Here is a 57,671-nt window from a genome sequence, read left to right on the forward strand (position 1 = left end):
ACGCCCTCTCCTCGCAGAAGCTCGGCTACCTCACCCCCGAGGAGTTCGGCTACGTACTGGCCCTGCGCGCCCGGCACTTCGGCGAGGACCCCGCGCCCTGGTTCACCAGCCCCCAGGCGTACCCGGCCTACCAGGAGGGCCTGGCCCTGGCCCGGCACGAGGGACGCCGCCCCCCGCTCGCGGCAGCGGCCTGGGCCGATCGCCGCCGCTACGCCAGGGACCGCCGCCTGGCCCGGGCGGGCGACCCGCTCACCACCGCCCCCTACCGCTTCGAGGGCCTCGGCCCCGCCTCGGTCTCCTTCGCCTGCCCGGCCTGCTTCCAGCGGATCCGGGTGCCGGTACGGGGCAGGCTGCGCGCCCGGTGCTCCCTGTGCGGCACGGTGCACGACTGCGAGACCTGACCGCGGCGGCGCTCACCGGACCGGGCGGCGTCGCTCACCCGCCCAGGGCGCCGCGGGTCACTCCCCGCGGGTGGCGCCGCCGCGCTCCAGCTGCCGCTTGAGCGTCGCGAGAGTGTGCCGGATGTTGCCCCGCTGGAAGTCGGCGAAGACCTTGCCGCGGGTGACCGCCTTGTCGAAGCCGTTGGCGAGGAAATCCGGCCAGGAGCGGCGGTCGTCGGTCCAGGTCTCGGTCACCTGGGTGCCGCCGTCCACCGCCTCGAAGCGGTACTCCCAGCTCGCGATCCTGGAGGGCAGCGCGAGGCGCCGGGGCCCGAACGCCCGCACCCGGAAGGCGAACCGCTCCCCCGGCTCGGCGGCGGTGACCACGCACTGGGTCGTCCACTTCACGCCACCGCGCTTGTTGTGCCCGGCGAAACGCAGCCCGACCCTGGTCCCCTGGCCCCATCCCTCGCCCAGCGTGGCGCCCTGGTTCTCCGGGCTCCAGCTCGCCATCCGGCGCGGATCGCTGATCTGCTCGTAGACCTCCCCCGGGTCGAGGGCGATGACGATGCTGTCCGAGACGGTGAAGGTACGCGGCATGTGCGGGGCTCCGATCGTAGGCTGCCGACGTTAGACGGCGGCCCCCACCAGGGGGGAGAGCGGAACGGCGAGAGTCACATCACGGAGTACGGCCAAGGCACGCGGGCACCCTGCTCACGCGGGCACCCTGCTGAGGGACGTCGGCCCCCAGGACCCGGACACCCGCGTACGGATGCGCCGCGCTCCGCCGATGACGACCCACCGCGGCGGCCAAGCCGCCCCGGGAGCGGGTGGAGGCGGGTGGAGAGCGGAATGCCCGGGGCGGCAGAGGCGCAGCCGGGACGGCGGCCCGGTCCGGCCGTCTCCACCCGTCCACTCCACCCGGCCCGGCAGCGGGAGTTCGGCCCCACTCATCCCGTTCGCTACATTGTTCGCCGCGCCGCCCCACCGGCTCCCGGCCCTGCCCGCCCCCGCGAGGCGCAGCGCCCGTCCCGTCCCCGACCCCCGAGGAGCCGCGCGTGGATGCCGCAGTCTCCACCTGCTTCCGCCACCCCGAGGTGGAGACCCCTGTCCACTGTGCCCGGTGCCGGCGGCCCGTCTGCCCGGACTGCGTACGGGAGGCCGCGGACGGCCCCCGGTGCGTGGAGTGCTCCGCCGAGGGCGAGGGGGCGGCACAGCGGCAGCCGGGTACCGCCTTCGGAGGCGGCGCCCTTCCCGTGGCCGTGGTCACCTACGCGCTGATCGGGCTCAATCTGCTCTGCTTCCTCGGCGAGTTGCTGCGCCCGGAGATCCTGGACCAGTTCGGGATGCTCGGCGCGGGCATGCGGGGCCCGGACGGGGAGCACTATGTGCACCAGGACCCGGTACCGCCCGGCTTCACGGCGGAGGGCGTGGTCGCGGGCGAGTGGTACCGGCTGCTGACCGGGGCCTTTCTGCACCTCTCCCCCACCGAGGGCCTCTTCGGGATCCTGCACATCGGGCTGAACATGTTCTCGCTGTGGAACATCGGCCGGGTGGTGGAGCTCCAGCTCGGCCGGGTCCGCTACCTCGCCCTGTATCTGCTCTCCGCCCTCGGCAGCTCGGTGCTGGTGCTGCTGCTCGCCCCGGACACCGACACGGTGGGCGCCTCGGGCGCGATCTTCGGCCTCGGCGCCGCCTGCTACGTGGTGGGCCGCCGCCTCGGCGCACCCCGCGAGGCGGTGAACCGGATGCTCGGCGGACTCCTGGTGTGGATGCTGGTCTCCGCCGGATTCGCCTCCTGGCAGGGGCACTTGGGCGGGCTGCTGACCGGCGCCCTGGTCGCGGCCGCCTTCGCCTGGGCGCCGCGCGCCCGCCGTCTCCCGGTCCAGGGCGCGGCCTGCGCGAGCGTCCTCCTCGTCCTCCTCGTCCTGGCCGCCGTGAAGGTGTCCTCGCTGACCGGGTCGGGTGCCGCGTGAGGCGCACCGGCTGGGCCCTGTTCGCGGTGGCGCCCGTGGCGACGGCGCTGGTTTTCCTCTTCACCCCGGGCTCCGAGGAAGGCGGCTCGGGCGGCTCGGACGGCGGCGCGCACTCCGCCGCCGCCGAACGCGCCCGGGACGACGCCCAGATCGCCAAGCTGCCGCCCGGGCTCGCGGCGCCCGCCAAGAAGGAGATCGCCCAGCAGCTGGTGGCCAGCGCGGAGAACTCCACCCTCGACTGGCGCGGCCAGTACGGCTATATCGAGGACATCGGCGACGGCCGCGGCTACACCGCCGGGATCATCGGCTTCTGCAGCGGCACCCACGATCTGCTCACCCTGGTCGCGCGCTACAGCGAGGACCACCCCGGCAACCGGCTCGCCCGCTTCCTGCCCGCCCTGCGCGCGGTCGACGGCAGCGACGCGCACACCGGCCTCGGCCCCGCCTTCACCGCGGCCTGGCGCGCGGAGGCCGCCCGCCCCGCCTTCCGCGCCGCCCAGGACGCCGAACGCGACCGCGTCTACTTCGAGCCCGCCGTCCGGCTGGCCAAACTCGACGGCCTCGGCACGCTGGGCCAGTTCGCCTACTACGACGCCATGGTGCTGCACGGCCCCGGCACCGGCCCGGACGGCTTCTACGGCATCCGCGAGGCCACCCTGGACGAGACCGACCTCCCCTCCCAGGGCGGCAGCGAGAAGGCCTACCTCGACATCTTCCTCGACAAGCGCCGCGCGGCGATGAGGAAGCACCGCCCGGACCGCGACACCAGCCGCATCGACACCGCCGAGCGCCAGTTCCTCTACGACGGCAACCTGGAGCTGCGCACGCCGCTGACGTGGCGGGTGTACGGGGAGGAGTACCGGATTCCCTGACCCGGCGGGACAGGGCCGCGCCGAGTGGCCGAACGGCACCCCCTCTGGCCCCAACTCCCCTTTCCCGCACCGGACTTCTGGGATGATGTCCGCCTGTTTCTGGGCGGGCTGGGAGGCGGTGCGGATGGGTCCGGACACGGAGGGTGCACGGGACGGGGCCAGACGGGCGCTGCTGCTCGGGGTCCGGCGGACCACCTACCTGGACCAGGTCCCCGAACTCGCCGAGCGCTTCCCGCCGCTGGACTTCGCCGCCCGCGACGTCACCCTGCTGCACACCGCCCTGGAGCAGTCCGGCTATACGGTCACCGTCAAGCACGAGGACACCGGGCGCGGCCCCGTGGTCGGCTGCATCAGCGACTTCTTCGCCTCCTGCGAGGCCGGTGACACCGCCTTCCTCTACATCTCCTGCCACGGCGAGACCCTGGCGGGCCGCGACCACCTGGTCCTCGCCGACAGCCAGCCCGGCCGCCCCCGCGACGACGGCACCCGCGGCCTCCACCCGCACACCCTGCTGCGCGCGGCCCCGGCGGAACTCCTCGGCTCCCTCCCGGCGGGGGTGACGGCGGTGGTGTGCCTGGACATCTGCCGGGTCGCGGAGCAGAGCGACCCGGATGTGGACCAGGGCGCCTGGCAGTCGGGGCGGCAGGACGCCTACTGGATCTACAGCTGCGGCGCGGGCCAGCGCTCCTACGCCGACCCCACGGAGGGCAGCTGGTTCGCACAGGCCTTGGTGAAGGCGCTCTCCCCCTCGACCCGGCCCACCACCCTCCACGAGGTCGTGCAGTACGCCGGGACCGAACTGCGCCGGATCGCGGACCGCCACCCCGAAGTGGAGCCGCCGGGCATCGAGACGGTGCTGCCGCTGCCCGGACAGGACGCGCAGCACGGCGACCCCCTCCTCTGCGAGGGCTCGCGGCAGACCCTCGCCTGGGCGGAGACGATCCGCCACTCCGCGCTGTGGGCCCACACCTCGGGCGCCGCCTCCACCCATGAACGAGTGCGGGAGAAGCTGGCCGAGCTGGTCCACCATGTGGCGGAGAGCTTCAGCGGCGCGGGCGCCCACCAGGACGACCCCTGGGCGGATCCGAACTACCCGGCGCGGGTGGAGACCCGGCTCGGCGAACTGGTCGCCCGGGCCGAACTGCGCGGCGACGACCTCCTCTCCCCCGCCGAGACCGCCTGCCTGCTCGCCTCGGCCGTCGTCCACGAGGGCATCGTCGCCGTCGCCCTGGAGGAACTGCGCCATCTGCAGCCCCGGCAGCTCGACCCGGGGCCGCGCGGCCGCGAGGAGGGCACGGGCACCCACGACCGGCTGGTCCGGGACGCGGCACGCGACGTCTGCCGCGCCCACTCCCTGGTCCTGCGCACCGTGGAGACGCTGCGCGGACGCGGTCTCACCGAGGCGACCCTGGCGGCCGACCACTGGCTGCGCCACCGCTTCATCGCCGACTGGGACCGCCTGTGGGAGCGCACCGGCGACTACTCGGCGGTGGACAAGCTCATCGAGCGGGTGGTGCAGGCCATCGAGGCGGCGGCCGACTCCCACAGCGCCGGTCCCCGTACCCCCGAGGCCCGCCGGGAGATCGACAGCCAGGTACGGCAGGTGCTCGGGCATCTGACGGTGAAGCCCGGGCTGAGCCCGCGGATCAACGACCCGGACCACGGCAACCGTTGGATCTCCTCCCGGCCGGTCCGCGGCAACCAGTGGCGCGGCAGGCAGCTGGCCCGCCTCCTGTGGACCGCGGGACTGCTCGCGGCGGACCCGCGGCGCCTGGCCAGTGTGCTCGTCGACCACCTGGGAGCCCATGAGCCGCTGCGGGCCGGCGAGGTCGTCGGCGCGCTCGGCACGGGCTTCGACTACGACGAGGCGAGCGGGCGCCGGAACGGTCCTGGCCCGGAGGACACCGGTGCGCCCTACGGCCTCGCGGTGCGCTTCGCCTGCCCGCACCCCGCCCTGCACGCGGCCGTGGAGGAACTCGCCCTGGCCGCCGACGCCACCGTACGGGCGGTCCACGCGGACACCTCGGCGGGCCCCCTGCTCCGCGGCCTGCCGCACCGGGTCACCACCGAGCAGCTGCGTGCCCTGCCGGGCCGGTACAAGGAGCCCCTGGAGCGCTTCCGGCTCGCCGAGGACGAGATCCGGCCGCTGCTGATGGGGACCCAGCTCTACGGCGACCGCATGCTGGCCGTGCGCGAGCTCTACCAGAACGCCCTGGACGCCTGCCGCTACCGGGAGATGCGCCACCAGTACGGCAGGGCCCAGCAGCCGGTGCGCAGCGCCATCGTGCTGACCCAGGGCTGGGACAAGGGGCGGCAGTACATCGAGTGCACCGACACCGGGGCCGGGATGTCGCGGTCCCGGCTGACCTCGATGTTCGCCCGTGCGGGCAAGCGTTATGAGCAGGACCCCGAGTTCGTCCTCGAACGGCGCAACTGGCGCCGGGCGGGCATCGTCGACCGGGCGATGAACTCCCGTTTCGGCATCGGGGTGTTCAGCTATTTCATGCTCGCCGACGAGGTCGTGGTGTGGAGCCAGGCCGTGGACCACTTCGGCCGGGTCGCAGGGGAACGCGCGCAGCGGGCCGACATCCAGTCCGGCTCCGGCCTGCTCCAGATCAACGAGAGCGACGACCCGCTCGTCCCCGCCGACGGCGGCACCCGGGTCCGCCTCTACCTCGCCGAACCCCGCGAGAACGAGAAGCGCCCCTCCGTCGTGGAGACCCTGCGCGCCCTGCTGTGGGTGACCGAGCACGAGGTGCACGCGGTGGAACACGACGAGAACGGCGTAGTCCTCCGTGAACTCCACTGGCAGCCGGGCCTGTTGAAGAGCCGGGACGGCTGGCACGGCAACCCCGTCGAGCTGACCGGGGACGCCTGGCTCGTCCAAGGCGAGGGACAGCTCCTCCTCGACGGCATCGTCATGCAGGACGCGCCCAAGGTCTACGGCCGGGTGGTGAACCTGCGCGAGCGGCACAGCCCGGTACCGAGCGTGGACCGCAAGCAACTGCTTTCGTACGACGAGACGTTGGTGCTGGAAGAACTGCTGGAGGCGGTGGTCCAGGCGGCGCCGGGCATGGACGAGGTCTCGCTGAGATGGCTCTGGAAGCTGGTCGACGACGCCCCGAGGCTGGCCGTCGCGGTACTGGAGTCGCTGCCCGGTCAGGCAATCGCCGTGCTCGGCTCCGAGGAGGGGGGCCGACTCGGCCATGACCGCCTGCGGCTGGGGAACACCGGCTGCTATCCCTCTGACCGGCTGGTCATGCGGGGTTCGCTTGTAGAGTTCAACCCCGGTGCAGAGAACAGCCGTTGGGAAGAGGCCGCGCTGCTCAACAGCTGGCAGTGCACCCGTCTGGGCATTCGTCAGGACAGCGAGCCCTTCGCACCCGAGGGGTATGCCCCCGCCCAGAGCCTGGACGCGCTCCTCTATCTTCACGACGCTCCGCGCGGATGGGCTTCGGTACTGGAGACCGCCGCGAAGGCGGGCATCTCCGTGCGGACGGCTCTTCGGGCCATCCGCCGCCATGCAATCGCCGGGGTCACGGTTCCGTCCGCGGAGGACATCCGGGCCCTCGGCGACGAGACCGTGGACCAGATCGACGTGGATCTGCACTTCGCCTACGTCGATCGCGGCGAGGAGGTCCGCAGCTTGCGTGCCCCGCAGGACTCGTACCTGAGACGCTCCGCGGAGTTCCGCCGGGCAGCTCTGCCGGCCGTGCACGGGCCGATGATCATCAGTGCCGCAGAACACGAACTCCCGCTGGGCGACCTGGTGTCCCGGCTCGGCCGGCTGCGGAATCTCGACCGGACTCTTCCGCCCCCACCGTGCCTTTCACCGGAGCTGGCGGCGGCGAGGGTGTCGAAGGACGAGGTGGCGCCGCTGGTCTACGACACGGCGCAGTTTAGCTGGCGCTACTCCAAGTTCAGGTTCCAAGGACTCACGGGGCAGTGGCTGCCCGGACGCGTGCGCCCCGTCGATCTGCTGAGCCGGGCCGCGCCTCCTTTCTCTGTTTCCGAACTGGCCCGCCGCATCACCCAGTTCGCCCCGCTCGGCCTGAGCCTGGCCCGGGAACCGGCCTCCGCCGCGCTGGAGGCGACCGAACTCGTCCCGGAGCAGCGGCTCCTGCTCCCGATCCGCCACACTGACGACCCCCCGTGGCGAGAGGGTCCCCTCCCCTTGGCGGCCCTCCTCGTTCGAGCCGCGGAGCTCCTGGCCCCGCTGGGCGAGGTGGCGCGGCGGGTGAATCGTGCCTCACCCTCGACAGGAGTGACCGCTCCGGTGATCCCCGAGGCCGCGGAGGACTGGCTGGTGCCTCCCTGGGTCGGTTCCGTCTTCTCACGCCGTTCGCTGGGGGAGGAACGCAAGCCCGTACTCCCATGGGAACTGGTCGGCTCCTACTCGTCCATGGAGCCCAAGGACCCCTCGGCCTTCTCCGCCGCTGTCGGTCAATTGGAGGCGCTGGGGCTGATCGACTGGCGCGGCGTACGCAGGGAGGATCTGGAAACCCAGGCGCTGCGGCGCCACCAGTACCTCCGTGTCAGTGCCGACCTGGACGAGGACGGTGTCACCTTCTTCGATGCGCTGGCCCTGACCGTCATGGACGGCACCGACCTGGGCACGGTGATGGACCGGATCGCCACGACCGATCATGTGCTGCCGCTGCGCATCCCCACCCTGCCCTCCGAGGCCCGCAAGCTTCAGGCGACGGCAGCGGAAGTGGCCACCTTGACGGACGAGGACGGCCCCGTGGAGGTGAACCGCTTCCGGCGCCGCCTCCGGATCCCGGGCCTCCTCCGGCACGCCGAACGCACCCACACCCCCCTGGCCGCCACCGTGACCCGCCTCCACGAGTTCACCGTCGTCGGCGCCCCCACACCCCCCGGCGAACTCCCCGGCCCCGCCCTCGACAAGGCTTTCGGCGACTTCCACCCGGACCGGTTCGACAAGGCGGCCTTCGGTGACGGCCTGCTGGGACCGGGACTCCTCGGCCCTCTCGAACTCGTCCGCACGGCAGGCCGCTTCGGCTGGACCCTCGGCAAGGCCTACGCCCGCTACGCGCCCTTCCGCCTGCTCGGCCTCGACGTGCGGGTCCGGGAGCCGCAGGGCGCCGAGGTGGACACCGTGCCCACCTGGCGGGACGTCATCCTGCTGACCGAGCAGCTCACCGGCTCCGCGCCCGCGCTCAGCGGTGAGGTCGCGCCCGACCATCTGGTCCTGGGCGCGGAGGAGACCGAGTGGGAGGAGGCCGCCGTACGCGAACGCCTGCTCCACTACGCCGAGTTGTTCCAGCTGAAGCTTCCGCCCGCCGCCGAGGAGGACGCCGTATGAGCGCGCCCGTGGAGTACCGTGAAGTCCGCCACGAGGGGCTGGTGGTCTTCCGGTGGAGCGTTCGGGAGGACGAGGCGGGGGTCGCCTATGTGGCCACCGGGTCCTGCCCCGTCTGCCGCTGCGAGATGACCCGGAGCTACGGATTCGTCCAGCCGCCGCTGGCCAAGGGCGGCTTCCTCGGCCGCCGGAAGGATCCGGGGCCGGGCGCCTGGCACACCTCCTGCCGCTGCGAGAGCCTGCACCTGTCCCGGCCCGCGGAGGAGCCCCGGGGCTGCGGCGCCTTCTTCCCCATCGCCCCGCCGCCGAGCGGAGACCCGGCCGGAGGCAGTGGCGCGTGAACTTCACCGACGCCCAGCTCCGCGCGGCCGAACGCCGGGGCGACGCCCTCCTCGACCCGCACCGCCAGCTTGCCCAGGCGCTCGCCCAGGCCGAGGGCTACCGGAACTTCCTCGCCTCGCTGACCGGGCTGCTGACCGCGGTCTTCGTGCTCAAGGGGCAGGAGGACCTGAGCCAACTCGGCGGCCGGGCGCGGCTGTTGGTGATCGCCCTGCTGGCCGGCGGCTTCGTCCTGCTGATCGCGGCGTCCTGGCTGAGCGTGCTCGCGGTGCACGGGCGCCCCGGGGTGCAGGTCTGCTCGGAGCCGATGCGGCTGCTCACCTACGAGGTGCGGCGCACCCGGGTGGTGTGGCGGCTGGTGGAGTGGTGCCGCTGGCTGGCGCTGGTGGCGATCTGCGCGGTGGCCGCCGCGGTCCTGGTGACCTGGCTCGCCCCGAGCTGAGGGGCGGCCCCCCGAGCCCCCAGCCCCTCCGCGCCGCCCGCCGCCCCCGGAAACCTCCACGGCGCCCGCCGTCCGGTCGGGGACGAGGCGGGCGCCGTGGTCGTGGTCCGTACTTCCTTGTACGGCACGCGGGGTGCGCGCTGGTGGAGCGGGCCGGAGCCTCAGACCACCAGCGAGCGGTCGGTGGGGCGGACGGGGCGGGGCAGCGAGCTGACGCCGGTGAGGAACTTGTCGACGCCGCGGGCGGCCGAGCGGCCCTCCGCGATCGCCCACACGATGAGGGACTGGCCGCGGCCCGCGTCACCGGCGACGAAGACGCCGGGGACATTGGTCTCGTAGTCGGCGTCGCGGGCGATGTTGCCGCGCTCGTCGAGGTCGAGGCCGAACTGACCGACCATGCCGTTGTCCTGGTCGGTGCCGGTGAAGCCCATGGCGAGGGTGACCAGCTGGGCGGGGATGACCCGCTCGGTGCCCGGCTTCTGGGTGAGCTTGCCGTCGACGAACTCGACCTCGATCAGGTGCAGCGACCGCACCCTGCCGTCCTCGTCGCCCTCGAAGTGGGTGGTGGAGACGGAGTAGACCCGCTCGCCGCCCTCCTCGTGCGCGGAGGTGACCTTGTAGAGCATCGGGAAGGTCGGCCACGGCTGGTGCGGGGCGCGGTCCTCGCCGGGCCGCGGCATGATCTCCAGCTGGGTGACCGAGGCGGCGCCCTGGCGGTGGGCGGTGCCCACGCAGTCGGCGCCGGTGTCGCCGCCGCCGATGACGACGACGTGCTTGCCCTCGGCGGTGATCGGCGGGGCCACGTAGTCGCCCTCCTGCACCTTGTTGGAGAGCGGCAGGTACTCCATGGCCTGGTGGATGCCGTCCAGGTCCCGGCCCGGCACCGGCAGGTCGCGGGCGGTGGTGGCCCCGGCGGCGATGACCACGGCGTCGTAGCGCTTGCGCAGCTTGGCGGCGTCGAGGTCCCGGCCGATCTCCACCCCGGTACGGAACTTGGTGCCCTCCGCGCGCATCTGCTCGATACGGCGGTTGATGTGCCGCTTCTCCATCTTGAACTCGGGGATGCCGTAGCGCAGGAGGCCGCCGATGCGGTCGGCGCGCTCGTAGACCGCGACGGTGTGCCCGGCCCGGGTGAGCTGCTGGGCGGCGGCGAGTCCGGCCGGTCCGGAGCCGATGACGGCGACCGTCTTGCCGGAGAGGCGCTCCGGGGCCTGCGGGGCGACCGAACCGGTCTCCCAGGCCTTGTCGATGATGGAGACCTCGACGTTCTTGATGGTCACCGCGGGCTGGTTGATGCCGAGCACGCAGGCCGACTCGCAGGGCGCGGGACACAGCCGCCCGGTGAACTCCGGGAAGTTGTTGGTGGCGTGCAGCCGCTCGCTGGCGGCCTGCCAGTCCTCGCGGTAGGCGAAGTCGTTCCACTCGGGGATCAGGTTCCCGAGCGGGCAGCCGTTGTGGCAGAAGGGGATGCCGCAGTCCATGCAGCGGCTGGCCTGCTTCGAGATGATCGGCAGCAGCGAGCCGGGGACGTAGACCTCGTTCCAGTCCTTGACGCGCTCCTCGACCGGACGGGACTCGGCGACCTCGCGGCCGTGGTTCAGAAAGCCCTTGGGATCAGCCATTGGTCGCCGCCTCCATCATCTTCTCGGTGATCTCGGACTCGGAGAGCCCGGCCTGCTCGGCGGCGTCCTTGGCGGCGAGCACTGCCTTGTACGTACTGGGGATGATCTTGGAGAACCGGGCCAGGCTCGCGTCCCAGTCGGCGAGCAGCTTCTCGGCGACGGTGGAGCCGGTCTCCTCCTGGTGGCGCCGCACGGCCTCGTGCAGCCACCGGCGGTCGGTCTCGTCCAGCTCCTCGATCGCGGACTGGTTGCCGGCGTTGACGTTGTCCGGGTCGAGGTCGATGACGTACGCGATGCCGCCGGACATGCCGGCCGCGAAGTTGCGCCCGGTCTCGCCGAGGACGACCGCGTGGCCGCCGGTCATGTACTCGCAGCCGTGGTCGCCCACGCCCTCGGAGACGACGGTCGCCCCGGAGTTGCGCACGCAGAAGCGCTCGCCGGTGCGGCCGCGCAGGTACAGCTCGCCGCCGGTGGCGCCGTAGGCGATGGTGTTGCCCGCGATGGTGGAGAACTCCGCGAGGTGGTCGGCGCCGCGGTCCGGGCGGACCACGATCCGGCCGCCGGACAGGCCCTTGCCGACGTAGTCGTTGGCGTCGCCCTCCAGGCGCAGCGTGATGCCGCGCGGCACGAAGGCGCCGAAGGACTGGCCCGCGCTGCCGGTGAAGGTGATGTCGATGGTGTCGTCGGGCAGTCCGCCGCCGCCGAACTTCTTGGTCACCTCGTGGCCGAGCATGGTGCCGACGGTGCGGTTGATGTTGCGGATGGCGATCTGCGCGCGCACCGGCTGGGCGTCGCCCGCGGACTCGGCGGACAGGGCGTCGGCGGCCAGCTTGATCAGCTGGTTGTCGAGCGCCTTCTCCAGGCCGTGGTCCTGGTCGACGAGCTGGTGGCGTACGGCGCCCTCGGGCAGGTCGGGGACGTGGAACAGCGGGGCGAGGTCCAGGCCCTGGGCCTTCCAGTGGTCCACGGCGCGGCTGGTGTCCAGGTGCTCGGCGTGGCCGATGGCCTCGTCCAGGCTGCGGAAGCCCAGCTCGGCGAGGAGTTCGCGGACCTCCTCGGCGATGAACTCGAAGAAGTTGACCACGTACTCGGCCTTGCCGGAGTAGCGCTCGCGCAGCGTCGGGTTCTGGGTGGCGATGCCGACCGGGCAGGTGTCCAGGTGGCAGACGCGCATCATGATGCAGCCGGAGACCACGAGCGGCGCGGTGGCGAAGCAGTACTCCTCGGCGCCGAGCAGGGCGGCGATGACCACGTCGCGGCCGGTCTTGAGCTGGCCGTCGGTCTGCACGGTGATGCGGTCGCGCAGCCCGTTGAGCAGCAGGGTCTGCTGGGTCTCGGCGAGGCCCAGCTCCCAGGGGCCGCCCGCGTGCTTGAGGGAGGTCAGCGGGGAGGCGCCGGTGCCGCCGTCGTGGCCGGAGATGAGGACCACGTCCGCGTGCGCCTTGGAGACGCCCGCGGCGACCGTGCCGACGCCGACCTCGGAGACCAGCTTCACGTGGATGCGGGCCTCGGGGTTGGCGTTCTTCAGGTCGTGGATGAGCTGGGCGAGGTCCTCGATGGAGTAGATGTCGTGGTGCGGCGGCGGCGAGATCAGGCCGACGCCCGGCGTGGAGTGCCGGGTCCTGGCGACCCAGGGGTAGACCTTGTGGCCGGGCAGCTGGCCGCCCTCGCCGGGCTTGGCGCCCTGGGCCATCTTGATCTGGATGTCGTCGGCGTTGACCAGGTACTCGCTGGTCACGCCGAAGCGGCCGGAGGCGACCTGCTTGATCGCCGAGCGGCGCGCGGGGTCGTAGAGCCGGTCCGCGTCCTCGCCGCCCTCGCCGGTGTTGGACTTGCCGCCCAGCTGGTTCATGGCGATGGCGAGGGTCTCGTGCGCCTCCTGGGAGATGGAGCCGTACGACATGGCGCCGGTGGAGAAGCGCTTGACGATCGCGCTGACCGGCTCGACCTCCTCGATCGGCACCGAGGGGCGCCCGGAGGTGAAGCCGAAGAGTCCGCGCAGCGTCATCAGGCGCTCGGACTGCTCGTTGACCCGGTCCGTGTACTGCTTGAAGACGTCGTAGCGGCCGCTGCGCGCCGAGTGCTGGAGGCGGAAGACCGTCTCCGGGTCGAAGAGGTGCGGCTCGCCCTCGCGGCGCCACTGGTACTCGCCGCCGATCTCCAGGGCGCGGTGCGCCGGGGCGATGCCGGTGGCCGGGTAGGCCTTGGCGTGCCGGGCGGCGACCTCCTTGGCGACGACGTCGATGCCGACTCCGCCGATCTTGGTGGTGGTGCCGTCGAAGTACTTGGCGACGAACTCCTCGTCCAGACCGACCGCCTCGAAGACCTGCGCGCCCCGGTAGGAGGCGACGGTGGAGATGCCCATCTTGGACATCACCTTCAGGACGCCCTTGCCGAGGGCGTGGATGAGGTTGCGGATGGCCTGCTCGGGCTCGGTGCCGGGCAGGAAGGTGCCGGCCCGCACCAGGTCCTCGACGGACTCCATCGCCAGGTACGGGTTGACGGCGGCGGCGCCGAAGCCGATGAGCAGCGCGATGTGGTGCACCTCGCGCACATCGCCCGCCTCGACGAGCAGGCCGACCTGGGTGCGCTGCTTGGTGCGGATCAGGTGGTGGTGGACGGCCGAGGTGAGCAGCAGCGAGGGGATCGGCGCGTGCTCGGCGTCGGAGTGCCGGTCGGAGAGCACGATCAGCCGGGCGCCGGCCTCGATGGCGGCGTCGGCCTCGGCGCAGATCTCGTCCAGGCGGGCGGCGAGGGCGTCCCCGCCGCCGCCGACGCGGTAGAGGCCGGAGAGGGTCGCGGCCTTCATGCCGGGCATGTCGCCGTCGGCGTTGATGTGGATGAGCTTGGCCAGCTCGTCGTTGTCGATCACCGGGAAGGGCAGGGTGACGCTGCGGCAGGAGGCCGCGGTCGGCTCCAGGAGGTTGCCCTGCGGGCCGAGCGAGGAGTACAGCGAGGTGACCAGTTCCTCGCGGATGGCGTCCAGCGGCGGGTTGGTGACCTGCGCGAAGAGCTGGGTGAAGTAGTCGAAGAGCAGCCGGGGGCGCTTGGAGAGGGCGGCGATGGGGGTGTCGGTGCCCATCGAGCCGATCGGTTCGGCACCGGCCTTGGCCATCGGGGCGAGCAGCACGCGCAGCTCTTCCTCGGTGTAGCCGAAGGTCTGCTGGCGGCGGGTGACCGAGGCGTGGGTGTGCACGATGTGCTCCCGCTCGGGCAGGTCCTCCAGCTCGATCTCGCCGGTCTCCAGCCAGTCCTCGTAGGGCTGCTCGGCGGCGAGGGCGGCCTTGATCTCGTCGTCCTCGATGATGCGGTGCTCGGCGGTGTCCACCAGGAACATCCGGCCGGGCTGGAGGCGGCCCTTGCGGACGACCTTGGCGGGGTCGATGTCGAGGACGCCGACCTCGGAGCCGAGCACGACCAGGCCCTCGTCGGTGACCCAGTAGCGGCCGGGGCGCAGTCCGTTGCGGTCGAGGACGGCGCCGACCTGGGTGCCGTCGGTGAAGGTGACGCAGGCCGGGCCGTCCCAGGGCTCCATCAGGGTGGAGTGGTACTGGTAGAAGGCGCGCCGGGCCGGCTCCATCGAGGCGTGGTTCTCCCAGGCCTCCGGGATCATCATGAGCACGCTGTGCGGCAGTGAGCGTCCGCCGAGGTGGAGCAGTTCCAGGACCTCGTCGAAGGAGGCCGAGTCGGAGGCGTCCGGCGTACAGACCGGGAAGGTCCGGGAGAAGTCCTTGCCCTCGCCGAACAGCTCGGAGGCGAGCTGCGACTCGCGGGCCCGCATCCAGTTGCGGTTGCCCTTGACGGTGTTGATCTCACCGTTGTGCGCGACGAAGCGGTACGGGTGGGCCAGCGGCCAGCTCGGGAAGGTGTTGGTGGAGAAGCGGGAGTGGACCAGGGCGATGGCGCTGCCGAAGCGGCGGTCGGACAGGTCCGGGAAGAAGGGCTCCAGCTGGCCGGTGGTGAGCATGCCCTTGTAGACGAGGGTCCGCGCGGACAGTGAGGGGAAGTACACCCCGGCCTCGCGCTCGGCGCGCTTGCGCAGCGCGAAGGCCTTGCGGTCCAGGGCGATGCCGGTGTTCTCGCCGTCGCCGACGAAGATCTGCCGGAAGGCGGGCATGGTCGCGTGGGCGATGCTGCCGAGCAGCTCGGGGGCGACCGGCACCTCGCGCCAGCCGAGGACGGTCAGCTCCTCCTCGGCGGCGATGGCCTCGATACGGGCGAGGGCCTCGGCGTTCTCGGCACGCGGCAGGAAGGCGATGCCGACGGCGTAGGCACCCTGCTCGGGCAGCTCGAAGTCGGTGACCTCGCGCAGGAAGGCGTCCGGGACCTGGGTGAGGATGCCCGCGCCGTCGCCGGAGTCGGGCTCGGAGCCGGTGGCGCCGCGGTGTTCCAGATTCCGCAGCACCGTGAGCGCCTGCTCGACCAGCTGATGGTTCGCCTCGCCCGTGAGGGTGGCGACGAAGCCGACACCGCAGGCGTCGTGCTCGTTGCGCGGGTCGTACATGCCCTGCGCGGCAGGGCGAGCATCCATGTGCGACCAGGCGGTGGCGGCCTGGGGCGAGGAGTGCTGGGACGGCTGGCGCGGCGAACGCATCGGCTCTCCCGTCGTCGTCGTGGCAATGTGCGTGCCGAGGGACGACGTTGGCCCTCTGCGAAATTTCGTGCAGGTTACATGATGGAACGTTTCTCGAAAACCGGATAGTTCATTCCAGCATGCGGACATCGCGCGTGCCATCGCTCGTGCGACCGAGAGGAGTGAGAGGGGCCGGACGGTTGGCTGAGCCGACGCGGACCCGGGTGCGGCGCGAGCTTCATTGCCCGCCGTGCTTACGGCTCATGCCCCCGGTTCCCAGGTTCGAAACCGCCTGGTAACAACTACTTATGCAGGGTTCCGTATAGCTCCGCAACCACTCACCCTACGGCCGCACCGATCAGATGGCCCAGGGCGTACGTCACACCGGCCGCCGCCCCGCCGAGCGCCAGCTGCCGCAGCCCGCTGTACCACCAGCTGCGCGCGGTCACCGCGGCCACCGCCGCACCGCAGGCGAAGAGACCGGCGAGCGCCAGCAGCAGGGCGGGCCACAGCGAGGTGGCGCCGAGCAGATAGGGCAGTACGGGCAGCAGCGCGCCAAGCGCGAAGGCGCCGAAGGAGGAGAAGGCGGCCACCAGCGGGGAGGGCAGCTCGCCGGGGTCGACGCCGAGTTCCTCGCGGGCGTGGATCTCCAGGGCCTGCTCGGGGTCCTTCGACAGCTGCCGGGCGACCTGCCGCGCCACCGCGGGCTCCACGCCGCGGCCCACGTACAGCGCGGCGAGCTCGGCCTCCTCGTCCTCGGGGTAGGCGCGCAGCTCCCGGCGCTCCACCGCGAGCTCCGCCTCGACCAGCTCCCGCTGCGAGGCCACCGAGGTGTACTCGCCGGCCGCCATGGAGAACGCCCCGGCCGCCAGTCCCGCGAGCCCGGTCAGCGCGATGGCGCCCGGGCCCACGCTGCCGCCCGCGACACCGGTCATCAGCGCCAGATTGGACACCAGGCCGTCCATCGCGCCGAACACCGCGGGCCGCAGCCAGCCGCCGTTGACCTCGCGGTGGGTGTGGTTGTCGCGGTGCGCCGCGTGCGGCGTGGCACCGGTCTCGACGACGGCCATGTGACATCCCCTTCCGCGCCGGGACGGGGGCGCTCCCGCGCGTTCTCTCGCTCCGCTCCCGGTACCACCCCCGGTGGCCCGGCACCCCCGCGACGTCTTCGAAAGTACGCGCGAAAAATCGCTCTCGCCAGCAAGGAAGGCCGTGCTTACCGGCGTGGCGCCCGGCTCCGAAGGCCCCCTCGGGCGGCGGCTGTCCGCGGTACGCGGCGTGCCTGTGCCCTTGATCACGCCGCCGCGGGGCAGTCTTCCCCCTGGCGGCGCTCCCGGCACCGGCCGCGCCGCCCCGCCCGACCCCGGCTCCAGGAAGGCCTGACCGTATGACCGCCGTCGTCGTACTCGGCAGCATCAACATGGACCTGACGACCTACGTGGCGCGCGCCCCGCGCCGCGGCGAGACCGTGACGGGGCACGAACTGCGCACCCTGCCCGGCGGCAAGGGCGCCAACCAGGCGGTCGCGGCGGCCCGGGCCGGAGCCTCCGAGGTCGCCATGATCGGGGCGGTCGGCACCGACGCGTACGGGCCCGCGCTCCTGGCCGAGCTCGCGCACAACGGCGTGGACACCGACCTGATGCGCACCGTGGAGGGACCGAGCGGGACCGCGCACATCGTGGTCGACGCGCAGGGCTCCAACGCGATCGTGGTGATCCCCGGCGCGAACGGCACCCTCACCCACCTCCCCCCGGGCGACGAGGCGCTGATCGCCACCGCCGACACCCTGCTGCTCCAGCTGGAGATCCCGATGAGCGGGGTGCTCGCCGCCGCGAAGGCCGCGCACCGGCACACCGTCCGTACCGTGCTGACGCCCTCCCCCGCCCGGGAACTGCCCGCCGAGCTGCTCGCGGTGACCGACCTCCTCGTCCTCAACGAGCGCGAGGCGACGGCCCTGACCGGCCAGGAGAACCACCGCACCGCCCTGGCCGCCCTGCTGGAGAAGGTCCCCGAGGCGGTGCTCACCCTCGGCGCGGAGGGCTGCCTGTACGCGAGCCGGGAGCACGAGCCGCTGCATGTGCCCGCGCCGAAGGTGGAGACCGTGGACACCACCGGGGCCGGGGACACCTTCGTGGGCGCGCTGGCGGTTGCGCTCGGCGAGGGGCGGACCATGCCGCAGGCGCTGAGCTGGGCGGTCTGCGCGGCGGCGCTCGCGGTCACCAAGCCGGGGGCGATCGCCGCCATGCCCTTCCGCAGCGAAATCGAGGACGGCGACCTGGGCGGCAGCTGAGCTGCCCGCCAGATCGCCGTCGGCGGCTGCGGCCGGGGCTCAGCCCTTGCCGGAGGAGCCTGCCTTGTCGCCGTTCTTGTCGGTGGGCTCGTCGGCGCTCGTGTCGGTGCTGCCGGTGCCGCGCGTGCGGCCGGAGGCGCCGGTGCCGTCCCGGCCGGGCTTCTCCCCGGCGGCGGTCTCGGCGTCCCCGGACTTGGCGGTGCCGGGCTCCCCGGTGGCGGACTTCGCGGCGGCGCCGTCGCCCTCCGCCGGGGCGGCGCCCGGCTCGACGATCTCCTCGCGGCCGGGGCGCAGCCGGGCGGAGACCACGATGTAGGCGACCGCGGCGGCGAAGACGAGGATCGCGGTCCAGACGTTCAGGCGCAGGCCGAGGACGTGGTGCGCCTCGTCGACCCGCATGTACTCGATCCAGCCGCGGCCCGCGCAGTAGGCGGCGACGTACAGGGCGAAGGCGCGGCCGTGGCCCAGCTTGAAGCGGCGGTCCGCCCAGACGACCAGGAGCGCGACGCCGATGCACCACAGCGACTCGTAGAGGAAGGTCGGGTGGTAGGTGCCGGGGACGCGGCCGTCGTCGGAGCTGGTGATCTTCAGCGCCCAGGGCAGGTCGGTGGCCTTGCCGTACAGCTCCTGGTTGAACCAGTTGCCCCAGCGGCCCGCGGCCTGCGCGAGGGCGATGCCGGGGGCGACCGCGTCGGCGTAGGCGGGCAGCGGGATGCCCCGGCGGCGGGCGCCGATCCAGGCGCCGACGGCGCCGAGCGAGATGGCTCCCCAGATGCCGAGCCCGCCCTCCCAGATCTTGAAGGCGTCGACCCAGTCACGGCCCTCGCTGAAGTACAGCTGGTAGTCCGTGATCACGTGGTAGAGGCGCCCGCCGACCAGGCCGAAGGGCACCGCCCAGACCGCGATGTCGGCGACGGTTCCGGCGCGCCCGCCCCGGGCGATCCAGCGGCGGTTTCCGATCCAGACGGCGAGGAAGACACCGAGGATGATGCAGAAGGCGTAGCCGCGCAGCGGGATGGGGCCGAGGTTCAGCACTCCGCGCGAGGGGCTGGGGATGAAGGCAATGTCCATGGCAGGGTCGACGCTACCCTGCCGGGTCGCGGGCACGGGCGCCCACCCGGCAACGGGTCCGTAACGGGCGGCGCCGCGCGGTCGCGGCACCCCCCGCGGGTCTCACGCCTTGTCGGCCTCCTCCACCATCCGCTTGAGCTTGGCCGGGGTCAGCGGGTCGCTCTGGTCGCCGTAGATGTTCTTGCCGTCGAGCAGGATGGTCGGGGTGCCCTGGAAGCCGCTGTCCGTGAAGGCCTGCTGGGACTTCTGCACCCAGCTGTTGTGGCGGCCCTGCTCGACGCAGGCGCGGAAGGCGGGCGTGTCGAGGCCCTCGGCCTTGCCCGCGAGGGTGACGAGACGGGCGTCGTCGCCGTAGGCGTCCTCGGTCTCGGGGGGCTGGTTCCCGAAGAGGACGTCGTGGTACGCGGCGAACTTCCCGGCGTCCTGGGCGCAGACCGCTGCGTTGGCCGAGCGCCGGGAGCCGCTGCCGCCCATGTTCTTGTCGATGAGCGTGACCAGGTGGTACTCGACCTTGAGCTTTCCGCTCTCCGTCAGCTCGTGCACGGTCCCCCGGAAGGTGTCCTCGAACTGCTTGCAGGCCGGGCAGCGGAAGTCCTCCCAGACCGTCAGCGTGGCCTTCGCTCCGGGCCTGCCGACCGGCACCGCGAGGTTGTCCTTGCCCGCCGCGCCCTTGGGCGCCACCACGGGGCCGCTGCTCTCCTCCTTGTCACCGCCCGCGTTGGCGGCGATCACGCCGACGACCGCGGCCAGCGCGAGGACGCAGATGACGGCGCCGCCGACGATCGTCGTCCGCCGCCGCTTGTCCTGCGCCTTCTGCCGCTCTCGCTCGACGGCCAGCCGCTCGCGGGCGGCGCGCTTTCCCTCAGGCTTGTTCTCGCTCACACCCCGCAAACGAACCGGGGAGGCACCAGCGTGCCTCCCCGGTCCCTGATCCACCCGTACGAGTTACCCGGGCCCGGTGCCGCGCCGGACCCCCGCGGCCAGCTCGGCGGCGAGTTCGCGGACCGCCGCCAGTCCGGCCGCCTCGTCGGGGGCGTCGAGCATCCGCTTGACGAAGGCCGAGCCGACGATGACGCCGTCCGCGAAGCCCGCGACCTCGGCGGCCTGCTCCGCGTTCGAGACGCCGAGGCCGACGCAGACCGGCAGCTCGGTGGTCGCCCGGGTGCGCCGCACCAGCTCCTGCGCCTCGGCGCCGACCGAGGCGCGGGTGCCGGTGACGCCCATCAGCGAGGCCGCGTAGACGAAGCCGGAACCGGCCGCCGTGATGGTGGCGAGCCGGGCGTCCCGGCTGCTCGGGGCGACCACGAAGACGGTGCCGAGGCCGTGCTTGGCGGCGTGCTCCCGCCAGTTCGCCGACTCCTGCACCGGCAGGTCGGGCAGGATGCAGCCCGCGCCGCCCGCCTCGGCCAGCTCGGCGGTGAAGCGGGCGACGCCGTAGCGGTCGACCGGATTCCAGTACGTCATGACGAGGACCGGCTTGCCGGTGGCCGCGTGCGCCTCGCGCACCGTGCGCAGCACATCGGCGATCCGCACCCCGCCGCGCAGCGCGATGTCGTCGGCGGTCTGGATGACCGGGCCGTCGAGCACCGGGTCGCTGTGCGGCAGGCCGACCTCGACGACGTCCGCGCCGCCCGCGAAGGCCGCCTTGACCGCCTCGATGCCGCCGTCCACCGTCGGGAAGCCCGCCGGGAGGTAGGCGATCAGGGCGGACCTGCCCTCGGCCTTCGCCGCCGCCAGGGTCTCGTCGAGGAGTTCGATGGTCCCGCTCACTTCACGTCCCCCTGGATCTCGGCGGGCTCGCTGCCCGCGTCGGCCTCGACCGCCGCGTCGGCGCCCTCGTCGTACAGCCCGAACCAGCGGGCCGCGGTGTCCATGTCCTTGTCGCCGCGCCCGGAGAGGTTGACGACGAGCAGGGCGTCCGGGCCCAGCTCCCGGCCGGCGTCCAGCGCCCCGGCGAGGGCGTGCGCGCTCTCGATGGCCGGGATGATGCCCTCGGTCCGGGAGAGCAGCCGCAGCGCCCGCATGGCCGCGTCGTCGGTGACCGCCCGGTACTCGCCCCGCCCGCTGTCCTTGAGGTAGGCGTGCTCGGGTCCGATGCCCGGGTAGTCCAGACCCGCCGAGATCGAGTACGGCTCGGTGATCTGGCCCTCGTCGTCCTGGAGCACGTACGAGCGCGAGCCGTGCAGGATGCCGGGCTCGCCCGCGGTCAGGGTGGCCGCGTGCTCCCCGGTGTCCAGTCCGCGTCCGGCGGGTTCGCAGCCGATCAGGCGCACCGAGGCGTCGGCGAGGAAGGCGTGGAAGAGGCCGATGGCGTTGGAGCCGCCGCCGACGCAGGCGAGCGCGGCGTCCGGCAGCCGCCCGGTGCGCTCCAGGAGCTGGCGGCGGGCCTCGGCGCCGATGACCCGGTGGAAGTCGCGGACCATGGCGGGGAAGGGGTGCGGGCCGGCCACCGTACCGAAGAGGTAGTGGGTGCGGTCGACGTTGGCGACCCAGTCGCGGAAGGCCTCGTTGATGGCGTCCTTGAGGGTGCGGCTGCCGGACTTCACCGCGACGACCTCGGCGCCGAGCATCCGCATCCGGGCGACGTTGAGGGCCTGGCGCTCGGTGTCGATCTCGCCCATGTAGATGGTGCAGTCGAGGCCGAACAGGGCGCAGGCGGTGGCGGTGGCGACGCCGTGCTGGCCGGCCCCGGTCTCCGCGATGACCCGGCTCTTGCCCATCCGCTTGGTGAGCAGGGCCTGGCCCAGGACGTTGTTGATCTTGTGCGAGCCGGTGTGGTTGAGGTCCTCGCGCTTGAGGAACACCCGGGCGCCGCCCGCCTGTTCGGCGAAGCGCGGCACCTCGGTGAGCGCGCTGGGGCGCCCGGTGTAGTGGACGAGCAGGTCCTCCAGCTCGGCGGCGAAGGCGGGGTCGCCCTTGGCCTTGTCGTACTCGGCGGCCACCTCGTCCACGGCGGCGACCAGCGCCTCCGGGATGAACTTGCCGCCGAAGGCGCCGAAGTAGCCCTCGGCGCTGGGCACTCGGCCCTCGGGGTCGGGAAGGAAGAACTCGCTGGGCATGCGCATGCTCCTCGCGGGGCGCGGCGCGCCCCGGGATGCTCGGTCGGTCGGTGATCACCGTATGCGCGCACCGGACCGCCCGCGGGGACCTCGGCCGCGCGGGCGCGGGGGCTCGCGGGCGAGGCGGATCACGGGGGCGGGGTCAGGGGCGCGCGGGGCGCCCATGCCATCGCATGCCGTTGACCTGGCCGGGCTCGTCGCCGATCACATAGCGCACCCGGCGGCCGTGCACCCGGCGGGCGGGGGCGCGGCAGCCGCGCGGGCGGCAGCCGCGGGCCAGCCGGGCGTACCGGACCGGGGCGGCCTCACCCGCGCCGGGGCAGGCGAGGGCCACCGGGCCCGCGCTGCCGCGGACCTCTCCCGGGCACCGTCCCGTACCCCGCATCGGCCGGTCAGCTCCGCCCGTGGCGCAGTGCCGGGTGGGCGCCCGCGGCGACCAGGTCGGAGACCGCTGCCTTGGGGTCGCGGCCGGTGACCAGGGACTCGCCGACGAGGACGGCGCCCGCCCCGGCGTTGGCGTAGGCGATCAGGTCGTGCGGGCCGCGCACCCCCGATTCGGCGATCTTGACGAGCTCGTCCGGGATCTCGGGGGCGACCCGCTCGAAGGTCGACCTGTCGACCTCCAGGGTCTTCAGATTGCGGGCGTTGACGCCGATGACGCGGGCCCCGGCGGCGACCGCGCGCTCGACCTCCTCCTCGTCGTGCACCTCGACGAGCGGGGTGAGGCCGATGGAGCGGGCGCGCTCGACGAGGGAGACCAGCGCCTCCTGGTCGAGGGCGGCCACGATCAGCAGGGCGAGGTCGGCGCCGTGCGCCCGGGCCTCCCACAGCTGGTAGGAGGTGACGATGAAGTCCTTGCGGAGCACCGGGATCTGCACCCGGGCGCGGACCGCCTCCAGGTCGGCGAGCGAGCCGCCGAAGCGGCGCTGCTCGGTGAGGACGGAGATGACGGCGGCGCCGCCCGCCTCGTAGTCGGCGGCGAGGGCGGCCGGGTCGGCGATCGCCGCGAGCGCGCCCTTGGACGGGCTGGAGCGCTTGACCTCGCAGATCACCTGGACGCCCTCGCCGCGCAGCGCGGCCTCGGCGTCCTTGGCCGGCGGGGCGGCCGCGGCGCGCTCCTTGAGCTCATCGAGGCTGACCGCCGCCTGCCGTTCGGCGAGGTCGGCGAGGACTCCTTCGATGATCTCGTCGAGCACACTCACGCGAGCGTTCCCCTCTCCCTGCCGTTCCTGCCGTTGCGGCTGTGCCTGTGCGGGCGCGCAAAGGTCCCTGGTCACTGCGATGGTAGCCGCAGGGAGGCGATGCTCCCGCATTCACCCGGGCGCGGTCCCACTACCTGGACGTCCGCCACCGCTTCAAGGATGCAGCCAGCCGCCGAAGGGCGAATTCCGGACAACCGTGAACACCAGGGCGAGGGCGCCCACCACCCACATCTGCGCCGGGCGCAGGACGAGAGCGAAGGGGCGTCCGCGGGCCGCGCGGATCATCCACACCACCCAGAGCACGGCGAAGGCCCCGTAGCCGAGGACCGCCAGGGCGTTGTCGGTGAGGGCGGCGCCGAGGTCGCCGTGGGCGAAGGCGTGGGCGCTGCGCAGTCCGCCGCAGCCGGGGCAGTAGACACCGGTGAGGCGCAGCAGCGGGCAGACCGGGTAGTGGCCGGGGTCGTTCGGGTCGACGCGTGCCACATAGCCGAAGGCCGCCACCACCGCCGCGAGGACGCCCGCGGGCACCAGCATGCGCTTCAGGGCGGCGCCGGGCGCCGGGGCGAGTGCGGGCTCGGGTTCAGCGTTCACCCGTGCATTGTGTCCTCTGCGCGGAGCCCGCGCGCGGGGCGGGGCCGCCGGGTGCGCGCGGACGGGGCGCCGGGGGCGGGGTGCCCCCGGCCCGCGGAGGTCAGACGGCGGCCTCGGCCTGCGGCTCGGCGGTGGCCTTGGCGGCGGGGGCGGCCGCGGGGGCGCTCTTCGGCTTGGCGCCCAGGCCCATCAGGCTCATGAGGCCGCCGACCACGCCGCCGAGGACGGTGAGCACCATCCCGGCCCAGAAGCCGACGGGCTCCGCCATGACCATGAAGGCACCCGCGACGCAGAAACCGATGAAGGTGATGATGACACCGGTCCAGGCGGCCGGGGTGTGTCCGTGTCCGTGGCTGCTCGCCGACATGACGTGCTCCTTGTTGCTGGGGCGGGGCGGGTGCGTGGTCGTGGTCGAACCCTCGCCGCCCATTGTCCCGTACGCCGGACGCCGATCCGGCGCGGGGTGGCGAAGAGCACGTGCGGCGGGGCGGGTTCAGCCGCTCGGGGTGCCGCGGGTGGGGTCCTCGCCGCGGTCCAGCGCCTTCCACAGCTCCCCCGGGTGGTCCGGGTCGGCGGGGGCGGACCGGCGCGGACGCGGGGCCCCGGAGCGCTCGTACCGGCCGGACATGGCGGGCCAGCCGCTGCCCCAGCGCAGCGCGATCACTCCGGCGAGCAGGATCAACGCCCCGCCCGCGACCGCGACATAGGGCCAGGCGGTGTGGCTGAGCGACTCGACGGTGGCGGAGGTGTTGCCCGAGGCCTCGGCAGCCTTCTCGTCCAGGGCGCCGCTGTCGGAGGCGCCGAGCAGCGAGGCCGCCACGATGCCGGCGCCGGCGAGCGCGAGCAGCCCGGAGACCAGGTACCGGCCGGTGCGGCGCACGGCGAAGACGGCGACCAGGGCGGCGAGCCCGACGACGGCGAGCGCCGCGGGGAGTCCGGTGACATCGCCGCCCTTCGCGGAGAGCGGGAAGTCGCCGCCCGCGACGGCGGCCGTGCCCTCGGCCCAGCGCTGACGCGAGGCGAGCAGCGTCACGGCGGCACCGCCGGCGCCCGCGAGCAGGGCGACGGCCAGGCTGCGGCGACCGGAGCGGGCGCGCGCCGCGGCTTCGGTTCGGGGGTGGGGTACAGCAGTCACCCCCCCACTATCGCCCCAAGCCGCCCCCCGGCGTCACCCGGGGCGGCCCGGGGGACGCAGATCACTGCGGCGATTTCGTCACATCATGGCCGGAAATCGCGGGTGCCGCCGCGCCTGAGAGGGGTCGGCCGCCCCGGACGTACGGGAAGACGTACGGGCAGACCTACGAGAAGAAGGGGCCCGGCGGCACGTGACGGACGGCGGCCCGAACCCCCGCTACCCGCCGAGCCGTTCCGCGGTGTGCACCGCGCGCAGGACCGCCGCCGCCTTGTTGCGGCACTCGGTGTCCTCGGCGACCGGGTCCGAGTCGGCGACCACCCCGGCGCCCGCCTGGACGTAGGCGGTGCCCTCCCGCAGGACGGCGGTGCGGATCGCGATGGCGGTGTCCGAGTCGCCCGCGAAGTCGAGGTAGCCGACGCAGCCGCCGTACAGTCCGCGGCGGGAGGGCTCCAGCTCGTCGATGATCTGCATGGCGCGCGGCTTGGGGGCGCCGGAGAGGGTGCCCGCGGGGAAGCAGGCGGTGAGGACGTCGAAGGCGGTGCGGCCCTCGGCGACCTGGCCGGTGACGGTCGAGACGATGTGCATCACGTGCGAGTACTTCTCGATCGACATGAAGTCGACCACCTCGACGCTGCCCGGCTCGCAGACCCGGCCGAGGTCGTTGCGCCCGAGGTCGACCAGCATCAGGTGCTCGGCGCGCTCCTTGGGGTCGGCGAGCAGTTCCTCGGCGAGCTGCTGGTCCTCCTGGGGGCTCGCCCCGCGCGGCCGGGTGCCCGCGATGGGGTGCACCATGGCGTGCCCGTCCTCGACCTTGACCAGGGCCTCCGGCGAGGAGCCGACCACGTCGAAGCCGTCGAAGCGGAAGAGGTACATGTACGGCGAGGGGTTGGTGGCCCGCAGCACCCGGTAGACGTCGAGCGCGCTCGCCGCGCAGGGCGTCTCGAAGCGCTGCGAGGGCACCACCTGGAAGGCCTCGCCCGCGCGGATGCGCTCTTTGATGTCCTCGACGGCCGCCTGGTAGTCGGTGCCGCCCCAGAGCGCCTGGTACGGGGGCAGTTCGGCGGGCGGCAGGGCCGCGGGCGGCTGGGCGAGCGGGCGGCAGAGGTCGGCCTGCATGGCGTCGAGCCGGGCCACCGCGTCCGCGTACGCCTCGTCCACGCCGGTGTCGAGGTCGTTGTGGTTGATGGCGTTGGCGATCAGCAGGACGGTGCCGTCCCAGTGGTCGAGCACCGCGAGGTCGCTGGTGAGCAGCATGGTCAGCTCGGGCAGCTTCAGGTCGTCGCGCTCGCCGGGGCCGATCTTCTCCAGGCGGCGCACGATGTCGTAACCGAGGTAGCCGACCATCCCGCCGGTGAAGGGCGGCATGCCGGAGGCGAGGTCGCGGGGGGTGTGCAGCGCCTCGACGGTGGCGCGCAGGGCGGCGAGCGGATCGCCCTCGGCGGGGACGCCGACCGGCGGCACGCCCTCCCAGTGGACCCGGCCGCCGCGCTCGGTGAGCGTGGCGGAGGAGCGCACCCCGACGAAGGAGTAGCGGGACCAGGAGCGGCCGTTCTCCGCGGACTCCAGGAGGAAGGTGCCGGGCCGCTCGGCGGCGAGCTTGCGGTAGAGCGCGAGGGGGGTGTCCCCGTCGGCCAGGAGCTTGCGGCTGACCGGGATGACGCGGCGGTCGGCCGCCAGCTTGCGGAAGGTGTCGAGGTCCATGGCCGCCGACCCTACTGACCGAGCGGCAGGACGTCGGCATCGAAACAGGTGCGGTCGCCGGTGTGGCAGGCGGCGCCCACCTGGTCGACCCGCACCAGGACGGTGTCCGCGTCGCAGTCCAGGGCCACCGACTTCACGTGCTGGACGTGGCCGGAGGTGTCGCCCTTGACCCAGTACTCCCGGCGGCTGCGGGACCAGTAGGTGGCGCGGCCGGTGGTGAGCGTGCGGTGCAGCGCCTCGTCGTCCATCCAGCCGAGCATGAGCACCTCGCCGGTGTCGTACTGCTGGGTGACGGCGGGGACGAGCCCGTCGGCGCCGCGCTTGAGGCGCGCGGCGATCTCCGGGTCGAGCTGGCTGGGCTGCCTGGACGTGGTCATGGGTGCCATTGTGCGCGATCCGCCGGGCCCTTCGGGCAGGCGTCCGCCCGGTGGAACACCCGCCCCGCCCGGGGACGTGGCCGTCTCCCCCGGGCGGCCGTAGGGTTAACGCATGTCCACTCATGCCAAGCGTGAACGACTCCTGCTCGCCGATCTCCTGGAGGCGGCCGGACCCGAGGCGCCGACCCTGTGCGGCGGCTGGCTCACCCGCGACCTCGCCGCCCATGTGGTGGTGCGCGAGCGCCGCCCGGACGCCGCGGGCGGCATCCTGATCAAGCCGCTCGCCGGCCGCCTCGAACGCGTCGAGGGCGAGTTCGCCGGCAAGCCCTACGAGGAGCTGCTGCGGCTGATCCGCACCGGCCCGCCGCGCTTCTCGCCCTTCGCCCTGAAGCAGGTCGACGAGGCCACCAACATCGTCGAGTTCTACGTGCACGCCGAGGACGTCCGCCGCGCCCAGCCGGACTGGACCGCGCGCAGGCTCGACCCGGTCTTCTCCGACGTCCTCTGGTCGCGGCTGGAGCGCACCGCCCGGGTGGTCGGCCGCAAGGCGCCGACGGGCGTGGTGCTCCGCCGCCCCGACGGCCGGACCGTGGTCGCGCGCAAGGGCGCCCCGGTGGTGACGGTCACCGGTGAGCCGAGCGAGCTGCTGATGTACGTCTACGGGCGCCAGTCGGTGGCGGACGTCCAGCTCGACGGCGAGCCGGAGGCGGTCACCCGGCTGAACGGCGCCAAGGAACTGGGCATCTGAGCCGGCCGCCCGCCGGGCGGGGGTCCCGGCGGCCGGTGTTCAGGACCGGCCGCCCTCGCCCTCGGTGTCCAGGTGCGGGAGCATCCGGTCCAGCCACCGCGGTGTCCACCAGGCCGCCCGGCCCAGCAGGGTCATCACCGCCGGGACCAGCAGGAGCCGTACCACGGTGGCGTCGATCAGCACGCTGACGGCGAGGCCGAGGCCGAGCATCTTGACCACGACGCTGTCGCTGACCAGGAAGGCGGCGAAGACGCTCACCATGATGAGCGCGGCGCAGCTGATCACCCGGGCGGTGATCTCCAGGGCGTGCGCCACGCTCGCCCGCGCCTCGCCGGTGCGCCGCCAGGCCTCGTGGACCCGGGAGAGCAGGAAGATCTCGTAGTCCATGCTCAGGCCGAAGACGATCGCGAACATCATCATCGGCACATAGCTCTCGATCGGCACCTTCCCCGAGACGCCGAGGGCGCCGCCGCCCCAGCCCCACTGGAAGACGGCGACCACCACGCCGTAGGAGGCGGCGATCGAGAAGATGTTGAGCACGGCGGCCTTCAGGGCGACCAGGGGTCCCCGGAAGACGAGCAGGATGATCAGGAAGGCCAGCGCCACCACCACCGCGACGATCAGCGGCAGCCGGGCGGCGACCACATCGCGGAAGTCCACCTGGGCGGCGGTGGTCCCGGTGACATAGCCCCGGGCGGGGGTGCCGGAGACCGCCTGCGGCAGGGTCTGGTCGACCAGGCGGTTGGCCAGGTCGGTGGTGGTCGCGCTCTGCGGGGAGGCCGTGGAGTACGCGGTCGCGAGGAGGATGTCGCCGTCCCCGGCCGGTTGCGGCTTGGTGATGCTGCGGGCGCCGGGTACGCCGGTGAGCGCCTGCTGCGCCTGGGAGGCCAGCGCGGAACGGTCCCCGGAGGAGACCGCGCTCTGGTCGACGACCACCGTCAGCGGGCCGTTGGAGCCGGGCCCGAAGGCCTCGGACATCAGGTCGTAGGCGCGGCGGTCGGTGAAGGAGGTGGGGTCGGCGCCGTCCCCGATGTGCCCGAGTCGCAGCGAGAACACCGGCACGGCCAGCACCACGACCACCGCGGCACCGGCGGCCAGGAACCACCAGGGGCGGCGCTCCACCCGCCGGGCGTAGCGGTGCCAGGTGCCGTGCCCCTCCGCGGCGCCGCCTTCCGTACGCTCACGTGCCATCCCCGTACGGCCGCCCGCCCCGTCTTCCGTAGGGTCACCCGGCGCCCCGTCTTCCGTACGGCCGCCCGCCGTCCCCGGTTCGACCTCGGCGATCGGGCGCCGCACCCGGTAGCGGTCGAGGCGCCGCCCGGCGAGGCCGAGGACCGCGGGCACCAGGGTGAGGGCGCCCGCGACGGCGGTCACCACGGTGAGGGCGGCCGCCACCCCGAGCTTGGCGATGAAGCCGACGCCGGAGACGGCGAGCCCGGTCAGGGCGACGATGACGGTGCAGCCGGAGACCAGGACCGCCCGGCCGCTGGTGGCCACGGCCCGCCCGGCGGCGGTCACCGGGTCCGCGCCGTCCATCAGGAGCTGGCGGTGCCGGGTGAGCAGGAAGAGCGCGTAGTCGATGCCGACGCCCAGGCCGATCATGGTGGCCAGGGTCGGGGAGACGGTGGCGAAGTCGAAGGCGGCGGCGAGCAGTCCGAGGCAGGCGAGCCCGCAGACCACCGCGAGCAGCGCGGTCAGCAGCGGCACCCCGGCGGCGAGCACGCTGCCGAAGCCGACGAGCAGCACCACGATCGCGACCCCGAAGCCGATCAGCTCCGAGACCCGGTCGTCGGCGGCCGGCCGGGCCAGCTCACCGAGCGGTCCCCCGTACTCGACCTGGGCGCCCGCCTGGCGCAGCGGCTTCACCGCACTGTCCACGCCGTCGAGATAGGAGTCGCCGAGGGTGGACGGCTGCACCTCGAAGAGGACGGTGATGTACGCGGTCTTCTCGTCCCCGGAGAGGGGCCCGGTGGAGGAACTGCCGTTCGCGGTGAGCGGGTTCTGCGCGGAGAGCACCTGCGGCAGCTTCGCGAGCGCGCCGACCGCGGTGGACATCTGCGAGCCGAGGCCGGTCAGCGACTTGGCGGAGTCGTGGACGACGATCTGGCTGCTGTACCCGGCGGCCTGCTTGTCGTGCTTCCGCAGGACGTCGAGGCCCTTCTCCGACTGGACGCCCGGCAGCGTGAAGTTGTCCGAGAACTCCCCGCCGAAGGCCCGGTCGAGGGCCCCGAGCGCGAGCAGGGCGAGCAGCCAGGCCACCAGGACGCGCACGAAGTGCCGGGCGCACCACTCGCCGAGGCGCCGCAGCAGGCCCTTCGCCGGGCGGTCCGGTGAGGCGCCGCGGGGCGCGGTCACCGTGCCGCTCCGGGCCGGACCCCCGCCCGGGGCAGGCGTGTCCGCCCCGGGCACCGCGGGGTGCGCACCGTCGTCGTCCGTACCATCGCTGCCTCCTCGGCCTGGTGCCGTGCCCGGCCGGTCCGGCGCCCGGATGGCCGTCCGGGCAGCCGGTCACCCGGCCATCCGGGCAACAGATCACCCGATAAAGGGAGATACCGGACGATACAGCGGAGGTGATCCACCAGCCGCCGACACGAGGACCCGGGCGGCGGCATCCACGGGTACGGCGGGTGCGGGACGCCGGACGCGCGGGGCGGAGCGCGAAAGCCGGAACCGCGGCACCCGGCCGGAGCCGGATCACCGCGGTTCTGTGGCGGGCGCGTACGGGGCGCGTACGGGCGGGGTACGCGGAGGCCGCACCGCGTACGTGCGGAGGCTCTACCGCGTACGTGTCGGGTACGCGGAAGCCTCACCGCGTACGGACGGGTGCGCGGAAGCCCCACCGCGTGCGGACGAGTGCGCGGAGCCCTAGGCGGACTGCCGCACCGGAGCGCCGGACTCCCGGAGGGCGGATTTCACCTCGCCGATGCGCAGGTCGCCGAAGTGGAAGACGGAGGCGGCGAGCACCGCGTCCGCGCCCGCGTCGACGGCGGGCGGGAAGTCGCCGAGGCGGCCCGCGCCGCCGGAGGCGATGACCGGGATGCCGACGCGGGCGCGGACCGCGCGGATCATCTCCAGGTCGTAGCCGTCCTTGGTGCCGTCCGCGTCCATCGAGTTGAGCAGGATCTCCCCGGCGCCCAACTCGGCCGCGCGGTGGGCCCATTCGACCGCGTCCAGGCCGGTGCCCCGGCGGCCGCCGTGGGTGGTGACCTCGAAGCCGCCGTCCGGGGTCCGGCGGGCGTCCACCGACAGGACGAGGACCTGGCGGCCGAAGCGCTCGGCGATCTCCCGGATGAGTTCGGGGCGGGCGATGGCCGCCGTGTTGACGCCCACCTTGTCGGCGCCCGCGCGCAGCAGCTTGTCCACGTCCTCGGCGGTGCGCACCCCGCCGCCGACGGTGAGCGGGATGAAGACCTGCTCGGCGGTGCGGCGGACCACGTCGTAGGTGGTCTCGCGGTCGCCGGAGGAGGCGGTGATGTCGAGGAAGGTGAGCTCGTCGGCGCCCTCGGCGTCGTAGACCTTGGCCATCTCGACCGGGTCGCCCGCGTCGCGCAGGTTCTGGAAGTTGACGCCCTTGACGACCCGGCCGCCGTCCACGTCCAGGCAGGGGATGACTCGGACCGCCAGCGTCATGGGCGCGGCGCTCCCCGGTCCTCGCGGGCGGCGGGGCGGTAGGCCTCCAGCTCGACCTCGACCAGGACCCGGGAGTCGACGAAGCCCGAGACGACGAAGAGGCTCGCGGCCGGGAGCACCGCCTCGAAGAGCTCCCGGTGGGCGCGGCCGACCGGGTCCACGTCGCGGGCGTGCACGAGGTACATCCGGGTGCGCACCACGGAGTCGGCGCCGAGGCCGAACTCCGCGAGGGCGTCCAGGGCGTTGGTGAAGGCCGCCTTGGCCTGTTCGTAGGGGTCGCCCTCGCCGTGCAGGACGGTGCCGCTGAAGGCGGTGGTGCCCGCGACCAGGACCCGGTCGCCCGCCTCCACGGCCCGTGCCGAGCCGAAGGTCTGCTCCCAGGAGGAGCCGCTGCGTACCCGTCGTGCTGTGCCGGCCATCAGGCCACCGCCTCCAGTGCCTCTTCGAGGGTGAACGCCTTGGCGTAGAGCGCCTTGCCGACGATCGCGCCCTCGACCCCCTGCGGGACGAGCGCGGCGAGCGCCTTCAGGTCCGCGAGCGAGGAGACCCCGCCGGAGGCGACGACGGGGCGGTCGGTCGCGGCGCAGACGTCTTTGAGCAGGTCCAGGTTGGGGCCCTGGAGGGTGCCGTCCTTGGCGATGTCGGTGACGACGTAGCGGGCGCAGCCCTCGGAGTCGAGGCGGGCCAGCGTCCGGTAGAGGTCGCCGCCGTCGCGGGTCCAGCCGCGGCCGCGCAGGGTGGTACCGCGCACGTCGAGGCCGACGGCGATCTTCTCGCCGTAGGCGGCGATGATCTCGGCGACCCACTCGGGGCGCTCCAGGGCCGCGGTGCCGAGGTTGACCCGGGTGCAGCCGGTGGCGAGGGCCGCGGCGAGCGAGTCGTCGTCGCGGATGCCGCCGGACAGCTCCACCTTGACCCCGTCGGCGGCGAGGCTCTCGGCGACCTCGGCGATCAGGGCGCGGTTGTCGCCGGTGCCGAACGCCGCGTCCAGGTCGACCAGATGGAGCCACTCCGCGCCCGCGCGCTGCCAGGCCTTGGCGGCCTCCAGGGGGGCGCCGTAGGAGGTCTCCGTACCGGACTCGCCGTGTACGAGCCGGACGGCCTGGCCGTCGCGGACGTCGACGGCGGGGAGGAGTTCGAGCGTGGAAGCCATGATCAGAGCGTCTCGATCCAGTTGGTGAGGAGCTGGGCACCGGCGTCGCCGGACTTCTCGGGGTGGAACTGGGTGGCCCACAGGGCGCCGTTCTCGACCGCGGCCACGAAGCGCTCGCCGTGGGTCGCCCAGCTGACGAGGGGCGCGCGGATCGCGGGGTTGCCGGTCTCCAGGGTCCAGTCGTGGACGGCGTAGGAGTGGACGAAGTAGTAGCGGGTCCCGGGGTCGAGCCCGGCGAAGAGCCGGGAGCCGGCGGGCGCCTCGACGGTGTTCCAGCCCATGTGCGGGACGACCTCGGCCTTGAGCGGGCCGACGGTGCCGGGCCACTCGTCGAGGCCCGCGCACTCCTCGCCGTGCTCCACGCCGCGGCTGAAGAGGATCTGCATCCCGACGCAGATGCCGAGCACCGGGCGCCCGCCGGACAGGCGGCGGTCGATGATCCAGTCGCCGCGCGCCGCGGTGAGGCCCTTCATGCAGGCGGCGAAGGCGCCGACGCCGGGCACGAGCAGCCCGTCGGCGTTCATCGCGGCCTCGTAGTCGCGGGTGATCTCGACCTCGGCGCCGGCCCGGGCGAGGGCGCGCTCGGCGGAGCGGATGTTGCCGAAGCCGTAGTCGAAGACGACGACCCTGGGTGGCCTCGCGGTGCTCAATTCCATACCTCCAGCCTCATCACCCCGGCGAGCAGGCACATGCCGGCGCCGATCGAGAGCAGGACGATCAGGCTCTTCGGCATCTCCTGCTTGACGAAGGAGTAGATGCCGCCGAGCAGGAACAGACCGACGACGATCAGCAGCGTGGAAAGACCGTTCACAGCGCACCCTTTGTGGAAGGAAGGATTCCGGCGGCGCGCGCGTCGCGCTCGCTCGCGTAGCGCAGGGCCCGTGCCAGGGCCTTGAACTGGCACTCCACGATGTGGTGCGCGTTGCGTCCGTAGGGCACGTGCACATGCAGGGCGACCTGCGCCTGGGCGACGAAGGACTCCAGGATGTGCCGGGTCATGGTGGTGTCGTAGGAGCCGATCATCGGCGCCATGTTCTCAGGCTCGGTGTGCACCAGGTACGGCCGCCCCGAGAGATCCACGGTGACCTGGGCGAGGGACTCGTCCAGCGGGACCGTGCAGTTGCCGAAGCGGTAGATGCCGACCTTGTCGCCGAGGGCCTGCCTGAAGGCGGCGCCGAGCGCGAGGGAGGTGTCCTCGATGGTGTGGTGGGTGTCGATGTGCAGGTCGCCCTCGGTCTTCACGGTGAGGTCGAAGAGGCCGTGGCGGCCGAGCTGGTCGAGCATGTGGTCGAAGAAGCCGACGCCCGTGGAGATCTCGGTGCGCCCGGTGCCGTCGAGGTCGATCTCGACGAGGACGGAGGTCTCCTTCGTGGTCCGCTCGGTGCGTCCGGTGCGGCTCATGCTGTTCCCGCCTCGTCTTCCTTGATCAGTGCGCGTGCCGCGTCGAGGAACGCGTCGTTCTCCGTGGGGGTCCCGGCGCTGACCCGCAGCCTGCCGGGGACGCCGTTGTCCCGTACGAGCACCCCGCGCGCCAGGAAACCCTCCCAGAGCGCGTGCGCCTCCCGCGGCTCGCCACCCGGGGCGGGGATGCCGAACTGGACGAAGTTGGCGTCCGAGGCGGTGACCTCGTACCCCGCGGCGCGCAGTTCGGTGACCAGGCGGTCCCGCTCGGCCTTCAGCTGCTCGACATAGCCGAGCAGGGTGTCGGTGTGTTCGAGGGCCGCGAGCGCGGTGGCCTGGGTGATCGCCGAGAGGTGGTACGGCAGCCGCACCAGCTGGACCGCGTCGACGACCGCCGGGTCGGCGGCCAGGTAGCCGAGGCGCAGCCCGGCCGCGCCGAAGGCCTTCGACATGGTCCGCGAGATCACCAGATGCGGGCGCCCGGCGAGCAGCGGCAGCAGCGAGTCCCCGTGGCTGAACTCCACATAGGCCTCGTCCACGATCACCATCGAGGGCTTCACGGACTGCGCCGCCTCGTAGAGCGCGAGGACGGTCTCGGCCGGGACCGCGTTGCCGGTCGGGTTGTTGGGCGTGGTCACGAAGACCACGTCCGGCCGGTTCTCGGCGATGGTGCGGGCGGCGCTCTCCGGGTCCAGGGTGAAGTCCCCGGCGCGCGGCCCGGAGATCCAGCCGGTGCCGGTGCCCCGGGCGATCAGCCCGTGCATGGAGTACGAGGGCTCGAAGCCGAGCGCGGTGCGGCCGGGGCCGCCGAAGGCCTGGAGCAGCTGCTGGATGACCTCGTTGGAGCCGTTGGCGGCCCAGACGTTCTCCGGGGCGACCGGGTGCCCGCCGGTGCGGCTGAGGTAGGCGGCGAGCCGGGTGCGCAGCTCCACCGCGTCCCGGTCCGGGTAGCGGTTGAGTCCGCGCGCCGCCTCCCGCACCCGCTCCGCGATCCGCTCGACGAGGGGCTCGGGCAGCGGGTACGGGTTCTCGTTGGTGTTGAGGCGTACCGGTACGTCCAACTGCGGTGCGCCGTAAGGGGACTTGCCGCGCAGCTCGGCGCGGATGGGCAGCGCGTCGATACGGCTGGTGGACTCGCTCACTGGCCCGGCACCTTCCCGTCGCCGCGCTGATCCGGTCCGGCTCCACCCAGCTGATCCGGTCCGGCTCCGCCCAGCGCATCCGGTCCGGCTCCGCCGAAACGCGCCTTGATGGCGGCGCCGTGCGCGGGCAGATCCTCGGCCTCGGCGAGGGTGACCACGTGGTGTGCCACCTCGGCGAGCGCGTCCCGGCTGTAGTCGACCAGGTGGATGCCGCGCAGGAAGGACTGCACGGACAGGCCCGAGGAGTGGCAGGCGCAACCGCCGGTGGGCAGCACGTGGTTGGAGCCGGCGCAGTAGTCGCCGAGCGAGACCGGCGCCCAGGGGCCGAGGAAGACAGCGCCCGCGTTGCGCACCTTTTCGGCCACCGCGGTGGGCTCGGCGGTCTGGATCTCCAGGTGCTCGGCCCCGTAGGCGTTGACGACCCGGAGGCCCTCCTCGATCCCGTCGACGAGGACGATCGCGGACTGCCGGCCGGCCAGCGCCGGGGCGATCCGGTCCTCGACGTGCTTGCTCGCGGCGACCTGCGGGACGAGTTCCTTCTCGACCCGGTCCGCGAGCTCGGTGGAGTCGGTGACCAGGACGGCGGCGGCCAGCGGGTCGTGCTCGGCCTGGCTGATCAGGTCGGCGGCCACGTGCACCGGGTCGGCGGTGGCGTCCGCGAGGATCGCGATCTCGGTCGGGCCCGCCTCGGCGTCGATGCCGATCCGGCCGGTGAAGTAGCGCTTGGCGGCGGCGACCCAGATGTTGCCGGGCCCGGTGACCATGTCCGCGGGCGCGCAGCCCTCCTCCTCGCCCGGGCGCTCGGTGCCGTAGGCGAACATCGCGACCGCCTGGGCGCCGCCCACCGCGTAGACCTCGTCGATGCCGAGCAGCGCGCAGGCCGCGAGGATCGTCGGGTGCGGCAGTCCGCCGAACTCCTTCTGCGGCGGGCTGGCCAGCGCCATCGAGGGCACCCCGGCCTCCTGCGCCGGGACCGCGTTCATGATCACGGAGGAGGGGTACACGGAGCGTCCGCCCGGCGCGTAGAGGCCGACGCGGTCCACCGGCACCCACTTCTCGGTCACCGTGCCGCCGGGGACCACCTGGGTGGTGTGGGCCGGGCGGCGCTGGGCGCGGTGCACCAGGCGGGCGCGGCGGATCGACTCCTCCAGGGCGGCGCGGACGGCGGGTTCGAGCCCGGCCAGCGCCTCGGTGAGCGCCTCGGCGGGCACCCGGACCCGCTCCAGGCGCACGCCGTCGAATTTCTCCGCGTAGTCGATCAGCGCCGCGTTCCCCCGATGGTGCACGTCCTCGCAGAGGGGGCGCACCTTGTCCAGGGCGGCCGCGACGTCGAAGTCGGCACGGGGCAGCAGGTCGCGCAGGGCGGCACCCTCCAGGAGGGCCTCGCCGCGCAGATCGATTCGGGAGATCACGTGGCCAATTCTCTCAGACCCGCGAGACCGCCCGTCGCGCCGTTCCACTGGCTGATACGCCGCGCCCCGGCAGGTACCGGCATGCTTCGGACAGTGGCCGAAAGCCGTCCCCCAAAGGTCCCGGAAGATCCCCTTCACCACTAGCGTTCGGCGTTCAAGCGGTCACCGAGCGGGCATGACGCTGGTGGGCCGTACATGTGCGCGGGGCCGCAGCGCGGGAGCCGCCGGACCTCAACCGCCGCACAGCATGGGGGAAGGGACGAGGGTACGTGGTCGACGTCACCGAGGTCGGAGATCCGCCGGACTGGCTGACCGCGGCGGAGATCGGCATGTGGCAGGCCTTCCGCAACGGCAGCGTCTACGACCTGCGCACCCACGACACGGTCGTCGACGACCCGCACGGCGGCCACCCCTGGGGCCCCGAACGCACCGTCCGCGCCCGCATCCTGTGCATGCTGCTGCTCGACGGCCCGCCCCCGCTCTCCGGCCGGGTCTCCTCCCTCAAGCTCCAGGGCCTGCAGATCATCGGCGTCATGGACCTCGCGGGCGGCGTGGTCGATCCGTACGTGGAGATGAAGGGCTGCCGCTTCGAGAAGGAGATCCTGCTGCCCGAGGCGCGGTTCTCCACCCTGCGCATGGTCGACTGCTCGATCCCGCGCCTGGAGGGCGCCCGGCTGCACACCGAGGGCGATCTGCATCTGCCGCGCTGCCGCCTGCACAACGGCATGCGCCTGAGCGACGCCCATATCGGCACCGACCTGCTGCTCAACCAGGCGATCGTCTACCGGGACCGGCGCGGCCGCTCGATCATGGCCGACGGGCTCAACGTCGGCCAGGACCTCCAGGCCGAGATGATGGAGTCGCACGGCGAGCTGAGCCTGCGCGGCGCCCAGGTCGGCGTCTCGCTCAGCCTGCGCGGCAGCCACCTCGCCAACCCCTACGGCCGCCGGGCGCTCAACGCCCCCCAGCTGACCGTGGAGCGCAGCCTCTACCTGACCCCGGCCAGCCTCGGCAACACCCTGCAGACCGGCGGCACCCCGGCCCGCGGCACCCGCATCCAGCGCTTCGAGTGCCAGGGCGGGCTGCGCCTGGACGACGGCCGGTTCGGCGACGCCGTCGACCTCGACCAGGCCCGCTTCGCCCTGGAGAACGACCAGGAACTCTCGCTGCGCCGCATCCAGACCCCCGAGCTGCGCTTCACCTGCGAGCGCCCGCGCCGCGGCCAGGTGGTGCTCTCCGGCGCCAAGGTCGTCAACCTGGTCGACAAGTCGACCAGTTGGCCGGGCGTCGGCGGCCTCCGCCTCGGCGGCTTCACCTACGAGAACCTCGTACCGCGCGGCTCCTTCCCGCTCAGCCGCCGCATCGAGTGGGTCTCCGCGGCCACCGCCGAGTACAACCCCGAGCCCTACGAGAAGCTCGCCACCGTCCTGCGCACCACCGGCGAGGACGCCGACGCCCGCGAGGTGCTCCTCGCCAAGCAGCGCCGACGCCGCGAGACCCTGCCGCTGGCCGGAAAACTCTGGGGCTACGCCCAGGACTGGACGGTCGCCTACGGATACCGGCCCGGCCGCGCCGCGGTGTGGATGGCGGTGCTCTGGGCGGTCAGTGCCTTCGCCTTCGCGCACGCCCCGCACCCCTCGCTCAAGGGCGAGGAGCACCCGGACTGGAACGCCGCGCTCTTCGCCCTGGACCTGCTGCTCCCGGTGATCGATCTGGGCCAGGACGGCTACTGGCGGATGAGCGGCCCCTGGCAGTGGGCCTCCACCACCCTGATCCTGCTCGGCTGGATCCTCGCCACGACGGTCGCGGCGGGGGCGACGCGGATGCTGCGGCGGGGTTAGCGCCCTTCGTACGGATCGACTCGTACGGATCGACCGCGTCCGGCCGACGGCGCGTCCGGGCCGCTCGCCGCCCCGGTGTCAGGCGCCCGGCGGTGCTGGGGGTGTCTTCACGGTCCCTGGACCCCGGCCTCCCTGGCGAGTGCCGCGGCCTCGCCCCGGGAGGCGGCGCCCAGCTTGCCCAGGATGTTGGCGACGTGGAACTTCACCGTCGACTCGCTGATGTGCAGCTCGGCGGCGATGGCCCGGTTGCGCAGCCCGCGGGTGAGCAGGCCGAGGACCTCCAGCTCCCGGGGGTGCAGTTCCGCGAGCGGTCCCGGGGCGGGGGCGGTGAGCGGGCCGAGCGGGAGCGCCGCGGTGACGGTGGTGCCCCAGCCGGGTTCGGCGTCCACGGTGAGCGTGCCGCCGAGCGCGTCGAGCAGTTCGCCCACCCGGTGCGCGCCGAGCGAGTCCGCGTCGAGCGTGCCGGGCCCGTCGTCGCGGACCACCACCCGCAGCCGGTCCGCCGCGGTGTGCCAGCGCAGCCGGAGGCGGCGCACCCCGTCCTGCTCCAGCATCGCGAGGACGGTGGCCCGGGTGGCGGCGCCCGCGGTGTGGGCGAGGTCGGAGGGGACCGTACGGTCCGGTTCGGGGGCCCGCAGCTCCAGGCGGACGCTGCCGAAGCGCAGCAGCGGGCGCAGTTCGGCGGCGCTGCGGGCGAAGGCCTCGGCGAGGCTCTCCTCGGACAGGCCCCGGTCCCACTCGGCGTAGGAGCGCAGCGCGAGCAGCGCGGAGAGAGCGAGTTCGGTGGCGGCCGCGCGGGCCTGGCCGTCCCCGAGCGCGGGCGCGCGCAGGGTGGTGAGCAGACCGGTGAGGGTGGCGGAGTGCGCGGCGGCGAGTTCGGCGGTCACCCGGCCGCGCTCGCTGGCGGCGGCCCTGGACCGGCCGAGCTGGGCGGGCTCCGGCGCCAGGGCGCGGCGCAGCTCCCGGGCGGTCACCAGGTCCCAGAGCCGCTGGACCAGCCGGAGGACGGGCGCGGGCACCGGCTGGCCGGAGACCTCGGCGAGCACCAGCAGGGCACCCGCGCCGCCGGCCTCCCGGGAGGCCACCGCGAGCACCCGGCGCGCCTCGCCCGCCAGCTGTGCGGCGCCCTGCCACGGCCGGTCGACCGGCACGGTGGCCGCCAGCCGCCCCAGCTCGGAGCCGGTGACCCGCGCGGCGAGCTCCCGGTCCCCGGCGGTCTTCAGCGGGGAGTGCGCGCAGTAGCCGCTGAGTTCGGCGGCGGCGCGGTGCGGCACCAGGGCGCCCAGTTCCGCCGACAGCCGCCCGAGCGTCTCGCCCAGCGGCGCCCCGAGCACCCGGGTCGCGGCGGCGAGCACGGCGGCCGGGTCGGTCCAGTCGGGGACGGGGACGGAGACGGAGACGCGCCCGGTCCCGACGCCCTCGGGCCCCGCGGCCGGCTCCTCCGCACGGTCGGCCGCCTCCGCCGCACGGTCGGCCGACTCCTCCACGGGGTCGACCAGTTCCTCTGCACGGGCGGCCGACTGCTGCTCCACGTGGTCGGCCGGTTCCTTCGTACGGTCGGCCGACTCCTCCGCATGGTCCATGCCCTCCACCGTAGTCAGGCGCCCCGGGCGGCGGCCTGGTCTTCCGGCCGGGTGGAACCGGCCGTACGACGGGGCGGCCCGCGTCCCGGGCGGGAGCAGGCTGGGTGGCGCAGGCTGGAGAACGGACCCGGCCCCGACCGAACCAGGAGCCCCCATGCCCGAGGCCATCGCCTTCGCCGAGTACGGCCCGCCCGAGGTACTCGAAGCCGTCACCCGCCCCCGGCCGGAGCCGGGCCCCGGCCAGGTCCTGGTGGCGGTCCGCGCCGCCGGGGTCAACCCGCTGGACTGGAAGCTCCGCGGCGGCGCCATGGCCGCGGTGATGCCCCTCGCGCTGCCGCATGTGCCCGGCCTGGAGCTGGCGGGCACCGTGGACGCGCTCGGCGAGGGCGTCGAGGGCCTCACCGTCGGCGAGGAGGTCTTCGGCAAGGCGCGGGGTGCCTACGCCGCGTACGCCCTCGCCGAGGCGGACCAGCTCGTCCGGCGCCCGGAGGACCTGGACCCGGTACCGGCCGCGGGCGTGGCCGTCGCCGCCGAGGCCGCCTACCGCGCACTCGACGAGCTGGGCCTGACCGAGGGCGAGACCCTGCTGGTGCACGGGGCCGCGGGCGCGGTCGGCAGCATGGCCGCGCAGTTCGCGCGGGCCCGCGGCGCCCGGGTCCTCGGCACCGCGAGCGCTCCGGCGCAGGACCGGGTACGGGAGCTCGGCGCCGAGGCAGTGGTCTACGGCGAGGGGGTGGCCGAGCGGCTCCGGTCCGCGGCACCGGAGGGTGTCGACGCCGTCCTGGACACCTCGGGCGCCGATGTCCTCGGGCTCTCCGTCGCCCTCGCGGGCGGCACCGGGCGCGTGCTGAGCCTCGTCGACCCGGTGGCCGCGGAGCAGCACGGGGTGCGCTTCTCCGCCGGTACCCCCGACGAGGACCGCACCGCCGCGGCCCTGGAGCAGGTGCTCGTCCTGCACCGCGCGGGCACCCTGGCCCTGCCGGTGCCCGTGACCCTGCCGCTCGCCGAGGCCGCCGAGGCCCACCGCTGGGGCGAACGCGGCGGCTCGGGCGGAAAGCTCCTGCTGCTCGTCGGCTGAGGCCCTGCCCGCCGGTCGGGTGGGCGTCCAGCGCGCCCGGCTTCGGGGGCCCGGACCTCCGTGTCGGTATGTGCACGAACCGGACCGGCACACCACGGAATGCCGGGCACACCACGGAGTCCCTGACGCGCAGTCACCCGGACGCCTTCCCGGCCGCACGGGCGGGCAACGGCGTGCCCGCGCCGCAAAACGCCTGACCACGGGGGTCCCGCCGCGCCTGCCCGGACCGGCCGCGGGGCATGCCGCGGCCGGGAGTGAGGAAATCGACACCCGATGCCCTCTGGCACCCCGGCGCCGCCGGCTCTTCAATGGTCCACACCATGGCTCTGTTCCGTACGCTGCGCCGCTTGGCTCGCACGGTGGCGCCCGCATCGGCGGGACGCGCCGGGCGCCGGGCGCCGGGACCTCCCCCGGACGAGGAGGTACTCCTCGACGCGCCCGACGCGCTGCTCGGACCCGCGCTCGTCCAGGCCGCCGCGGGCGCCTGGGAGGAGGCGGCGAAACTCCTCGCCACCACCCGGGAGCGGGCCGACTGGGAGCGCCGCGACCGGGTCACCCTGCGCCTCGCCGCCTTCGCACGCAGCCGCCCGGAGTGGTTCGCCGACTGGCAGGCGGCCGCCCCGCACGACCCGGACATGCTCCTGGTCAAGGCCCAACTCGCCCTGGACCAGGGCTGGCAGTCCCCGGCCAGGGCCGAACTCCTGCGCGGGGTGGGCCCGTTGATCTCCGCCGCCGCCGAGGGGGACATCCGCGATCCGGTGCCCTGGCGGCTCGCCCTCGACCAGGCCCGGGGCGGCAACGACTCGCACACCGCCTTCGAGCTGCTCTGGGAGCAGGCCCTGCGCCGCGCCCCGCACCACTACGGCAGCCATGTGGCGGCCCTGCAGTACCTCTCGGCCGCCTGGTACGGCTCGCACCGCGAGTGCTTCGACTTCGCCGAGCGCGCCGCGCAGGACGCCCACCAGGGCTCGCTGCTGCGCGCCCTCCCGGCCCGGGCCGCCCTCGCCTATCTGACCGGGCCCCCGCCGGGACCGGTGGCCGGACTGTCCTCCCTGGTGCCCCGGGAGCGTCTCGACCTCGCGGCCGACCTCGGCATCGAGCTGTCGGTGACCTTCCCGCCGCACGACCCCTGGCACGCCGAGATCCGCAACGTCCTGCTCTGCGTGCTCACCCGGCTCGGCCGCCACCAGGACGCCGCCGAGCAGCTGCGCCTGATCGGCCCGTACGCCACCTCCTTCCCCTGGGACCGGTTCTCCGAGGACCCGCTCGGCCACTTCCTGGGGCTGCGCGAGGCGACCCTCCGCGAGGCGGCGCGGGAGCGGCCCGGAGGCCGGGGCCGCGGCCCCGGGGACACCCGCACGGGCCGCCCCTGACCGGGCCGCGGGCGGCGGCGCCGGGGCGGGTCCGCGCGGGAGCGCGCCGGTGCGGGCCAGGTGGGGCAGGTCCTCGTCTAGGCTTGCCCGTCGTGACCACCGTCCGACTGCCGCTCTTCCCGCTCAACTCGGTGCTGTTCCCCGGGCTCGTGCTGCCGCTGAACGTCTTCGAGGCGCGCTATCGCGCCATGATGCACGAGCTGGTGAAGATCCCCGAGGACGAGCCGCGCCACTTCGCCGTCGTCGCCATCCGCGACGGCCACGAGGTCGCCCCGAGCGCCCCCGGCCTGCCCGACCAGACCTCACCGCCCGAGCGCGGGCCCGCCGCGGGCTTCGGCGCGGAACCGCTCAAGGCCTTCCACTCGGTGGGCTGCATCGCGGACGCGGCGAACGTACGCGAACGCCCGGACGGCAGCTTCGAGGTGCTCGCCACCGGCACCACCCGGGTCCGGATCGACGCGGTGGACGCCTCCGGGCCCTTCCTCATGGCCGACCTGGAGGAGCTCCCCGAGGAGCCGGGCGAGGAGGCGGGCGCGCTGGCGGCCGGGGTGCTGCGCTCCTTCCGCAACTACCAGAAGCAGCTGGCCGGGGCCCGCGAGCGCTCGCTCTCCTCGGCCGCGGAGCTGCCCGACGACCCCTCGGTGGTCTCCTATCTGGTGGCCGCGGCGGCGGTGCTCGACACCCCCACCAAGCAGCGGCTCCTGGAGACCGGGGACATCGCCTCCCGGCTGCGCGCCGAGCTGAAGCTACTGCGCCGCGAGACGGCGGTCATCCGCCATCTGCCCTCGCTCCCCGCGATCGACCTCACCCGCAACCCGACCAGCCTCAACTGACGACCAGCCTCGACTGACGAGCAGCGCCGACTCGGGGCGCCGGGAGGACCCGGCCCCGTACCCGCGAGTGCGGCCCGGAGAGCCATGGCGAAGAAGCCGAAGAAGCAGCAGGGCGGAACCCCGGCCACGGTGGCGCTCACCGAGGCGGGTACCGCCTTCACCGTGCACGCCTACGCCCACGACCCGGCCCACCCCTCCTACGGCGAGGAGGCGGCCGAGGCGATGGGCGTGGCCCCCGAGCGGGTGTTCAAGACCCTGGTGGCCGAGGTGGACGGGGAGCTGACGGTGGCCGTGGTGCCCGTCGCGGGCAGCCTCGACCTGAAGGCGCTCGCCGCCGCGGTCGGCGGCAAGCGCGCCGCGATGGCGGACCCGGCCCTCGCCGAGCGCACCACCGGGTACGTACGCGGCGGCATCTCCCCCCTGGGCCAGCGCAAGCGCCTGCGCACCGTCCTCGACGCCTCCGCCGCCGGGCACCCCACGGTCTGCGTCTCGGCGGGGCGGCGCGGCCTGGAGGTCGAGCTGAGCCCCGGCGACCTGGCGGCACTGACCGGGGCGGTGCTCGCGGAGATCGGCCGGGTCTGAGGCCCGGGGCCGCGCCGGACTGAGCCCCGGGGCCGCACCGGAGCCGGGGCCGGGCCCGCGGGAGCTGCTAGGCGTCCTTCGCGTCCTGCTGCTGCGGCGGGGTGCCGTTCCCGGGGCCGTAGGTGTACGGGAGCTCCGGCTCGGGGTCGCGGGGGCCGAAGAGGCCGGTGAGGGCGAGGTGGACGGCGAGCGAGGCGATCGGCCAGGCGAGCAGGGCGCCCTTGGCCTTGAGTTCGAGCGGCGCGTCGAAGGTGACGCCCTGGCCGACCTCCTTGGCGTGCCCGACCACGTCCTCGGTGGGGCCGAGCCAGATCCCGAACCGCCAGGCCACCACCGCGCCGAGCAGGCTCCCGGCCATCAGCGCGACCACGAGCGGCACTCCGCCGCGCCTGCGCAGCAGGAAGAGCAGCACTCCGGCGACCGCGCCGAAGCCGATGCCGAGCAGGGTGAAGACCCCGTCGACGCCGATCGCCTGCTCGCCCTCGGAGTCCTTGAGGTAGACCGAGTTCCCGTCCAGCACCAGCGGGACGTGCGGCGCCAGCTGCCACCAGAGCAGCCCGAGCAGCAGTCCGCTCACCACCAGGGCGAGCAGGACGACGGCGGCCGCCCGCAGCTCACCGGCGAGGCCGGGGCCCTCGGTGTCCGCGCCGGGCCGCGGCGGGATCGCCGAACTCCCGGCGGGCGGCGCCTGCCAGGGGTCGGAGGGGGGTTGGTGCGGAGGAGTCAACGGAGCGGTCACCCTGCCATCGTGCCAGGCCCGCGCACGGGCCGCGTCACCGGACGGCCGCGCGCCGGTAGGCCCAGGTCGCCGCGGCCAGCGAGGCGACGCCGACGGCGCCGCAGACCAGGAGGTCGAGCGCCACCAGTGCCCAGTCGGGCTCGGCCGCGAAGGTGCGGGAGAAGGCCTCCACGCCGTACGTCGAGGGCAGCAGGTCCCGCGCGTACTGCACCGCGGAGGGCAGCCGCTCCGGCGGCAGCACCCCGAGGAGCAGCGCGGCCGACATGCCCAGCTGGCCGAGCAGGGTGGCGAGTTCGGGGCGCGGGGCGAGCAGCCCGAGGGCGGCGCCGAGCCCGGCGAGCGCGGCGCCCGCGAGCGGGACCACCGCGGCGAGCACCCAGAGGTTCCCCATCGGCAGCCCGAAGAGCGCACAGCCCGTGACGGCGGTGACGAGGGTGCCGGGCACGGTGAAGGAGGCGTAGGCGGCGGCCGTGCCGAGCACCACCGCGGCGGGCGGCACCGGCAGCGTCGCGTAGTGGTCGAGCCCGCCGTCGGCGCGCAGTTGCCCGAAGTACTGGGCGAGCAGGTTGAGCGCGACGAAGGCGACCACGAGGACCGAGGAGCCCGCGACCACAGCCTGGGCCTCGGCCCCGCCGTCGACCACCCCGCGCATCAGGACCATGATCCCGACGGACTGGAAGGTGGCCACGAAGAGCAGCGGGATACGGGCCACCCGCGCCCGGGAGAGCTGGGCGCGGTAGACCGCGGCGAGCGCGGGCAGCAGCCGGGCGCGCGGCGCGAGCGGCTCGGCCGGGGCCCCGCTCGGGGCCGCCGCCTGCGCGCCCCGGTGCGCGCGGCCGGACAGGATCTCCGCGGGAAGCACACTCACCGGCTGCTCCTGGCCCGGGACGGGCGGACCGCGGCCCCTGCGCTGCGAGTCATGTCTTCACCAGCCCCTTCAGGTTCCTCGTGTCGCCGCCGAGGGCGAGGTACACATCTTCCAGGCTCGGCGTGGCCAGAGTGAAATCGTCCAGCGCCGAGAAGGCCGCGCCGCCGGTCACCGCGGCGAGGGCGGCCCGCGCCTCGTCCGGGGCGAGCCGCAGCGACCACCGGCGACCCGACCGTACGGCGATGTCCCGCAGAGCCGCGACCTCCGGTACGTCGAGCGGTGCCTGTTCCCGCCAGACCAGCTCCACCCGCACCTCCCCCGCCACCCGCTCCTTGAGCCCGACCGGGGTGTCGCAGGCGATGACCCGGCCGCGGTCCAGGACGGCGACCCGGTCGAGGACGGTCTCCGCCTCGATGACGTTGTGGGTGACGAGCAGCACGGTGGTGCCGTACTCGGCGCGGCGGCGGTCCACCGCGGCCCACACGGCGCGGCGGGCGACCGGGTCCATGGCGGTGGTCGGCTCGTCCAGGACCAGCAGCGGCCGCTCGGCGACCAGCGCGGAGGCCAGGCAGGCGAGCCGACGCTGCCCGCCGGAGAGCTTCTTGACCGGCCGGGAGGCCAGCTCGGTCAGGCCCAGTTCGTCGAGTACGGCATCGCGCTCGGCACGGGCGTCGGCGGCGGTGAGTCCGCGCAGCCGGGCGGTGGTCTCGGCGGCGAGCGCCACGCTCAGCTCGTCGAGGGCGGTGGACTCCTGGCCGAGGTAGGCGAGGATGCGGGCGGCCCGCTCGGGGTGGCGCACGATGTCGTGGCCGAGGATCTCGATGCTGCCCTCGTCGGGGCGCATGAGCCCGGTGAGCTGGCGCACCAGGGTGGACTTCCCGGCGCCGTTCGGGCCGAGCAGCCCGAAGATCTCGCCGCGCCGGATGTCGAAGGTGACCTTGTCGTTGGCGCGCACCGCGGGGGTACCGGGTGCGCCGCGGCGCCCGCGGACCGCCGGATAGGTCTTCACCAGGTCCCGCACCGCGCACACCGCATCGGCGCCACGGCCGTGCGGGCCTGCCTGTGCCGTGCGGGTACTCACGAAGTACGAGACTACGGGGTCCGGGGGTGCGCACCGCGCCCGGGGCGCCGATCCCGCCCGTAAGGGGCCGATCCGGCGCGGTGGGCGGGGGTTCGGCCGGAGAGAGAGGGCCGCCGGGGGAAGGTCCGCCGCCGGGAGTCCGGGGGTGGCGGGGCGGTGTGCGGCCGGAAGTCCGGAGACGGCCGGGAGTCCGGAGGCGGCCGGGAGTGAGGCGGCCGGGCGGGATGCCCCGGGCCGGGGTACCGCAGGGGGTCCGGGGGCTATGGGCCGGTGTGCCGCGGGGCGAGATGCCGCCGGGAGCCCGGGAGCCACGGGCCGCTGTACCGCGGGGCGAGATGCCGCCGGCCGGAGTGCCCGGGGCCGGGCTTCCGTGCGCCGGGGTGCTGCCGGGAGGCGCCGGGCCCGCGCCGGGCTCGGGGTCATTTGTGTGCCGGGTGCTCCGCCTCGGATCCCGGCCGCTCGGCTTTGCGCCCGGGGTGCGGGCCGGATTTCTGACCCGGATGGGGCCCGGGCTTCTGCCCGGCGGGCTGGCCGGATGTGTCTGCCGCGGACTGCTCCGGTTTCTGTCCCGGGTGCGCCTCCGGTGCCCGGTCCGGGTGCTCCGAGACGCGCGCGTCCTGCTGGGCGGGGGCGCCCTCGCCCGCGGTCCCCGGCTCCGCCGTGCCCGGGCCCTGGGCCTTGGCGGGCCCCGGCCGGGGCTCGTGGCCGCCGGAGGGGTGCTCCGAGGGAGCGGTGTGCGGGCGGTGGCCCGGGCCGTCGCCGTTCCCCGGCGGGGTGCCGTGGTCCCCGGCTCCGGGCACGTCCACCTGGCGCCAGAACCCGGCCCGGATCGCGTACCGGTCGTTCTCGTCGATCTGGTCGTCCTTGTGGGCGAGGAGCCCGAACCGGGCGGCGTAGCGCAGCAGTTCGCCGTCGACGCGGTGCGGGATCCGCGGGTACATGGTGGCCAGTACGCGTACCTGCCCGGTGTCCGGCAGCCGCTCCATCCAGCGTCGGGCGAAGACCTGCCCGACCTCGTAGGGGTCGCCGCCGACCGTGGTGATGTCCTCCTCGCGGTCCGCCCAGCGCTGCTCGGCGGAGGTGAGCTGGGCGAGCATCGGCAGGGCCGCGGCGTCCGCGGGCTCGGCGGGTGCGCCCGGGCGGTCCACCCAGCCCCGGTCGGAGGACCAGCGCAGGGTGGCGCTCGGCGGATGCGGTGCCCCCGGCGGTCCCGCGGGCGCCGGGTGGGGGCGCATTCCGGCCAGGTCCTTGGGGGTGGGGACGCCCCGGACGGTGGAGCCGCGCTCGGCGGTGCCGCCCGCCGCGGGCGGCTCGGCGGGGTGCGCGGAGCCCTCCTCGCGCGGGCGGTCGGCGGTCTCGGCGGTGCCGAGGGCGGACTCGGGCAGCGGCGCGGAGAGGATGGCGGCGATCTCGGGGCGCGCGGCCGGCGGGGAGGCGCAGAGGCCGCCGACCTCCTTGGCGCGTACCGCCTGGGTGATCCAGGCGCGGTCCAGGACCCGGCGCTCGTCCGCCTCGGCGACCAGGTCCTCGGACTGGTTGTAGTCCCCGTCGGCGGCCTGGACCGCCCACAGGTGGACGGCGACGCCGTGCTCCTTGGCCGACATCATGCCCGGCAGCAGATCGCCGTCGCCGGTCACCAGGACGATGTCCGAGCAGGCACCATTGCGGGCCAGCTCGGTCAGCTCGGCGTGCATGGCGGCGTCCACGCCCTTCTGCGCCCAGCGCCCGTCGCTGCGGGTGAGCGCGCCCAGGCGGACCGTCACCCGCGGCATCACCCTGAGCCTGCGGTGTTCCGGCTGGGGGACGCGGTCGGGGGCGCCGTCGAACCAGTAGATCCGCAGCAGCGGCTGCCGGGTGTCGGATTCGGCACGCTCGCGCAGTCCCTGGATGAGGGCGGAGTGGTCGACGGTGATGCGGGACCTGGAGGGCTCCCCGGCGAGCAGACTCGCCGCGGCGCCCAGCAGGTACCCGGCGTCCACCAGGACGATGCAGCGGTCCACGCGGTCCACCCTCTTTCCCTGGGGAGTATCCGAAAGGTGCTCCCGAGATCTTCGGTGCCTCATCCGGACAACACCAGCGCTCTGCTTCGGGTTTCCTTCGAGTCTGCCCGACTGCGCGGGGCTTAACGGTTCGAACTCGATCTTCGGCGTGGCGCCCGGCCGCCACCGCTGCCCCATTCCTCCTTTTACGCAGGGTAATTGTCTGAAATGCGACTGTTTACATCCTATGTGAATGTGGAGGTGGTCCTGGCACTCGGATCACCCCCAGGAGGAAGATCACCATGGCCAAGAACAAGCGAGATCGTAAGCAGCAGAAGAGCAGTCCGGCCGAGCAGGGCAAGGAGCGGGCCGAGCAGTCGTCCATGGAGGCGATGTCGCAGACGCAGCAGCACGCCCAGGGCAGCCCCGCGGACGTGGCCCGCAAGCACCAGCGGCGCTTCGGGCACAACTGACGCCTTCACCAAGGCGGTTGACGGACGGCAGCACGCAGGAGGGCGGGACGCACCGGATGCGTCCCGCCCTCCTTGGGTACCCGCTCTTCCCCTAACCCGCCAGGCAGGACGGGCCGAGCAGCACCTTCAGATCGCCGAAGAGCGCGGGATCGGGGCGGACCCGGTGCCGGTCGAGGCGCAGCACCGTGGTCTTGTGGGCGCCCTGGAGCTTGATGCGCACCTCGCTCTGGCCCTTGTGGTGGCTGAGGATCTCGCCGAGCCTGCCGACCATCGGCGGGGTGACCCGGCCCGAGGGGATGGTGATCACCACGGGGGCGTTGGCCCCGACGGAGGAGAGGTCGGGGACCTGCAGCTCCATCGCCACCAGGCGGGGCACGTCCTCGCGCTTGTCGAGGCGGCCCTTGACGAAGACCACGGCGTCCTCGACGAGTTGGGTGGAGACCAGCTGGTAGGTCGCCGGGAAGAACATGCACTCGATGGAGCCCGCGAGGTCCTCGACGGTGGCGATCGCCCAGGCGTTGCCCTGCTTGGTCATCTTGCGCTGGAGGCCGGAGATGATGCCGCCGATGGTGACCACGGCGCCGTCCGCGTGCTCGCCGCCGGTGAGCTGGGAGATGGCCGCGTCGGTCTTGTCGGAGAGCACGTGCTCGATGCCGAAGAGCGGGTGGTCGGAGACGTACAGGCCGAGCATCTCCCGCTCCTGGGCGAGGAGATAGGTCTTCTCCCACTCCTCCGCGGAGAACTCCACGTCCAGGCCGAAGCCGGGCTCGCTGGTGTCCTGCTCGCCCATGCCGCCGAAGAGGTCGAACTGCCCCTCGGCCTCCTTGCGCTTGACCTGGACGACATTGTCGATCATCGGCTCGTACTGCGCGGTGAGGCCCTTGCGGGTGTGGCCCATCTCGTCGAAGGCGCCGGCCTTGATGAGCGATTCGGTGGTGCGCTTGTTGCAGGCGACCGCCTCGACCTTGTCGAGGTAGTCGGGGAAGGAGGCGTACTTCCCCTTGGCCTTGCGGCTGCGGATGATCGACTCGACGACGTTGGTGCCGACGTTGCGCACCGCGGAGAGGCCGAAGAGGATCACGTCGTCGCCCTGGGCGGCGAAGTTGGCCAGCGACTCGTTGACGTTGGGCGGCAGCACCTTGATGCCCATCCGGCGGCACTCGTTGAGGTAGACCGCGGACTTGTCCTTGTCGTCCCGCACCGAGGTGAGCAGCGCCGCCATGTACTCGGCCGGGTGGTTCGCCTTCAGGAAGGCGGTCCAGTACGAGACGAGGCCGTACGCGGCGGAGTGCGCCTTGTTGAAGGCGTATCCGGCGAAGGGGACCAGGACGTCCCACAGGGCCTGGATCGCCTCGTCGCTGTAGCCCTTCTTGCGGGCGCCCTCCTGGAAGAGGACGAAGTTCTTGGCGAGTTCGTCGGGCTTCTTCTTGCCCATCACGCGGCGCAGGATGTCGGCCTCGCCGAGCGAGTACCCGGCGATGATCTGGGCGGCCTTCTGGACCTGCTCCTGGTAGACGATCAGGCCGTGGGTGACCGCGAGGACCTCTTCGAGGGGCTCCGCCAGCTCCTTGTGGATCGGCGTGATCTCCTGCTGGCCGTTCTTGCGCAGCGCGTAGTTGGTGTGGGAGTTCATGCCCATCGGGCCCGGGCGGTACAGGGCCGAGACGGCGGAGATGTCTTCGAAGTTGTCCGGCTTCATCAGCCGCAGCAGGGAGCGCATCGGCCCGCCGTCGAACTGGAAAACGCCGAGGGTGTCGCCGCGCTGGAGGAGTTCGAAGGTCGTCGGGTCGTCGAGGGGCAGGCTCAGGAGGTCGATGTCCAGGCCCTTGTTGGACTTCACCATCTTGACGGCGTCGTCCATGATCGTGAGGTTGCGCAGGCCCAGGAAGTCCATCTTCAGCAGGCCGAGCGACTCGCAACTCGGGTAGTCCCACTGGGTGATGGTGACGCCGTCGGTGTGCCGCACCCAGACCGGGACGTGGTCGGTGATGGTCTCGCTGGACATGATCACGCCCGCGGCGTGCACGCCCATCTGCCGGACCAGGCCCTCCACGCCGCGCGCGGTGTCGATGACCTTCTTCACGTCGGGTTCGTTCTCGTACATGCCCCGGATCTCGCCCGCCTCGCTGTAGCGCGGGTGCGAGGAGTCGAGGATGCCGGAGAGCGGGATGCCCTTGCCGAGGACGTCGGCGGGCATCGCCTTGGTGAGCCGGTCGCCCATCGCGTACGGGTAACCGAGCACCCGGGCCGAGTCCTTGATGGCGTTCTTGGCCTTGATGGTGCCGTAGGTGCCGATCATGGCGACCTTGTCGGCGCCGTACTTCTCGGTCACGTACCGGATCACCTCGACGCGCCTGCGCTCGTCGAAGTCGATGTCGACATCGGGCATCGAGACGCGCTCGGGGTTGAGGAAGCGCTCGAAGATGAGGCCGTGCGGGATGGGGTCGAGGTCGGTGATGCCCATCGCGTACGCCACGATCGAGCCGGCCGCGGAGCCGCGGCCCGGGCCCACCGCGATGCCGTTGTTCTTGGCCCACATGATGAAGTCGGCGACCACGAGGAAGTACCCGGGGAAGCCCATCGAGATGATGACGTCCATCTCGTAGTCGGCCTGCTTCTGGCGGTCCTCGGGGACGCCGCCCGGGAAGCGGCGGTCCATGCCGCGGCGGACCTCCTCCTTGAACCAGGTGACCTCGGTGAAGCCCTCGGGGATGTCGAACTTCGGCATCAGGTCGCGCTTGTCGAACATCCCGCTGGTGTCGATCTGCTCGGCGACCAGGAGGGTGTTGGCGCAGCCCTCCTGCCAGGCGTCCGAGGAGTCGATGGCGTACATCTCGTCGGTCGACTTGAGGTAGTAGCCGGTGCCGTCGAAGCGGAAGCGGTCCGGGTCGGAGAGGTTCTTGCCGGTCTGGATGCACAGCAGCGCGTCGTGCGCGGTGGCCTCGTGCGAGTAGGTGTAGTGCGAGTCGTTGGTGACCAGCGGGGGGATGCCGAGCTTCTTGCCGACCTCCAGCAGGCCGTCGCGGACCCGGCGTTCGATCTCGATGCCGTGGTCCATCAGCTCCAGGAAGTACCGGTCCTTGCCGAAGATGTCCTGGTACTCGGAGGCCGCCTTCAGCGCCTCGTCGAACTGGCCGAGCCGCAGCCGGGTCTGCAGTTCGCCCGAGGGGCAGCCGGTCGAGGCGATCAGGCCCTCGGACCACTGGGCGATGGTCTCCTTGTCCATCCGGGGCCACTTCTGCAGCCAGCCCTCCGCGTACGCGTCCGAGGAGAGCCGGAAGAGGTTGTGCAGGCCGGTGGCGTTCGCCGCCCAGATGGTCTTGTGGGTGTAACCGCCGGAACCCGAGACGTCGTCGCGCTTCTGGTGCGGCTGGCCCCACTGGATCTTGCGCTTGGTCCGCCGCGACTCGGGCGCCACATAGGCCTCGATGCCGATGATCGGCGTGACGCCGGCCTTCTTCGCCGAGTGGAAGAAGTCGTAGGCACCGTGCAGGTTGCCGTGATCGCTCATGGCGATGTGCGTCATGCCCATCTCGTTGCAGGCGTTGAACATGTCCTTCAGGCGCGCGGCACCGTCGAGCAGCGAGTACTGCGTGTGCACGTGCAGGTGCGTGAAGGGGGGCTTCTTCGAGGAACCCGAAGAAGAACCTGCGGAACCTGAAGGAGCTGTCGGGGCAGACGTGCCGGTCACTGCGGGGGCCTCCAGCGGAGCGTTCGGTGGCGGTGTGCGGGCGGTCCGGAGGGACAGTGGCGAAGTCTACTGAGAGCCACCGACAACGCGGCCCGGCCGCCGGATCCGGGCGGACCGGCCCGGGGTGAAGCGGCGTGACGCGGCGGGCACTCGGGCGTACCTTCGTGCGTTGGAACAGGACAGGCACCGGGCAGAACAGCTGCCCCGGGGCGCGCGCCCGAGGGGCGGGCCCCGCCACCCGCCGCAGTATCACACCGCACCAGGAGGCATCCAGCGATGTCGGTCCAGCAGCCCGTCGGCGAAGAGCGCGGCGAGCAGATCCTCAGCGTCTTCGACACCGCCTTCGGCGACCTCCTCGCCGCGGATCCGGCCGCGTTCCGGGTGAAGTTCCGGAAGATGGCCTCCTCCGCCTTCGCCTTCTACCGGGGCACCGCCTGCCTCTTCTACCAGGACCTGGAGGCGGAGCGGCGCGGCGGCCCGTACCTGGACGACCGCACCGCGCGGGTGTGGATCCACGGCGATCTGCACGCGGAGAACTTCGGCACCTACATGGACTCCCAGGGCCGGCTGATCTTCAACGTCAACGACTTCGACGAGGCCTATGTCGGCCCCTTCACCTGGGACCTCAAGCGCTTCGCCGCCTCCATCGCCCTCATCGGGTACGCCAAGGCGCTGAGCGACGAGCAGATCACCGAGCTGGTGCGGACCTACGCCACCGCCTACCGGGAGCGGGTGCGGGCGCTGGCCACCGGCGCGAAGAGCGACGAGGTGCCGCCCTTCACCCTGGACACCGCGCAGGGGCCGCTGCTGGACGCGCTGCGCGACGCCCGCTCGCTGACCCGGTTCGGGCTCCTGGAGTCGATGACCGAGATCCGCGACTTCGAGCGCCGCTTCGCACCGGGCGGCGGGGCGGTCGAGCTGGACGCCGCCACCCGCTACAAGGTGCTCGCCGCCTTCGACGGCTATCTGGAGACGCTGCCGGAGTCCTCGCTGACCCGGCCGGACTCCTACCGCGTCAAGGACGTCGTCGGCCGCCGCGGCATCGGCATCGGCTCGGCGGGCCTGCCCTCGTACAACATCCTCCTGGAGGGCAACAGCGACGCCCTGGAGAACGACGTGGTGATCTACCTCAAGCAGGCGCAGACCCCGGCGGTCTCACGGCACATCACCGACCCGGCGATCCGCGAGTACTTCCAGCACGAGGGCCACCGCACGGTCATCTCGCAGCGCTCGCTGCAGGCGCACGCCGACCCCTGGCTCGGCTGGACCGAGCTGAACGGCTCCGGGCAGCTGGTCGCCGAGGTCTCGCCGTACGCGGTGGACCTGGACTGGTCCGACATCGACGACCCGGAGGAGATCGCAGCGGTCGTCGCCGACCTCGGCCGGGCCACGGCGACCATGCACTCCGCCGCGGACGACGAGAGCGGCCACTCGGAGCTGGTGCCCTTCTCCACCGAGCGGGCCATCGACGCGGCGATCGCCGGGGACGAGGAGAACTTCCCGGAGCTGCTGGTGGAGTTCGCGCACAGCTACGGCGCCCGGGCCCGCGCGGACCACCAGATCTTCGTCGACCTCTTCCGCAACGGACGCATCCGCGGCGTCTGAGACCCTGGAGGAGAGCCCCGGACGGGCCCCGCGCGGTGAGCCGTGCCGGGGCCGCCCGGGAGCCGGGGGCGCCGGGGGTGCGGCCGGGTTCACAGCGACTCTTCACGGCTCCCTTACCGAGGGCCGTGCCACACTCCTCGGCGACAGGACACAGGACCGGCGTGCCCCGAGCAGCTCAGGGCGCGCCCCGCACCACGAGACGGCGAAGACAGCGGTGGAACTCGGTCAGACGGCATTCCGGGCGGTGCGCGCGGCGCTCTTCACGGCGCTGCTCGTGCTGCTCTCCGCCGGCTCCCATGTGCTGCTCACGCGCGCCCCGCTGCCGCTGAGCACGGTGGCGGCGCTGTCCGCGGCCGTCTTCGCCCTCGCCTTCGCCTGCGCCGGGCGCGAACGCGGCTTCGCCCGGATCGCCGCCCTGCTGATCCCGCTGGAACTGGCCGCGGACACCGTCTTCACGGCCGGCCAGCACGCCTGTTACGGCGAGGCGGGCGGCCCGGTGACCGGACCGCTGCGCTCCGTCGGCATCGACCTGCTCTGCGGCGGCGCGGTCGGCGCCCCGCTCACCGGGGTCTCCGAGGGCGGCCGGGACGCGGCCGAGATCCTCGCGCGCACCGACCCGGCGCTCCCCTGGCTGCTGCTCGCCGTCCATGTCGGCGTCTCGCTGCTCGCCGCGGCCTGGCTGCGGCGGGGCGAGCGGGCCCTCGCGGAGCTGCTGCGGGCGGCCGCGGTCAGCGGTTTCCGCCCGCTGCTCCTCGCCCTCGGCGCGGGGCGCGCTCCCCGCCGGGCGCCTGCGCCGCGCGGCCGCATGACACCGTGGGCGGCGCCGTTCCGCTCCCGTACCTGGGTGCACTCCGTGGGGCGGCGCGGGCCGCCGTGGGTGGCCGTCTCCCCCGGCTGACCGCGCGGGCCCGGCGCCCGCACACCCACGTATCACCCCACGGAGCAGACCACTCATGAGCAAGAGGAACAGCAAGGAAGCCAAGCAGGCCGCCCGCGAGCGCATCCGGCTGGAGCGCGAGCGCCAGGCGAAGAAGGACCGGGTGCGGCGGCAACTGATCGTCGCCGGTACGGTCGTCGGCGTGCTGGCGGCCGCGGGCGGCATCGGCTACGCGGTGGTGCAGAACAACAAGCCCGGCTACTGGGAGACCGCGAAGGACGACCCGCTGGTCAAGCCCCGCAACACCGCCGGGGCCAAGGGCACCACCGTCGTCCTCGGCAAGGACAGCGCCGAGAAGACCCTCAAGATCTACGAGGACTCGCGCTGCCCGGCCTGCGCCGAGTTCGAGCAGGTCGTCGGCGCCGAGGTGACCAAGGACGTCGAGGCGGGCAAGTACAAGCTCCAGTACGTCGGGGCCACCTTCATCGACGACGCCGCCACCGGCGAGGGCTCCAAGAACGCGCTCAGCGCCCTCGGTGCCGCGCTGAACGTGAGCAAGGACGCCTTCCTCGACTACAAGACCCAGCTGTACTCGGCGAAATACCACCCGGACGAGCGGGACGACAAGTTCAAGTCCGACGCCTATCTGCTGAAGGTGGCGGACGCGGTGCCCGCGCTGAAGGACGACGCCGGTTTCCGGAAGGCCGTGCAGAAGGGCACCTACGACCGCTGGGCGCTGGAGATGTCGAAGCTGTTCCAGGACAACGAGGACGACGTCCAGGGCACGCCCACGCTGGTGATGGACGGCAAGCACGTGACGGGCAGCGACAAGAAGCAGGCGCCCCGCTCGGTGCAGGAGTACCGGACTGCGATCGACGCGGCGCTCAAGGGCTGAGGAGGGCCCCAACGGGGCTGCCGCCGGGGCCGGTTGAGGCCCGGCGCGGCTCCCCGGGGCCGCTCGGCACCCGGTCCCGCGGCTGAAGTGTGGGCGAACTCTTGCGGGTTCGCCCACTCTCGGCATGAACCGGTCAGTAATCTGACCACTCGTGACCCACACCATTGCCGAGAACACCGATGAGGCGCTCACCCCGCGCCGCCGCACCCTCGTCAAGGCGGCCGCCGCCGGCGCCGTCCTCACCCCGCTCGCCCTCGCCGCCGGCCCGGCGCGGGCCGCCGAGGTCCCCCTCTTCCAGCACGGCATCGCCTCCGGCGACCCGCTGCCGGACGGCGTACTGCTGTGGACCCGGCTCACCCCCTCCGCGGAGGCGGTGCCCGGTTCCGGCAAGGGGCCCGCCACCGAGGTGAGTTGGGAGGTCGCCGAGGACAAGGACTTCGCCAGGATCGTGGTCCGCGGCAGCACCACCAGCAGCGCGCAGAGCGACCACACCGTCAAGGCCGAGGTACGCGGACTGCGCCCGGCCACCGCCTACTGGTACCGCTTCCGCTCCGGCGAGACCCTCTCCCCCGCCGGCCGCACCCGGACCGCCCCGGCACACGACGCGGACACCGCCGGACTGCGCTTCGGCGTGGTCTCCTGCGCCAACTGGGAGGCCGGGTACTTCTCCTCGTACCGCCACCTCGCCGCGCGCGGGGACCTGGACGCGGTGCTGCACCTCGGCGACTACATCTACGAGTACGGGCACGCCGAGTACCCCACCGACGGGGTGGTGCGCACCCACGTCCCCGCGCACGAGATCATCGGCCTCGCCGACTACCGCACCCGGCACGGCTCCTACAAGACCGACCCCGACCTCCTGGCGCTGCACGCCGCGCACCCGGTGATCGCGATGTGGGACGACCACGAGTTCGCCAACGACGCCTGGGCGGGCGGGGCCGAGAACCACACCCCCGAGTCCGAGGGCGACTGGGCCGCGCGGCAGTCGGCGGCCAAGCAGGCCTACTTCGAGTGGATGCCGGTACGGCCCTCGGTGGCCGGTACCACCTACCGGCGGCTGCGCTTCGGCAAGCTGGCCGATCTGCACCTGCTCGACCTGCGCTCCTTCCGCTCCGAGCAGGTCGGCATCGGCAACGGCGAGGTCGACTCCGCCGAGCGCACCCTCACCGGGCGCAAGCAGCTGGACTGGCTGAAGGCGGGGCTCTCCGCCTCGGACACCGCCTGGCGCCTGGTCGGCACCTCGGTGATGATCTCCCCGCTGGCCTTCGGCTCGCTGCCCGCCGAACTCCTCGCCCCGCTCGCGGAGTTGCTGGGGCTGCCCAAGGGCGGGCTCGCGGTCAACGTCGACCAGTGGGACGGCTACACCCACGACCGGAGCGAGCTGATCGCGCACCTGCGGGACCGCTCGATCCGCAACACCGTCTTCCTGACCGGCGACATCCACATGGCCTTCGCCAACGAGGTGCCGGTGAAGGCCGGTTCGTACCCGCTCTCCGGCAGCGCGGCCACCGAGTTCGTGGTGACCTCGGTGACCTCGGACAACGTCGACGACATCCTGAACGTCCCGGCGAACACGGTCTCCACGGTGGCCGAGGGCGCCATCAAGCTGGCCAACCGGCACATCAAGTGGCTGGACATGGACGCGCACGGCTACGGGGTGCTCGATGTGACGCCCGAGGCCTCGCAGATGGACTACTACGCCCTCTCCGACCGCGCCGATCCCGCCGCGACGGC

Annotated in this window: 47 protein-coding genes and 1 pseudogene (2 of these 48 cut by a window edge); 18 read left to right on the forward strand and 30 right to left on the reverse strand. The window is 73.3% G+C overall.

All coding sequences use genetic code 11. The features are described 5' to 3' along the window. Positions 1-401: the final stretch of a hypothetical protein gene (locus HFV08_RS08820; RefSeq protein ID WP_168537588.1), read on the forward strand. It extends 481 nt beyond the left edge of the window; 401 of the gene's 882 nt are visible here — the last part of the coding sequence; the start codon falls outside the window, past its left edge; its stop codon occupies positions 399-401. A 57-nt stretch (positions 402-458) separates the two neighbouring features. Here HFV08_RS08820 and HFV08_RS08825 read toward each other — a convergent pair whose 3' ends face one another. Beyond that, positions 459-980 carry an SRPBCC family protein gene (locus HFV08_RS08825; protein ID WP_168537590.1) on the reverse strand — a complete coding sequence of 174 codons (522 nt, stop codon included), beginning with the start codon at positions 978-980 and terminating at the stop codon, positions 459-461. Between the two features lie 458 nt (positions 981-1,438). Between HFV08_RS08825 and HFV08_RS08830 the strand changes: the two genes are divergently transcribed. The 5 genes from HFV08_RS08830 to HFV08_RS08850 all read left to right on the forward strand — a co-directional run bounded on the left by HFV08_RS08830 (position 1,439) and on the right by HFV08_RS08850 (position 9,332). After that, entirely contained in the window at positions 1,439-2,356 is a 918-nt protein-coding gene (locus HFV08_RS08830; protein ID WP_168537592.1) for a rhomboid family intramembrane serine protease, read from the forward strand. Next, positions 2,353-3,228 (forward strand): chitosanase, encoded by an 876-nt coding sequence (locus HFV08_RS08835; protein ID WP_168537594.1) that lies wholly within the window; start codon positions 2,353-2,355, stop codon positions 3,226-3,228. The genes HFV08_RS08830 and HFV08_RS08835 overlap by 4 nt, the downstream gene beginning before the upstream one ends. Positions 3,229-3,352: 124 nt before the next feature. After that, positions 3,353-8,554, forward strand: coding sequence for an HD domain-containing protein (locus HFV08_RS08840; protein WP_246341607.1), 5,202 nt, complete (start codon positions 3,353-3,355; stop codon positions 8,552-8,554). Beyond that, a complete protein-coding gene (locus HFV08_RS08845) occupies positions 8,551-8,892 on the forward strand; it encodes a hypothetical protein (RefSeq protein ID WP_168537596.1) in 342 nt (113 codons plus the stop codon). Before HFV08_RS08840 ends, HFV08_RS08845 begins: the two co-directional genes overlap by 4 nt. Further along, positions 8,889-9,332, forward strand: a complete 444-nt coding sequence (locus tag HFV08_RS08850) for a hypothetical protein (protein WP_168537598.1) — start codon at positions 8,889-8,891, stop codon at positions 9,330-9,332. Before HFV08_RS08845 ends, HFV08_RS08850 begins: the two co-directional genes overlap by 4 nt. A 161-nt stretch (positions 9,333-9,493) precedes the next feature. On the opposite strand, the gene HFV08_RS08855 is transcribed toward HFV08_RS08850, so the two are convergent. From HFV08_RS08855 to HFV08_RS08865, 3 genes are all read right to left on the reverse strand, one after another. After that, complete coding sequence (locus tag HFV08_RS08855) at positions 9,494-10,954, reverse strand: glutamate synthase subunit beta (protein WP_168537600.1); 1,461 nt, start codon at positions 10,952-10,954, stop codon at positions 9,494-9,496. Next, complete coding sequence (gene gltB / locus HFV08_RS08860; RefSeq protein WP_168537602.1) at positions 10,947-15,548, reverse strand: glutamate synthase large subunit; 4,602 nt, start codon at positions 15,546-15,548, stop codon at positions 10,947-10,949. Before gltB ends, HFV08_RS08855 begins: the two co-directional genes overlap by 8 nt. Positions 15,549-15,865: 317 nt before the next feature. Next, on the reverse strand, positions 15,866-16,597 hold the full coding sequence (locus tag HFV08_RS08865; protein WP_168537604.1) for a VIT1/CCC1 transporter family protein: 732 nt from the start codon (positions 16,595-16,597) through the stop codon (positions 15,866-15,868). 317 nt (positions 16,598-16,914) lie between these two features. Here HFV08_RS08865 and rbsK point away from each other — a divergent pair, with 317 nt between their 5' ends. Then, a complete protein-coding gene (gene rbsK / locus HFV08_RS08870) occupies positions 16,915-17,817 on the forward strand; it encodes a ribokinase (RefSeq protein WP_168537606.1) in 903 nt (300 codons plus the stop codon). A 39-nt stretch (positions 17,818-17,856) separates the two neighbouring features. Here rbsK and lgt read toward each other — a convergent pair whose 3' ends face one another. From lgt to hisI, 11 genes are all read right to left on the reverse strand, one after another. Beyond that, entirely contained in the window at positions 17,857-18,888 is a 1,032-nt protein-coding gene (gene lgt, locus HFV08_RS08875) for a prolipoprotein diacylglyceryl transferase (RefSeq protein WP_168537608.1), read from the reverse strand. 102 nt (positions 18,889-18,990) lie between these two features. Further along, positions 18,991-19,770 (reverse strand): DsbA family protein, encoded by a 780-nt coding sequence (locus tag HFV08_RS08880; RefSeq protein WP_168537610.1) that lies wholly within the window; start codon positions 19,768-19,770, stop codon positions 18,991-18,993. A gap of 63 nt (positions 19,771-19,833) precedes the next feature. Then, on the reverse strand, positions 19,834-20,658 hold the full coding sequence (trpA, locus tag HFV08_RS08885; RefSeq protein WP_168537612.1) for a tryptophan synthase subunit alpha: 825 nt from the start codon (positions 20,656-20,658) through the stop codon (positions 19,834-19,836). Beyond that, positions 20,655-21,947, reverse strand: coding sequence for a tryptophan synthase subunit beta (gene trpB, locus HFV08_RS08890; RefSeq protein ID WP_168537614.1), 1,293 nt, complete (start codon positions 21,945-21,947; stop codon positions 20,655-20,657). The genes trpA and trpB overlap by 4 nt, the downstream gene beginning before the upstream one ends. Before the next feature lie 142 nt (positions 21,948-22,089). Beyond that, complete coding sequence (trpM, locus tag HFV08_RS08895) at positions 22,090-22,281, reverse strand: tryptophan biosynthesis modulator TrpM (protein ID WP_168537907.1); 192 nt, start codon at positions 22,279-22,281, stop codon at positions 22,090-22,092. Between the two features lie 58 nt (positions 22,282-22,339). Next, positions 22,340-23,149 carry an indole-3-glycerol phosphate synthase TrpC gene (gene trpC / locus HFV08_RS08900; protein WP_040254474.1) on the reverse strand — a complete coding sequence of 270 codons (810 nt, stop codon included), beginning with the start codon at positions 23,147-23,149 and terminating at the stop codon, positions 22,340-22,342. 153 nt (positions 23,150-23,302) lie between these two features. Further along, positions 23,303-23,683 carry a DUF2752 domain-containing protein gene (locus tag HFV08_RS08905; RefSeq protein WP_168537909.1) on the reverse strand — a complete coding sequence of 127 codons (381 nt, stop codon included), beginning with the start codon at positions 23,681-23,683 and terminating at the stop codon, positions 23,303-23,305. A gap of 157 nt (positions 23,684-23,840) precedes the next feature. Continuing rightward, positions 23,841-24,107 (reverse strand): HGxxPAAW family protein, encoded by a 267-nt coding sequence (locus tag HFV08_RS08910; RefSeq protein ID WP_168537616.1) that lies wholly within the window; start codon positions 24,105-24,107, stop codon positions 23,841-23,843. Between the two features lie 126 nt (positions 24,108-24,233). Further along, a complete protein-coding gene (locus HFV08_RS08915; RefSeq protein ID WP_168537618.1) occupies positions 24,234-24,875 on the reverse strand; it encodes a TIGR02234 family membrane protein in 642 nt (213 codons plus the stop codon). A gap of 216 nt (positions 24,876-25,091) precedes the next feature. Further along, positions 25,092-26,576 (reverse strand): anthranilate synthase component I, encoded by a 1,485-nt coding sequence (locus HFV08_RS08920; protein WP_040254465.1) that lies wholly within the window; start codon positions 26,574-26,576, stop codon positions 25,092-25,094. A gap of 11 nt (positions 26,577-26,587) precedes the next feature. Next, positions 26,588-26,953: a phosphoribosyl-AMP cyclohydrolase gene (hisI, locus tag HFV08_RS08925; protein ID WP_040254463.1), complete on the reverse strand. Its 366-nt coding sequence runs from the start codon at positions 26,951-26,953 to the stop codon at positions 26,588-26,590. 112 nt (positions 26,954-27,065) lie between these two features. Here hisI and HFV08_RS08930 point away from each other — a divergent pair, with 112 nt between their 5' ends. Further along, positions 27,066-27,701 (forward strand): TIGR03085 family metal-binding protein, encoded by a 636-nt coding sequence (locus HFV08_RS08930; RefSeq protein ID WP_168537620.1) that lies wholly within the window; start codon positions 27,066-27,068, stop codon positions 27,699-27,701. Positions 27,702-27,740: 39 nt separating this feature from the next. Here HFV08_RS08930 and HFV08_RS08935 read toward each other — a convergent pair whose 3' ends face one another. The 9 genes from HFV08_RS08935 to hisD form a co-directional block, all read right to left on the reverse strand. Then, positions 27,741-30,056 (reverse strand): MMPL family transporter, encoded by a 2,316-nt coding sequence (locus tag HFV08_RS08935; protein ID WP_312885476.1) that lies wholly within the window; start codon positions 30,054-30,056, stop codon positions 27,741-27,743. A 510-nt stretch (positions 30,057-30,566) separates the two neighbouring features. Beyond that, positions 30,567-31,331 carry an imidazole glycerol phosphate synthase subunit HisF gene (gene hisF / locus HFV08_RS08940; RefSeq protein ID WP_168537622.1) on the reverse strand — a complete coding sequence of 255 codons (765 nt, stop codon included), beginning with the start codon at positions 31,329-31,331 and terminating at the stop codon, positions 30,567-30,569. Further along, the gene (locus HFV08_RS08945) at positions 31,328-31,750 is read right to left on the reverse strand and encodes a Rid family hydrolase (RefSeq protein ID WP_168537624.1); all 423 of its coding nucleotides are present in this window, start codon (positions 31,748-31,750) and stop codon (positions 31,328-31,330) included. The genes hisF and HFV08_RS08945 overlap by 4 nt, the downstream gene beginning before the upstream one ends. Continuing rightward, on the reverse strand, positions 31,750-32,484 hold the full coding sequence (priA, locus tag HFV08_RS08950; protein ID WP_040254453.1) for a bifunctional 1-(5-phosphoribosyl)-5-((5-phosphoribosylamino)methylideneamino)imidazole-4-carboxamide isomerase/phosphoribosylanthranilate isomerase PriA: 735 nt from the start codon (positions 32,482-32,484) through the stop codon (positions 31,750-31,752). The genes HFV08_RS08945 and priA overlap by 1 nt, the downstream gene beginning before the upstream one ends. Before the next feature lie 2 nt (positions 32,485-32,486). Then, positions 32,487-33,140 (reverse strand): imidazole glycerol phosphate synthase subunit HisH, encoded by a 654-nt coding sequence (gene hisH, locus HFV08_RS08955; protein ID WP_168537626.1) that lies wholly within the window; start codon positions 33,138-33,140, stop codon positions 32,487-32,489. After that, complete coding sequence (locus HFV08_RS08960) at positions 33,131-33,295, reverse strand: CG2302 family histidine operon protein (RefSeq protein WP_040254448.1); 165 nt, start codon at positions 33,293-33,295, stop codon at positions 33,131-33,133. Before HFV08_RS08960 ends, hisH begins: the two co-directional genes overlap by 10 nt. Continuing rightward, entirely contained in the window at positions 33,292-33,885 is a 594-nt protein-coding gene (gene hisB / locus HFV08_RS08965; RefSeq protein ID WP_168537628.1) for an imidazoleglycerol-phosphate dehydratase HisB, read from the reverse strand. Before hisB ends, HFV08_RS08960 begins: the two co-directional genes overlap by 4 nt. Continuing rightward, a complete protein-coding gene (locus HFV08_RS08970; protein ID WP_168537630.1) occupies positions 33,882-35,027 on the reverse strand; it encodes a histidinol-phosphate transaminase in 1,146 nt (381 codons plus the stop codon). The genes hisB and HFV08_RS08970 overlap by 4 nt, the downstream gene beginning before the upstream one ends. Then, complete coding sequence (gene hisD / locus HFV08_RS08975; RefSeq protein ID WP_168537632.1) at positions 35,024-36,439, reverse strand: histidinol dehydrogenase; 1,416 nt, start codon at positions 36,437-36,439, stop codon at positions 35,024-35,026. The genes HFV08_RS08970 and hisD overlap by 4 nt, the downstream gene beginning before the upstream one ends. Before the next feature lie 329 nt (positions 36,440-36,768). Here hisD and HFV08_RS08980 point away from each other — a divergent pair, with 329 nt between their 5' ends. Then, complete coding sequence (locus HFV08_RS08980) at positions 36,769-38,280, forward strand: oxidoreductase (protein ID WP_246341628.1); 1,512 nt, start codon at positions 36,769-36,771, stop codon at positions 38,278-38,280. A 107-nt stretch (positions 38,281-38,387) separates the two neighbouring features. Here HFV08_RS08980 and HFV08_RS32085 read toward each other — a convergent pair whose 3' ends face one another. After that, positions 38,388-39,863, reverse strand: a complete 1,476-nt coding sequence (locus HFV08_RS32085; protein WP_168537636.1) for a LuxR C-terminal-related transcriptional regulator — start codon at positions 39,861-39,863, stop codon at positions 38,388-38,390. Positions 39,864-40,017: 154 nt separating this feature from the next. Between HFV08_RS32085 and HFV08_RS08990 the strand changes: the two genes are divergently transcribed. From HFV08_RS08990 to ybaK, 4 genes are all read left to right on the forward strand, one after another. Further along, positions 40,018-40,941 (forward strand): NADP-dependent oxidoreductase, encoded by a 924-nt coding sequence (locus HFV08_RS08990; protein WP_168537638.1) that lies wholly within the window; start codon positions 40,018-40,020, stop codon positions 40,939-40,941. Positions 40,942-41,261: 320 nt separating this feature from the next. Then, positions 41,262-42,314 (forward strand): hypothetical protein, encoded by a 1,053-nt coding sequence (locus HFV08_RS08995; RefSeq protein WP_210430035.1) that lies wholly within the window; start codon positions 41,262-41,264, stop codon positions 42,312-42,314. A 92-nt stretch (positions 42,315-42,406) separates the two neighbouring features. Continuing rightward, positions 42,407-43,147, forward strand: coding sequence for an LON peptidase substrate-binding domain-containing protein (locus tag HFV08_RS09000; protein ID WP_168537640.1), 741 nt, complete (start codon positions 42,407-42,409; stop codon positions 43,145-43,147). A gap of 84 nt (positions 43,148-43,231) precedes the next feature. After that, complete coding sequence (ybaK, locus tag HFV08_RS09005) at positions 43,232-43,729, forward strand: Cys-tRNA(Pro) deacylase (RefSeq protein ID WP_040254433.1); 498 nt, start codon at positions 43,232-43,234, stop codon at positions 43,727-43,729. Positions 43,730-43,796: 67 nt separating this feature from the next. Here the strand turns inward: ybaK and HFV08_RS09010 are convergent, their stop codons facing one another. The 4 genes and pseudogenes from HFV08_RS09010 to HFV08_RS09025 form a co-directional block, all read right to left on the reverse strand. Continuing rightward, the gene (locus HFV08_RS09010; RefSeq protein ID WP_168537642.1) at positions 43,797-44,468 is read right to left on the reverse strand and encodes a hypothetical protein; all 672 of its coding nucleotides are present in this window, start codon (positions 44,466-44,468) and stop codon (positions 43,797-43,799) included. 34 nt (positions 44,469-44,502) lie between these two features. Continuing rightward, the gene (locus HFV08_RS09015) at positions 44,503-45,336 is read right to left on the reverse strand and encodes an ABC transporter permease (protein WP_168537644.1); all 834 of its coding nucleotides are present in this window, start codon (positions 45,334-45,336) and stop codon (positions 44,503-44,505) included. A gap of 49 nt (positions 45,337-45,385) precedes the next feature. After that, a complete protein-coding gene (locus tag HFV08_RS09020) occupies positions 45,386-46,417 on the reverse strand; it encodes an ABC transporter ATP-binding protein (protein ID WP_312885477.1) in 1,032 nt (343 codons plus the stop codon). Positions 46,418-47,181: 764 nt separating this feature from the next. After that, positions 47,182-48,417, reverse strand: a pseudogene (locus HFV08_RS09025) (NYN domain-containing protein); the annotation flags it as partial. Positions 48,418-48,698: 281 nt separating this feature from the next. Between HFV08_RS09025 and HFV08_RS09030 the strand changes: the two are divergent. Then, complete coding sequence (locus tag HFV08_RS09030; RefSeq protein ID WP_163011136.1) at positions 48,699-48,869, forward strand: hypothetical protein; 171 nt, start codon at positions 48,699-48,701, stop codon at positions 48,867-48,869. A 91-nt stretch (positions 48,870-48,960) separates the two neighbouring features. On the opposite strand, the gene dnaE is transcribed toward HFV08_RS09030, so the two are convergent. Beyond that, a complete protein-coding gene (dnaE, locus tag HFV08_RS09035) occupies positions 48,961-52,560 on the reverse strand; it encodes a DNA polymerase III subunit alpha (protein WP_168537646.1) in 3,600 nt (1,199 codons plus the stop codon). A gap of 276 nt (positions 52,561-52,836) precedes the next feature. Between dnaE and HFV08_RS09040 the strand changes: the two genes are divergently transcribed. The 4 genes from HFV08_RS09040 to HFV08_RS09055 all read left to right on the forward strand — a co-directional run. Then, positions 52,837-54,165 carry a DUF2252 domain-containing protein gene (locus HFV08_RS09040; RefSeq protein ID WP_168537648.1) on the forward strand — a complete coding sequence of 443 codons (1,329 nt, stop codon included), beginning with the start codon at positions 52,837-52,839 and terminating at the stop codon, positions 54,163-54,165. A gap of 214 nt (positions 54,166-54,379) precedes the next feature. After that, the gene (locus HFV08_RS09045) at positions 54,380-55,063 is read left to right on the forward strand and encodes a hypothetical protein (RefSeq protein WP_168537650.1); all 684 of its coding nucleotides are present in this window, start codon (positions 54,380-54,382) and stop codon (positions 55,061-55,063) included. Between the two features lie 55 nt (positions 55,064-55,118). Further along, entirely contained in the window at positions 55,119-55,937 is an 819-nt protein-coding gene (locus tag HFV08_RS09050; protein ID WP_168537652.1) for a thioredoxin domain-containing protein, read from the forward strand. 151 nt (positions 55,938-56,088) lie between these two features. Continuing rightward, positions 56,089-57,671 carry the 5' portion of an alkaline phosphatase D family protein gene (locus tag HFV08_RS09055; RefSeq protein WP_312885478.1) on the forward strand. The gene runs 73 nt beyond the window's last position, so the window shows 1,583 of its 1,656 coding nt (coding positions 1-1,583); it begins with the start codon at positions 56,089-56,091; the stop codon falls past the right edge of the window.

Source organism: Streptomyces physcomitrii (assembly GCF_012273655.1).
Taxonomy (GTDB): Bacteria; Actinomycetota; Actinomycetes; order Streptomycetales; family Streptomycetaceae; genus Streptomyces; species Streptomyces physcomitrii.

Coding starts and splice junctions, on each gene's coding strand:
- HFV08_RS08825 (WP_168537590.1), bottom strand. CDS start 980: ATGCCGCGTACCTTCACCGTCTCGGACAGCATCGTCATCGCCCTCGAC.
- HFV08_RS08840 (WP_246341607.1), top strand. CDS start 3,353: ATGGGTCCGGACACGGAGGGTGCACGGGACGGGGCCAGACGGGCGCTG.
- HFV08_RS08845 (WP_168537596.1), top strand. CDS start 8,551: ATGAGCGCGCCCGTGGAGTACCGTGAAGTCCGCCACGAGGGGCTGGTG.
- HFV08_RS08855 (WP_168537600.1), bottom strand. CDS start 10,954: ATGGCTGATCCCAAGGGCTTTCTGAACCACGGCCGCGAGGTCGCCGAG.
- gltB (WP_168537602.1), bottom strand. CDS start 15,548: ATGCGTTCGCCGCGCCAGCCGTCCCAGCACTCCTCGCCCCAGGCCGCC.
- HFV08_RS08865 (WP_168537604.1), bottom strand. CDS start 16,597: ATGGCCGTCGTCGAGACCGGTGCCACGCCGCACGCGGCGCACCGCGAC.
- rbsK (WP_168537606.1), top strand. CDS start 16,915: ATGACCGCCGTCGTCGTACTCGGCAGCATCAACATGGACCTGACGACC.
- lgt (WP_168537608.1), bottom strand. CDS start 18,888: ATGGACATTGCCTTCATCCCCAGCCCCTCGCGCGGAGTGCTGAACCTC.
- trpB (WP_168537614.1), bottom strand. CDS start 21,947: ATGCCCAGCGAGTTCTTCCTTCCCGACCCCGAGGGCCGAGTGCCCAGC.
- HFV08_RS08905 (WP_168537909.1), bottom strand. CDS start 23,683: ATGCTGGTGCCCGCGGGCGTCCTCGCGGCGGTGGTGGCGGCCTTCGGC.
- HFV08_RS08910 (WP_168537616.1), bottom strand. CDS start 24,107: ATGTCGGCGAGCAGCCACGGACACGGACACACCCCGGCCGCCTGGACC.
- HFV08_RS08920 (WP_040254465.1), bottom strand. CDS start 26,576: ATGGACCTCGACACCTTCCGCAAGCTGGCGGCCGACCGCCGCGTCATC.
- hisI (WP_040254463.1), bottom strand. CDS start 26,953: ATGACCACGTCCAGGCAGCCCAGCCAGCTCGACCCGGAGATCGCCGCG.
- HFV08_RS08930 (WP_168537620.1), top strand. CDS start 27,066: ATGTCCACTCATGCCAAGCGTGAACGACTCCTGCTCGCCGATCTCCTG.
- hisF (WP_168537622.1), bottom strand. CDS start 31,331: ATGACGCTGGCGGTCCGAGTCATCCCCTGCCTGGACGTGGACGGCGGC.
- HFV08_RS08945 (WP_168537624.1), bottom strand. CDS start 31,750: ATGGCCGGCACAGCACGACGGGTACGCAGCGGCTCCTCCTGGGAGCAG.
- priA (WP_040254453.1), bottom strand. CDS start 32,484: ATGGCTTCCACGCTCGAACTCCTCCCCGCCGTCGACGTCCGCGACGGC.
- hisH (WP_168537626.1), bottom strand. CDS start 33,140: ATGGAATTGAGCACCGCGAGGCCACCCAGGGTCGTCGTCTTCGACTAC.
- hisB (WP_168537628.1), bottom strand. CDS start 33,885: ATGAGCCGCACCGGACGCACCGAGCGGACCACGAAGGAGACCTCCGTC.
- HFV08_RS08980 (WP_246341628.1), top strand. CDS start 36,769: ATGTGGCAGGCCTTCCGCAACGGCAGCGTCTACGACCTGCGCACCCAC.
- HFV08_RS32085 (WP_168537636.1), bottom strand. CDS start 39,863: ATGGACCATGCGGAGGAGTCGGCCGACCGTACGAAGGAACCGGCCGAC.
- HFV08_RS08990 (WP_168537638.1), top strand. CDS start 40,018: ATGCCCGAGGCCATCGCCTTCGCCGAGTACGGCCCGCCCGAGGTACTC.
- HFV08_RS08995 (WP_210430035.1), top strand. CDS start 41,262: ATGGCTCTGTTCCGTACGCTGCGCCGCTTGGCTCGCACGGTGGCGCCC.
- ybaK (WP_040254433.1), top strand. CDS start 43,232: ATGGCGAAGAAGCCGAAGAAGCAGCAGGGCGGAACCCCGGCCACGGTG.
- HFV08_RS09030 (WP_163011136.1), top strand. CDS start 48,699: ATGGCCAAGAACAAGCGAGATCGTAAGCAGCAGAAGAGCAGTCCGGCC.
- HFV08_RS09040 (WP_168537648.1), top strand. CDS start 52,837: ATGTCGGTCCAGCAGCCCGTCGGCGAAGAGCGCGGCGAGCAGATCCTC.
- HFV08_RS09050 (WP_168537652.1), top strand. CDS start 55,119: ATGAGCAAGAGGAACAGCAAGGAAGCCAAGCAGGCCGCCCGCGAGCGC.